General features: G+C 50.8%; 52 protein-coding genes and 1 pseudogene (1 of these 53 running past the window's edge). 43 read left to right on the top strand and 10 right to left on the bottom strand.

Annotated elements, in window-relative coordinates; translation table 11 throughout:
• The first annotated feature begins 661 nt into the window (after positions 1 to 661).
• Complete coding sequence (locus ACI48K_RS20655) at positions 662 to 823, top strand: hypothetical protein (protein ID WP_475029527.1); 162 nt, start codon at positions 662 to 664, stop codon at positions 821 to 823.
• A 52-nt stretch (positions 824 to 875) separates the two neighbouring features.
• Here ACI48K_RS20655 and lexA read toward each other — a convergent pair whose 3' ends face one another.
• Positions 876 to 1,502 carry a transcriptional repressor LexA gene (gene lexA, locus ACI48K_RS20660; RefSeq protein ID WP_475029528.1) on the bottom strand — a complete coding sequence of 209 codons (627 nt, stop codon included), beginning with the start codon at positions 1,500 to 1,502 and terminating at the stop codon, positions 876 to 878.
• A gap of 193 nt (positions 1,503 to 1,695) precedes the next feature.
• Between lexA and ACI48K_RS20665 the strand changes: the two genes are divergently transcribed.
• From ACI48K_RS20665 to ACI48K_RS20770, 22 genes are all read left to right on the top strand, one after another.
• Positions 1,696 to 2,058, top strand: a complete 363-nt coding sequence (locus ACI48K_RS20665) for a LysM peptidoglycan-binding domain-containing protein (protein WP_475029529.1) — start codon at positions 1,696 to 1,698, stop codon at positions 2,056 to 2,058.
• A 229-nt stretch (positions 2,059 to 2,287) separates the two neighbouring features.
• Complete coding sequence (locus ACI48K_RS20670; protein ID WP_475029530.1) at positions 2,288 to 2,461, top strand: DUF896 domain-containing protein; 174 nt, start codon at positions 2,288 to 2,290, stop codon at positions 2,459 to 2,461.
• 13 nt (positions 2,462 to 2,474) lie between these two features.
• Positions 2,475 to 3,011, top strand: a complete 537-nt coding sequence (locus ACI48K_RS20675; RefSeq protein WP_475029531.1) for a hypothetical protein — start codon at positions 2,475 to 2,477, stop codon at positions 3,009 to 3,011.
• 49 nt (positions 3,012 to 3,060) lie between these two features.
• Positions 3,061 to 3,855: an HAD family hydrolase gene (locus ACI48K_RS20680; RefSeq protein WP_475029532.1), complete on the top strand. Its 795-nt coding sequence runs from the start codon at positions 3,061 to 3,063 to the stop codon at positions 3,853 to 3,855.
• 92 nt (positions 3,856 to 3,947) lie between these two features.
• A complete protein-coding gene (locus ACI48K_RS20685) occupies positions 3,948 to 4,358 on the top strand; it encodes a FixH family protein (RefSeq protein WP_475029533.1) in 411 nt (136 codons plus the stop codon).
• A gap of 262 nt (positions 4,359 to 4,620) precedes the next feature.
• Complete coding sequence (metH, locus tag ACI48K_RS20690) at positions 4,621 to 8,058, top strand: methionine synthase (RefSeq protein WP_475029534.1); 3,438 nt, start codon at positions 4,621 to 4,623, stop codon at positions 8,056 to 8,058.
• A gap of 117 nt (positions 8,059 to 8,175) precedes the next feature.
• Positions 8,176 to 9,111: a ribonuclease Z gene (gene rnz / locus ACI48K_RS20695; RefSeq protein WP_475029535.1), complete on the top strand. Its 936-nt coding sequence runs from the start codon at positions 8,176 to 8,178 to the stop codon at positions 9,109 to 9,111.
• A 215-nt stretch (positions 9,112 to 9,326) separates the two neighbouring features.
• Positions 9,327 to 10,118 (top strand): TIGR01457 family HAD-type hydrolase, encoded by a 792-nt coding sequence (locus ACI48K_RS20700; protein ID WP_475029536.1) that lies wholly within the window; start codon positions 9,327 to 9,329, stop codon positions 10,116 to 10,118.
• A gap of 53 nt (positions 10,119 to 10,171) precedes the next feature.
• Positions 10,172 to 10,990 carry an Fpg/Nei family DNA glycosylase gene (locus tag ACI48K_RS20705; RefSeq protein ID WP_475029537.1) on the top strand — a complete coding sequence of 273 codons (819 nt, stop codon included), beginning with the start codon at positions 10,172 to 10,174 and terminating at the stop codon, positions 10,988 to 10,990.
• The gene (locus ACI48K_RS20710; protein ID WP_475029538.1) at positions 10,980 to 11,828 is read left to right on the top strand and encodes a deoxyribonuclease IV; all 849 of its coding nucleotides are present in this window, start codon (positions 10,980 to 10,982) and stop codon (positions 11,826 to 11,828) included. The genes ACI48K_RS20705 and ACI48K_RS20710 overlap by 11 nt, the downstream gene beginning before the upstream one ends.
• Before the next feature lie 41 nt (positions 11,829 to 11,869).
• Entirely contained in the window at positions 11,870 to 12,211 is a 342-nt protein-coding gene (locus tag ACI48K_RS20715) for a cyclic-phosphate processing receiver domain-containing protein (RefSeq protein ID WP_475029599.1), read from the top strand.
• A gap of 2 nt (positions 12,212 to 12,213) precedes the next feature.
• Complete coding sequence (locus tag ACI48K_RS20720) at positions 12,214 to 13,287, top strand: SAM-dependent methyltransferase (RefSeq protein WP_475029539.1); 1,074 nt, start codon at positions 12,214 to 12,216, stop codon at positions 13,285 to 13,287.
• 189 nt (positions 13,288 to 13,476) lie between these two features.
• A complete protein-coding gene (locus ACI48K_RS20725; protein ID WP_475029540.1) occupies positions 13,477 to 15,009 on the top strand; it encodes a protein kinase domain-containing protein in 1,533 nt (510 codons plus the stop codon).
• Positions 15,010 to 15,915, top strand: a complete 906-nt coding sequence (locus tag ACI48K_RS20730) for an SAF domain-containing protein (RefSeq protein ID WP_475029541.1) — start codon at positions 15,010 to 15,012, stop codon at positions 15,913 to 15,915.
• 14 nt (positions 15,916 to 15,929) lie between these two features.
• Positions 15,930 to 16,649 (top strand): hypothetical protein, encoded by a 720-nt coding sequence (locus ACI48K_RS20735; protein ID WP_475029542.1) that lies wholly within the window; start codon positions 15,930 to 15,932, stop codon positions 16,647 to 16,649.
• Complete coding sequence (locus tag ACI48K_RS20740; protein ID WP_475029543.1) at positions 16,646 to 17,479, top strand: hypothetical protein; 834 nt, start codon at positions 16,646 to 16,648, stop codon at positions 17,477 to 17,479. The genes ACI48K_RS20735 and ACI48K_RS20740 overlap by 4 nt, the downstream gene beginning before the upstream one ends.
• Before the next feature lie 4 nt (positions 17,480 to 17,483).
• Positions 17,484 to 19,352, top strand: a complete 1,869-nt coding sequence (locus tag ACI48K_RS20745; protein WP_475029544.1) for a pilus assembly protein CpaF — start codon at positions 17,484 to 17,486, stop codon at positions 19,350 to 19,352.
• Positions 19,342 to 21,453: a hypothetical protein gene (locus ACI48K_RS20750; protein ID WP_475029545.1), complete on the top strand. Its 2,112-nt coding sequence runs from the start codon at positions 19,342 to 19,344 to the stop codon at positions 21,451 to 21,453. The genes ACI48K_RS20745 and ACI48K_RS20750 overlap by 11 nt, the downstream gene beginning before the upstream one ends.
• 23 nt (positions 21,454 to 21,476) lie before the next feature.
• Complete coding sequence (locus ACI48K_RS20755; protein ID WP_475029546.1) at positions 21,477 to 21,968, top strand: ABC transporter permease; 492 nt, start codon at positions 21,477 to 21,479, stop codon at positions 21,966 to 21,968.
• A gap of 34 nt (positions 21,969 to 22,002) precedes the next feature.
• On the top strand, positions 22,003 to 22,242 hold the full coding sequence (locus ACI48K_RS20760; RefSeq protein WP_475029547.1) for a hypothetical protein: 240 nt from the start codon (positions 22,003 to 22,005) through the stop codon (positions 22,240 to 22,242).
• A 15-nt stretch (positions 22,243 to 22,257) separates the two neighbouring features.
• Positions 22,258 to 22,806, top strand: a complete 549-nt coding sequence (locus ACI48K_RS20765; RefSeq protein WP_475029548.1) for a hypothetical protein — start codon at positions 22,258 to 22,260, stop codon at positions 22,804 to 22,806.
• Complete coding sequence (locus ACI48K_RS20770) at positions 22,793 to 23,782, top strand: hypothetical protein (RefSeq protein WP_475029549.1); 990 nt, start codon at positions 22,793 to 22,795, stop codon at positions 23,780 to 23,782. The genes ACI48K_RS20765 and ACI48K_RS20770 overlap by 14 nt, the downstream gene beginning before the upstream one ends.
• Before the next feature lie 264 nt (positions 23,783 to 24,046).
• Here ACI48K_RS20770 and ACI48K_RS20775 read toward each other — a convergent pair whose 3' ends face one another.
• A complete protein-coding gene (locus ACI48K_RS20775; protein ID WP_475029550.1) occupies positions 24,047 to 24,796 on the bottom strand; it encodes an SDR family NAD(P)-dependent oxidoreductase in 750 nt (249 codons plus the stop codon).
• 172 nt (positions 24,797 to 24,968) lie between these two features.
• On the opposite strand from ACI48K_RS20775, the gene ACI48K_RS20780 reads away from it, so the two are divergent.
• The 3 genes from ACI48K_RS20780 to ACI48K_RS20790 all read left to right on the top strand — a co-directional run bounded on the left by ACI48K_RS20780 (position 24,969) and on the right by ACI48K_RS20790 (position 27,757).
• Positions 24,969 to 25,859: a LysR family transcriptional regulator gene (locus tag ACI48K_RS20780; RefSeq protein WP_475029551.1), complete on the top strand. Its 891-nt coding sequence runs from the start codon at positions 24,969 to 24,971 to the stop codon at positions 25,857 to 25,859.
• Positions 25,860 to 25,881: 22 nt separating this feature from the next.
• Positions 25,882 to 26,982 (top strand): MoeB/ThiF family adenylyltransferase, encoded by a 1,101-nt coding sequence (locus ACI48K_RS20785; RefSeq protein ID WP_475029552.1) that lies wholly within the window; start codon positions 25,882 to 25,884, stop codon positions 26,980 to 26,982.
• Between the two features lie 91 nt (positions 26,983 to 27,073).
• On the top strand, positions 27,074 to 27,757 hold the full coding sequence (locus ACI48K_RS20790; protein ID WP_475029553.1) for a winged helix-turn-helix domain-containing protein: 684 nt from the start codon (positions 27,074 to 27,076) through the stop codon (positions 27,755 to 27,757).
• 48 nt (positions 27,758 to 27,805) lie between these two features.
• Here ACI48K_RS20790 and ACI48K_RS20795 read toward each other — a convergent pair whose 3' ends face one another.
• Both ACI48K_RS20795 and ACI48K_RS20800 read right to left on the bottom strand, forming a co-directional pair.
• Positions 27,806 to 28,315: a C40 family peptidase gene (locus tag ACI48K_RS20795; RefSeq protein ID WP_475029554.1), complete on the bottom strand. Its 510-nt coding sequence runs from the start codon at positions 28,313 to 28,315 to the stop codon at positions 27,806 to 27,808.
• A gap of 273 nt (positions 28,316 to 28,588) precedes the next feature.
• Positions 28,589 to 29,230, bottom strand: coding sequence for a thiamine diphosphokinase (locus ACI48K_RS20800; RefSeq protein ID WP_475029555.1), 642 nt, complete (start codon positions 29,228 to 29,230; stop codon positions 28,589 to 28,591).
• 139 nt (positions 29,231 to 29,369) lie between these two features.
• Between ACI48K_RS20800 and ACI48K_RS20805 the strand changes: the two genes are divergently transcribed.
• A complete protein-coding gene (locus tag ACI48K_RS20805; RefSeq protein WP_475029556.1) occupies positions 29,370 to 29,993 on the top strand; it encodes a trimeric intracellular cation channel family protein in 624 nt (207 codons plus the stop codon).
• A gap of 62 nt (positions 29,994 to 30,055) precedes the next feature.
• Here ACI48K_RS20805 and ACI48K_RS20810 read toward each other — a convergent pair whose 3' ends face one another.
• A complete protein-coding gene (locus ACI48K_RS20810; protein ID WP_475029557.1) occupies positions 30,056 to 30,784 on the bottom strand; it encodes an alpha/beta hydrolase in 729 nt (242 codons plus the stop codon).
• Between the two features lie 251 nt (positions 30,785 to 31,035).
• On the opposite strand from ACI48K_RS20810, the gene pdhA reads away from it, so the two are divergent.
• From pdhA to lpdA, 4 genes are read left to right on the top strand one after another with little or no spacing between them, the layout of a single operon-like run.
• Positions 31,036 to 32,103, top strand: a complete 1,068-nt coding sequence (gene pdhA / locus ACI48K_RS20815) for a pyruvate dehydrogenase (acetyl-transferring) E1 component subunit alpha (RefSeq protein ID WP_475029558.1) — start codon at positions 31,036 to 31,038, stop codon at positions 32,101 to 32,103.
• Between the two features lie 36 nt (positions 32,104 to 32,139).
• The gene (locus ACI48K_RS20820) at positions 32,140 to 33,120 is read left to right on the top strand and encodes an alpha-ketoacid dehydrogenase subunit beta (RefSeq protein ID WP_475029559.1); all 981 of its coding nucleotides are present in this window, start codon (positions 32,140 to 32,142) and stop codon (positions 33,118 to 33,120) included.
• A 25-nt stretch (positions 33,121 to 33,145) separates the two neighbouring features.
• Complete coding sequence (locus ACI48K_RS20825) at positions 33,146 to 34,465, top strand: dihydrolipoamide acetyltransferase family protein (RefSeq protein ID WP_475029560.1); 1,320 nt, start codon at positions 33,146 to 33,148, stop codon at positions 34,463 to 34,465.
• A 3-nt stretch (positions 34,466 to 34,468) separates the two neighbouring features.
• The gene (gene lpdA / locus ACI48K_RS20830; protein WP_475029561.1) at positions 34,469 to 35,884 is read left to right on the top strand and encodes a dihydrolipoyl dehydrogenase; all 1,416 of its coding nucleotides are present in this window, start codon (positions 34,469 to 34,471) and stop codon (positions 35,882 to 35,884) included.
• Positions 35,885 to 35,995: 111 nt separating this feature from the next.
• Here lpdA and ACI48K_RS20835 read toward each other — a convergent pair whose 3' ends face one another.
• The 5 genes and pseudogenes from ACI48K_RS20835 to ACI48K_RS20855 all read right to left on the bottom strand — a co-directional run.
• Positions 35,996 to 36,814 (bottom strand): class I SAM-dependent methyltransferase, encoded by an 819-nt coding sequence (locus ACI48K_RS20835; RefSeq protein WP_475029562.1) that lies wholly within the window; start codon positions 36,812 to 36,814, stop codon positions 35,996 to 35,998.
• A 322-nt stretch (positions 36,815 to 37,136) separates the two neighbouring features.
• A complete protein-coding gene (locus tag ACI48K_RS20840) occupies positions 37,137 to 39,602 on the bottom strand; it encodes a DsrE/DsrF/DrsH-like family protein (protein WP_475029563.1) in 2,466 nt (821 codons plus the stop codon).
• Entirely contained in the window at positions 39,595 to 39,891 is a 297-nt protein-coding gene (locus ACI48K_RS20845; RefSeq protein WP_475029564.1) for an ArsR/SmtB family transcription factor, read from the bottom strand. The genes ACI48K_RS20840 and ACI48K_RS20845 overlap by 8 nt, the downstream gene beginning before the upstream one ends.
• Positions 39,892 to 40,075: 184 nt before the next feature.
• Entirely contained in the window at positions 40,076 to 40,894 is an 819-nt protein-coding gene (locus ACI48K_RS20850) for a hypothetical protein (protein WP_475029565.1), read from the bottom strand.
• Positions 40,895 to 41,085: 191 nt separating this feature from the next.
• Positions 41,086 to 41,394, bottom strand: a pseudogene (locus ACI48K_RS20855) (NUDIX domain-containing protein); the annotation flags it as partial.
• Between the two features lie 629 nt (positions 41,395 to 42,023).
• On the opposite strand from ACI48K_RS20855, the gene ACI48K_RS20860 reads away from it, so the two are divergent.
• The 12 genes from ACI48K_RS20860 to ACI48K_RS20915 all read left to right on the top strand — a co-directional run.
• Positions 42,024 to 42,218: a hypothetical protein gene (locus ACI48K_RS20860; protein WP_475029600.1), complete on the top strand. Its 195-nt coding sequence runs from the start codon at positions 42,024 to 42,026 to the stop codon at positions 42,216 to 42,218.
• A gap of 163 nt (positions 42,219 to 42,381) precedes the next feature.
• Positions 42,382 to 43,989 carry an alkaline phosphatase family protein gene (locus ACI48K_RS20865; RefSeq protein ID WP_475029566.1) on the top strand — a complete coding sequence of 536 codons (1,608 nt, stop codon included), beginning with the start codon at positions 42,382 to 42,384 and terminating at the stop codon, positions 43,987 to 43,989.
• 107 nt (positions 43,990 to 44,096) lie between these two features.
• Entirely contained in the window at positions 44,097 to 44,891 is a 795-nt protein-coding gene (gene thyA, locus ACI48K_RS20870) for a thymidylate synthase (RefSeq protein WP_475029567.1), read from the top strand.
• Positions 44,892 to 44,908: 17 nt separating this feature from the next.
• Positions 44,909 to 45,406, top strand: coding sequence for a dihydrofolate reductase (locus tag ACI48K_RS20875; RefSeq protein ID WP_475029568.1), 498 nt, complete (start codon positions 44,909 to 44,911; stop codon positions 45,404 to 45,406).
• Positions 45,407 to 45,536: 130 nt separating this feature from the next.
• Complete coding sequence (locus tag ACI48K_RS20880; RefSeq protein ID WP_475029569.1) at positions 45,537 to 47,024, top strand: glutamate synthase subunit beta; 1,488 nt, start codon at positions 45,537 to 45,539, stop codon at positions 47,022 to 47,024.
• A gap of 325 nt (positions 47,025 to 47,349) precedes the next feature.
• The gene (locus ACI48K_RS20885) at positions 47,350 to 49,638 is read left to right on the top strand and encodes a type IA DNA topoisomerase (protein WP_475029570.1); all 2,289 of its coding nucleotides are present in this window, start codon (positions 47,350 to 47,352) and stop codon (positions 49,636 to 49,638) included.
• Between the two features lie 807 nt (positions 49,639 to 50,445).
• Positions 50,446 to 50,964 (top strand): GrpB family protein, encoded by a 519-nt coding sequence (locus tag ACI48K_RS20890; protein ID WP_475029571.1) that lies wholly within the window; start codon positions 50,446 to 50,448, stop codon positions 50,962 to 50,964.
• Positions 50,965 to 51,517: 553 nt separating this feature from the next.
• On the top strand, positions 51,518 to 53,152 hold the full coding sequence (locus ACI48K_RS20895) for a response regulator (protein ID WP_475029572.1): 1,635 nt from the start codon (positions 51,518 to 51,520) through the stop codon (positions 53,150 to 53,152).
• A complete protein-coding gene (locus ACI48K_RS20900) occupies positions 53,145 to 54,947 on the top strand; it encodes a sensor histidine kinase (protein ID WP_475029573.1) in 1,803 nt (600 codons plus the stop codon). The genes ACI48K_RS20895 and ACI48K_RS20900 overlap by 8 nt, the downstream gene beginning before the upstream one ends.
• A gap of 122 nt (positions 54,948 to 55,069) precedes the next feature.
• The gene (locus tag ACI48K_RS20905) at positions 55,070 to 56,047 is read left to right on the top strand and encodes an ABC transporter permease (protein WP_475029574.1); all 978 of its coding nucleotides are present in this window, start codon (positions 55,070 to 55,072) and stop codon (positions 56,045 to 56,047) included.
• 26 nt (positions 56,048 to 56,073) lie between these two features.
• Positions 56,074 to 56,958, top strand: a complete 885-nt coding sequence (locus tag ACI48K_RS20910; protein WP_475029575.1) for a carbohydrate ABC transporter permease — start codon at positions 56,074 to 56,076, stop codon at positions 56,956 to 56,958.
• Positions 56,959 to 57,019: 61 nt separating this feature from the next.
• A protein-coding gene (locus ACI48K_RS20915) for an extracellular solute-binding protein (protein WP_475029576.1) crosses the window boundary here: on the top strand, positions 57,020 to 57,671 show its 5' end (the start). 911 nt of this gene lie beyond the right edge of the window; 652 of the gene's 1,563 nt are visible here — the first part of the coding sequence; the start codon lies at positions 57,020 to 57,022; the stop codon falls past the right edge of the window.

Consider the following 57,671-nt stretch of genomic DNA (forward strand, 5'->3'; position numbering starts at 1 on the left):
CGGAAGTATCTGAAACTGGTCCGACGAGGAAAACACCGGAATGTCGCGATGGCAGCGGTCGGACGCGAGCTTGTCGGGTTCATCTGGTCCATTGCCGTAGATGAATCGTAAATAAGTTGACTTCGAGCTCCAGACGGGAGTTCTCCGGTTCATCGAGCGCCAATAAAGTTGAGTTCGACCAGGGATATTCCCCCCTCCGTCACTAATGGCATGGTAGCTTGAACGAGGCAAAAGCTGGCGCCTATAGACGCCAGCCGGCAGTATAGTCATATAGCTTAGCGCAAACCGCCCGTTTGATGGCGGGGGTTATGATTTTCATTTATTTGCCTTAAGCAAATGAATCGGCATCCTTTAGAGGTGAAAGTCCAAATAGACGAGTCGAACTCTCATAACCAACCTGCGCCGCCGTTGTCAGGGGCGGTCGTAACGGCTTTAAAATTGTGATGCAAATTGAGACAAGGGAGGGACTGACACCAAACCCCGGCGTTTGCGGAGATTTGCTCCGAACACCGGTTTTTTTCATGTTAAATGGAATCGAGAATGGGGTAAGCATATATTGGAAGTAAGAACATATGCAATTTTTCGCGGAATTGGTTATGCTAGGATTAGGTACAACGAGCGATGCCGATAAACGGGTTGATTTCAAGGGAGGCTCAAAAGGATGATTCGTCAATTGAAAAGGTATCAGCGTCGGCAGAACCGACTCAAGCGCTGGTGGCTTACGGAACGTCCGGGCTTGGGGTTGGGCACGCCGGAAGAGGATAAAAAAATCAAGGCGGGTTACGGTACGGCAAAACCAAGCCTTGATATAGAGCGGGAATAACATGAAAAAGGCATCCCATATGGGATGCCTTTATTACATCGAACGCATCGAATTAGTGCAAATCGCGGAACAGGCCGATCACTTTGCCGAGAATGCTGACATGTTTGAGCCGCAGCGGCTCCATGGTTGGATTTTCCGGTTGGAGACGGATGTGATCCTTTTCCTTATAAAATGTCTTGACGGTTGCTTCGTCATCTTCGGTCATCGCTACAACGATATCCCCGTTGTTGGCGGTTTGCTGTTGTCTGACGATGACATAATCACCGCTATGTATACCGGCTTCGATCATACTGTCCCCAATGACCGACAACATGAAAATCTCGCCGTCCCCGGCATAATGCTGCGGAAGTGGAAAATAGTCTTCGATATTCTCGGTCGCCGTAATCGGGACGCCGGCGGTTACCTTGCCAACGACCGGCACGCGGGCGACGCTATGCGCGAATAGGCTGAAATTCTCGGATTCTTCCTGGCCGAGAAGCTCGATGGCACGCGGCTTGGTCGGGTCGCGGCGAATCAGGCCTTTCTTCTCCAAGCGGTCCAGATGACCGTGAACCGTAGAGCTGGAAGCAAGTCCGACGGCTTCTCCGATCTCCCGGACGGAAGGGGGATATCCTTTCATGCGGACTTCGTTGCGTATAAATTCTAGAATGGCTTGCTGCCGACTGGATACTTTTGACATAACGGATCAACCCCATTTAGTAACGTTTGGAAAAATTATAACACAGAACTGCCGTTCGTACAAACATTAGTTCTAATTATATGAGAAACAGCAAAAAAAGAGGAACAATTGTTCGAAAAAACTATTGAATCAAACAAACGTTCGTGTTATATTGAATTCATCAATAAGAACATTTGTTTGGAGTGATGTTATAATGTTAAAATACAGTTCATATCAAAGCATTTATAACCAACCTTCTTTTCGGCGTTCCAACGAGAGAAGTCTACATATGTTCGGGTTTGCCAAGAGAAAGTATGGAGTTGTTGTTTTGCTTATGATTTTGGTTATTACTTTTTCTGGGATTGTTACGGCTTTCGCTTCTTCTTCCGAGAATGGCAGCACTTCCGAATTGCCCCGTGTTGTTGTTATGCCTGGAGATACACTATGGGGGATCGCTTCCGAGCACAAGTCTTCCGGCGAAGATATTCGTGGATATATTAAGGAAATAAAACGGCTTAACGAGTTGGCGTCCAGCTCAATTCGAGCCGGAGAGGTGTTATTGCTCCCTGATAAATAAATAGGGCAATTTAGATCAGTTGCGCTTATAACTAAGAATATTTCACACGGCTGTCGTTATACGTATTCAATCTTTGGTTCAATTTACATAATAAAACGGGCTTGTTTTGGAAGCCACATTCCGCGTTGATTCATTGGGATTTGTAACGGGATGCTGGTCGCCTTGACAAGCTCTTTTTCTCATGTCAAAGTAGAAATTAATGCGATTACGAAGGGATCAGGAGGAATTTATGGACATCGATGCATTGGTTCAAAGAATTAATGAATTAGCCCGCAAACAAAAAGCGGAAGGACTCACGCAGGATGAGATGCTGGAGAGAGCGCAGCTTCGCGAAACCTACCTGCAAAATGTGAGAAGAAATTTTCGTCAGCAGCTCGAGTCAATCGAGATTGTAGATAAATAGGGGAGGAACATTCATGGCTTCGTTTGACAGAAAGGTGGAGCGCCAGCAGCTCAGAATGAACAAGAAAGGGAAAGGTCCCGCGGCTGGACGGGGGCGAGGGAACCGAAACCCTAAAACTTCTCTGGGTGCCAATGGAGACGGAGACGTATTTAAGGGGCGCAATATCATTCTGCCGGCTGCTCTTTTTGTTCTGGCTCTACTTTACGCGGTGGTTGGCATGATCGGCAGCGCCGCTGAATTGAACGGTGCGATTTATTGGCTGACGATCGTGCTTTATCTTATTTTGGGGGCGGCCATCTTTATCCGGAGACCTTATCTCCGCGTGAATAAGAACTGGCTGTATACGACGAAATTCAATCGCGACAAGCTGCTGGAGGCCGGCAACATCGGTAAAATCAAAATCTCCCGCAGCAAAATCGTGATTACGCCAAAAGGCAAAGATACGAACTGGGTGTTCTACCGTACGCGAAACCGGTTTGATACGGAAGCCATGACTACACGGCTTGAACTGTTTGCCAAAACTCATCATGTAACGATCGAAAAAGAATAGCACCTAAAAAATAAACAACCCAAGGTTATGGAGAGAGGGCTGTGAACGAATGACGATTAAAGCGGTTTGTTTTGATCTCGACGATACACTGTTATGGGATGACCGAAGTGTTAGGGAGGCCTTTGAAGCCACTTGTTTGAAAGCGCAGGAAGCAGGGGGAATCGATCCGCTCCGCTTGGAAGAGGCGGTTCGACGGGAAGCGAGAGGACTGTACGAATCCTATGAAACGTATCCGTTTACGACCATGATCGGCATTAACCCATTTGAGGGGCTATGGGCAAATTTCTCGGCCGGAGAACAGCCGGAATTTCGTCAACTCGAGCAGTTGGCTCCCGTGTACCGCAAAGAGTCCTGGCGCCGCGGGCTTCACGCTGTAGGCATAGAAGACGAGGAACTGGCTTTTGAACTGGCGGAATTGTTCGCCAAAGAGCGCCGTCTTCGTCCCCATGTATATGAAGAAACGTTTCGGGTGTTGAACGAGCTTAAAGGCAGCGTTAAGCTGTTGCTGCTGACGAACGGCTGTCCGGCGCTGCAGCAGGAGAAGATCGATGGCGTTCCCGAGCTTGCATCCTATTTCGATGAAATCGTCATTTCCGGTACCTTTGGCAAAGGCAAACCCGACCCGTCCATTTTCCGTTATGCTTTGGAACGCCTGGAGATTCAGCCGGAGGAAGGACTGATGGTCGGAGACAAGCTGACCACCGACATCATCGGGGCGCTGGGGGTTGGGATGAATTCGGTCTGGATCAACCGCACCGGGAGAATAAGAAACGGCGACATCGTCCCGGATTACGAGATCAAACACTTGTCCGAGCTTCACGGCATTATCGCGGATTTGGCGTAGGCAAGAGAGTGAGATGTTCTGGAAGAATCGGCAGTTGTCGCCATTGTAAGCGGTTTTCTACTACATTCGAATAAGAGAGGAGCAGCATGACGATGACGATGAGAAAAATCGGGCGGATCGCCGTTTTTTTGCTGCTGCTCGGGGTGCTTGGAAGCTGCGGTCCAAATCGTTCGGCCGTCCAAAGCACGGATGCGGCACTTGAGCCGATTGAGGTTCGGCTTCAGGTTACGCCTGTGGAGATTCAAACCGGCCAAAAGGTGAAGTTTGAGGCTATCGTAACGTACCAGGGCAAAGCCGTTGATGATGCGAAAGAGGTCACCTTCGAATTTTGGAACACGGCCGATTCGGAAGCCAAGCACAGCCAGACCACCGTGAAAGGCGCAGGTGAAGGCGCCTATGTGCTTGAGCACGCGTTTCAGGAGCCGGGAAGCTATCAGGTCATTTCTCACGTAACCGCCCGGGATCAGCATTCCATGCCGTCCGCTGAATTCACGGTCAAATAACACATGGGTCGACATTAAAAAGCTGCTTTGCACTTCCGATCAGGGAGCAAAGCGGCTTTTTGCATAAACATCAAATGATTAAACTGAATTTGCCGATTGCCGAACTATTCTTAGCAATCCAAACATGAATGTCCGGATTTGTTTTTCTTATTTAGCTAATGGGTTTACCTGGTTTTAATCCTATGAGATTTTTTACATCCTCTTTTCTAATACGGTCCATTCTGATAAACTAAAACATAACGTTTCGCGGGAGGGATAGATCATGAGTAAACCAAGCTTGGACTCTAGAATGAAAGAACGAATATTGATCCTTGATGGAGCGATGGGAACCATGATCCAGCAGGAGGACCTGACTCCGGCAGATTTTGGCGGTGAAGAACTGGACGGCTGCAATGAAATGCTCGTGCTTACCCGTCCTGATGTCATCCAAGGGATTCATGAAAAATATTTGGAGGCGGGAGCCGACCTGATCGAAACCAACACGTTCGGAGCCACTTCGGTCGTCCTGGCCGAATACGATATACAAGACAAGGCGCGGGAAATCAATCTGGCTGCGGCACGCCTTGCCATCGCCGCAGCGGACAAATTCAGCACCCCGGAAAAACCAAGGTATGTGATCGGAGCCATCGGGCCGACGACCAAAACATTGTCCGTCACGGGCGGCGTGACCTTTGACGAGTTGACGGGCAGCTATGAAGAGCAGGCCGCGGCGCTGATTGAAGCGGGAGTGGACGCGCTGCTTTTGGAAACCTCGCAGGATACGCTGAATGTGAAGGCGGGCAGCATCGGGATTACCCGCGCTTTTGAGAAGCTCGGGGCTACGCTTCCGCTGATGATCTCCGGGACGATTGAGCCGATGGGCACCACGCTTGCCGGCCAGAATATCGAAGCTTTTTACATCTCGCTGGAGCATTTGAAGCCGATTTCGGTCGGACTTAACTGTGCTACCGGGCCGGAGTTCATGCGCGATCATATCCGGACATTGTCCGATATCGCGAGGGCGGGCGTTAGTTGCTACCCGAATGCGGGATTGCCGGACGAAAACGGCAAATATCATGAATCGCCAGAGTCGCTGGCCCAGAAAATGTCGGGCTTCGCAGAGCAGGGCTGGCTGAATATCGCCGGCGGCTGCTGCGGAACGACACCGGCGCATATCGCGGCGCTGGCCGAGAAATTAAACGCTTATTCCCCGCGCAAGCTGGGGGGAGAGCACCCTCCCGCATTGTCCGGGATCGAGCCGGTGTATATCGAATCGGCGAATCGGCCTTATATGATTGGGGAGAGAACAAATGTTCTGGGTTCGAGGAAATTCAAACGCCTGATCGTCGAAGGCAAATACGAAGAGGCTTCGGAAATCGCACGCGCTCAAGTGAAGAGCGGCGCTCAGGTGATCGATGTCTGCGTTCAGGATCCGGATCGCGACGAGACGCTGGACATGGAACAGTTCCTTGGGCTGGTGGTCAAGAAAGTCAAGGTTCCGCTGATGATCGACACAACCGATTCGAAGGTGCTCGATCTGGCCTTGAAGTTTTGCCAAGGGAAATCGATCATTAACTCCATTAACCTTGAAGACGGAGAAGAGAAGTTCGAAAACGTTACTCCGATTATCCATAAATATGGAGCCGCAGTTGTTGTGGGAACAATCGACGAGCGCGGGCAGGCCATTACGCGTGAAGACAAGCTTGAAGTCGCCAAGCGTTCGCATGACTTGCTGGTAAACAAATACGGACTGAGCGCGGAGGACCTGATTTTCGATCCGCTTGTTTTCCCCGTCGGGACGGGGGACGAACAGTACATCGGTTCGGCGAAGGAAACGATCGAAGGCATCCGGCTGATCAAGGAAGCATTGCCGGCCTGCCATACGGTGCTGGGAATCAGCAACGTTTCGTTTGGCCTTCCGGAAGCGGGCCGCGAGGTGCTGAATTCGGTCTTTTTATATGAGTGCACCAAGGCCGGATTGGATTACGCCATCGTCAACACGGAAAAAGTGGAACGGTACGCATCGATTCCGGAGGAGGAACGGAGGCTGGCCGAGCAGCTTATTTATCATACGAACGACGAGACGCTCGCCGCTTTTGTCGCTGCCTTCCGCAATAAGAAGGTAGAGAAGCAGGCTAAAGTCGTTCATCTTACGCTTGAAGAGCGATTGGCTTCCTATGTCGTTGAAGGATCGAAGGAGGGTTTATATCCCGATTTGGATGAGGCGCTCGGGCGCTACAGTGCGTTGGAGATTATCAATGGCCCGCTGATGAAAGGCATGGAGGAAGTCGGCAGGCTGTTCAACAACAACGAGCTGATCGTTGCCGAAGTGCTGCAAAGCGCCGAAGTCATGAAAGCCTCGGTGGCCTATCTGGAGCCGTTTATGGAGAAAAACGAATCGTCGGTCAAAGGGAAAATTCTGCTCGCCACCGTAAAGGGCGATGTGCACGATATCGGCAAAAACCTGGTGGAGATCATTCTGTCCAACAACGGTTACCAGATCGTGAATTTGGGCATAAAAGTACCACCGGAGCGCATTATTGAGGCTTACCGCGAAGAAAAGGCCGATGCGATCGGCCTCTCAGGACTGCTGGTTAAATCGGCGCAGCAGATGGTGACAACCGCGCAGGATTTGCGCAACGCCGGCATCGAGGTGCCGATTATGGTCGGCGGCGCCGCACTGACGCGCAAATTTACGAAAACGCGGATCCGGCCGGAGTACAACGGAATGGTCGTTTACGCCAAGGATGCGATGGACGGCCTTGATTTGGCCAACAAGCTGATGAACCCGGAAAGCCGCGAGAAAATGCGGCTGGAGATGGAAGCGGAGCAGGAAGCCGATGCTAAAATTGCGGTAGCCGAACCTTTGCCGGAATTGACCCGGGCGGTTCGCTCGAAGATTTCCGCGGACGCTCCCGTATATATTCCGCCGGATTTGGAACGGCATGTGCTCCGCGATTATCCGGTTGGACATATCACGCCGTACATCAATATGCAGATGCTGCTTGGCCATCATCTGGGGCTCCGCGGCTCGGTGGAGCATTTGATCGCGGACGGGGATACCAAAGCGGTTCAATTGAAAGAAACGGTGGATCAGATCTTACTGGAAACGATCACGGACGGAATCGTCCGGCCGCAGGCGATGTATCGGTTTTTCCCGGCCCAATCGTCGGGCAACGACATTCTGATCTATGATCCGGAAGATCATTCGAAAGTGCTTAAAACGTTCAGCTTCCCGAGACAGAAAGTCGAGCCTTATTTATGCCTGGCGGACTTCCTTAAGCCGGTGGAGAGCGGAATTATGGATTACGTCGGATTCCTGGTAGTTACAGCGGGACATGGCGTCAGCGAGCTTTCCGAGACGTGGAAGAAGAAGGGCGATTACCTGCGCTCTCACGCACTGCAGTCGGTAGCGCTGGAACTGGCCGAAGCGCTGGCCGAGCGGGTGCATCATATGATGCGGGATACCTGGGGGTTCCCCGACCCGCAGGATATGACGATGAAGCAACGCCACGGCGCCCGGTACCAGGGAATCCGGGTATCGTTCGGTTATCCGGCCTGCCCGAATCTGGAGGACCAGGAGCCGCTGTTCGAGCTGATGAAACCGGAGGACATTGGCATCGCGCTGACGGAAGGCTTCATGATGGAGCCGGAAGCTTCCGTATCGGCGATGGTGTTCGCTCATCCGCAAGCGCAATATTTTAACGTAGACAAAGCTTGATTCATACAAGATCGATGTGTCATGGAAAGCCCTCCGAAATTCGGAGGGTTTTGGTACGATAGATACGGAAATTACGAAATTACGAGGGTTTATCGTAGAAAGGCGATGAGGAGTAGTTTGGAACTTTATTTTTTGGGAACCAACGCCGGGGTACCGTCGCTGGAAAGAAACGTCACTTCCATTGCGCTGCGGCTGCTGGATGAACGGCGCACCATGTGGCTGTTCGACTGCGGCGAGGGAACCCAGCATCAAATCCTGCGTTCCCCGTTAAAGCTGAGCAAGCTGGAGTATATATTCATTACGCATTTGCATGGAGACCATCTTTTTGGTCTGCCCGGCCTTCTTTCCAGCCGCGCTTACCAAGGCGGCGACACGCCGCTGACGGTATTCGGCCCTCCGGGATTGAAGAAGTTCATTACGACAACGCTGGATTTAAGCGAATCGCGGATCAATTACAAGCTGGATGTAGTTGAGCACAGCGGAGGCCTGTTGTGGGAGGACGATACCTTCCGCGTTGAGGCGGCGCTGCTTGAGCATCGCATTTCGAGTTATGGCTACCGAATTACGGAGAAGGATCTGCCGGGTAAACTGGATCCTGACGTGCTCAAACGATACGGAATTACGCCGGGGCCGGTGTACGGCAAATTAAAGCGGGGCGAAAGCGTGCAGACGCCAAGCGGGGAAACGCTCCATGCATCCGAGGTGCTCGGCAAACCGAAGCCGGGACGGATCGTTACGATTCTCGGGGATACGCGTCCTTGCGAAGCGGTTGTTCCGCTTGCCGAAGGAGCCGACGTGCTTGTGCACGAGTCCACGTTTTTGCACGAGCTGGCGGACACGGCGCACGCTTATCATCACAGCACGGCCCGTCAAGCTGCGGAAGCCGCGAAAGCGGCCGGCGCCAAACAATTATACTTGACGCATTTCAGCTCCCGTTACAAAACCGAAGATGAGCTTGAGCGTCTGGAGCGGGAAGCACGGGCCATTTTCCCGAACGCGTTGCTTGCCCGAGAGCATGTGCTGTTCCCCGTAAATCGAAGCGGAAATGAATAATTATTTTCCGGGAAAGCGCAGGAATTGACAGGTCGATTCAAAGTTTGCCATGGGGATACAGCCTAAATCATCCATGCTTCGAGATCTTTCGACGGGATTACTGCGCTTTGACCGTGAGTTTGACGGATCATGCCCATGACTGGGGCGGGAAATTTGCCGGCTCCTTCTTTTTCTATGTACAATAAGAACGGCCTTATAAGAAAGGGATGAATCGGATGAAAACGGCTTGGAAAGCCTTTTTAATAGACCTGGACGGAACTTTATATCATGGAACCCGTATTATACCTGGAGCGACCAAGCTGATTGCCGGGCTTCAGGCCAAATCGATACCGTATCTGTTCGTCACGAACAACGCTTCGCGTACGCCGGAGGAAGTGGCGGCCCATCTAAGGGCTATGGATATTCCGGCCTCGGAAACGGATGTCTGCACATCGGCGGAAGCCGCCGCCGAATATATCGCGGAGCAAAATCCGGGTTGCAAGGTTGCGGCGATCGGAGAACGCGGGTTGCTTGAAGCGGTAAGGAACGCCGGACTGACGCTCACGGAGGAGCGGCCGGACGTGGTGGTACAAGGCATCGACCGTTCTTTTACATATGAGACCTTAAAGCGGGCAACTCACTGGATTCGAGGCGGCGCCGAGTACGTGCTGACGAATCCCGATTTGCTGCTCCCGACGCAGGAGGGACTGGTGCCGGGAGCGGGGACGATTTCCGCAAGCATTCAGGCGGCTTCCGGCGTGAAGCCCGTTGTGGTGGGCAAACCGGGCGGTATTTTGATGAAATACGCCATCGATCGCTTGAAGCTGCAAAATGAAGAGGTTGCCATGATTGGGGATAACCTGTTCACGGATATCGCGGCGGGAGCTAATGCCGGCTGCGGGACAATTCTTGCTTTGACGGGGGTGACCACCGCAGACAATTTGCCGGACAATTTGGTTTCGGCCGGGGTGAAGCCCGATGTCGTCTGCCGTGATCTGGAGGAGGTCCGGATGCTGATTTGCGGTTAATTTGTTACCATATTGGTTTTTAAAACGTACTTATTTAGAAGGGAAGATGAATCATGCCGGAATTGCCTGAAATGGAAAACTACCGGATCCAGCTATCCAAGCAAATTTTGGACATCCCTATGACCCATATCGAAGTGAATCGGGAAAAATCGGTCAACATGTCCTCCGAGGCCTTTACCGAAGCGTTGCAAGGCAGACAAGTCATTTTCATCGAGCGGAGAGGAAAGCATCTCTTGTTTCATCTCGATAACGGGAAAAGACTGCTGCTGCACCTGATGCTGGGCGGCTTGCTTTATCTTGGCTCCGCGAATGACCGTCCCGACCGCACGACGCAAATCGAAATCACGTTCGGCGGCGATAAGATTTTATTTTTCATGGGGCTTCGTCTGGGTTACCTGCATTTGCACACCGCCAAAGAAACGGAAGAGCTGCTGGCTCATCTTGGACCTGAGCTGCTTGACCGCAGAATGTCGGAGGAACGGTTTGTCGGTCTATTCCGCAAGCGGCGCGGCAATTTGAAGACGGCGCTGCTCAATCAGGAGATCGTCGCGGGGATCGGCAACTGCTACGCGGATGAAATTGCTTTTGCGGCGGAGCTTCTGCCCTCGGCCAAGCTTCAGAATATGAGCAACGAGGATTTGTCGCGTTTGTACCATGCGGCCCGTGGGGTTCTGACGGAAGCACGCGAGGCGGGCGGGTACATGGAGATGCCGCTGACGCAAGACGACACCTTAACCGGAGGCGCAAACGACTGGTGCCGGGTTTATGATCGGGGAGGAGAGACATGCCCGCGCTGCGGCGACACGATCGTCAAAGCGGAGCTGGGCGGGCGCAAAGTGTTCTACAGCCCTGGATGTCAGCATGACCGCTGAGCTCAAAATCGGAGGCCATCTAAGCATCCGCAAGGGCTATTACGAAACGGCTAAGACCGCGCTGCAGCTTGGCGCAGGGGCTTATCAATATTTTCCGAAAAATCCCCGCAGCCTGGCCGTGAAATCGTTTGATCCGAGGGACGCAGAGCTGTGCCGGAGTTTTTGCTCGCAGCATGGGCTTGTTTCGGTCGCCCACTCGCCGTATCCCAGCAACCTGGCGGTCGACCGGAATTCGGAGGCGGTGCAATATGCTCGAACCGTAGCTTCCTTAAGGAATGATCTGGAAATCGCCGAAGCTTGCGGTTCGCTGGGTATTGTTGTTCATTTTGGCACATTTAAGGCAGGAAACCCCTTACAAGGATATCAAAATATAATACAATGTATAAATAACGTGCTATCCGGATGGAATGGAGCGGCCAAGCTGCTGATCGAAAACCAAGCCGGAGATCACGGTGATATGGGAATGACCCTGGAGGAATTGGTGCAAATCCGCAAGCTTTGTTCATCGCCGGAGCAGGTCGGGTTCTGCCTTGACACATGTCACGCTTTTGCGGCGGGGATGTGGCTTGGGGAGCGGGATGCGGAGTTTGCGGCCAAGGCGCAGGAGCTGGGATACTGGCAGGCGCTTGCCGCGATCCATCTGAACGATTCGAAATACCCGGTCCGTTCGCGCAAGGATCGCCATGCCCGTGTCGGACAGGGGCATATCGGGGAACCCGGTTTTCGCCGTCTGCTTAATCTGGAGCAAGTCGCGAGGACGCCGCTTATTTTTGAAAGCGAACCCGGTGAAGACGGAACCTATAGAGAGGATATGGAGCGAGTGAGGCGGTGGGTGTAAGCCATGTGCTGAAATACCGCGGGAAAGGAAGAACGACATTGATTCATGTATATATGGACGATTTTCGCAGGTGTCCGCTAGGTTTTGCACTGGCGCGAACCGTTGACGAATGTTTGGAGATGCTCCGCTTGGCGGAGGTCGATATATTATCGCTTGATTACGATATGGGCCCTGGGGAAAAGACCGGCACCGACATGGTTCTGGCCATGGTGCAGGAGGGACTGTACGCGCGGGAAATTTATCTGCATACATCAAGCATGTACGGCAAAAAAAGCATGTACGAAATTTTACATCAAAGCAAACCTGAGCATGTGCAGCTGCATAATGGGCCGATTCCGTTCGATCGTCTGGATGATATCGCCCGCGAGTCTGGGGGTAAATGAAGTTGAGCAAGGAATGGGATCAGGAAGAGACGCAGGTTGTCTCTTCAAAATTTATATCTACGGCAAACCATGGCTTTTTGCCTTATGCCCAGGAGGAACTGCGAAGGCTGTTCGGTTCGGTAAAAAGCACGGTGCTGATGCCCGGGGAGGTTTTTGCTGTGACGCTGCAGGCTTCGGTTGACGAAGTTACGGAGCGGATTGCCGGGGCGCAGCCGATGTTTTTGCGGCACATGTTTCCCGTGAATTGGGAAATGACCCTTGCCGATGAATCAGCCCAGGGTTCGGAGACATGGACGGAAGCGCTTACGTCAACTCTGTTGGCAGATTTGCGTTTAAAGGGGTCCAAGATCGTAATCCAAACGCGCAAAACGGAATCCGCGCTGTGGGAAGGCACGGCAGCCGAATTGAAAGATTTGCTGCAAAGCGGAATGGCGGATGGCTTAAGCGCCGATTTTGTTGTCAAGGACGCGGAATGGTGCGTTTCCGTGTTTGTCGCCAAAGATGCGATTTATGCCGGCGTTTCCCGGCCGCAGGATAATATTTCCGATTGGAACGGCGGAGCGATCCGTTTTCAAAAAGAAGAGGGCCAGATTTCGCGGGCCAAATTCAAGCTGTTGGAAGCGGAAGCGACGTTTGGGATCGATTTTGCCTCCTTCCGCGAAGCGCTCGATATCGGTGCGGCTCCGGGGGGCTGGACTTCATTTTTGCTGGAAAGAGGGCTCCGCGTCACGGCGGTCGATCCTGCAAAGATGCATCCATCGGTATTGGCGTCGCCTCGTCTTACGCATCTGAAACGAAACGCGGACAGTGTCAAATTCAAGGATAATCAGTTCGATTTGTTGGTTTGCGACATGAGCTGGAGCCCGAAACTGACGGCGAAACTCGTCACGGATCTGTTATATGCACTGGTTCCTGGAGGAACCGCCGTCGTTACGGTGAAGCTGCTGAACAAGAAACCGATGGCGTTGATTTCGGAGGTCGTCGAGATGTTCCAGGCTTCAAGAATGCAGGTACAGCGGGCGAAGCAGTTGTTTCATAACCGTGATGAAATCACATTGTATATGATTAAATATTAATGTCATTAAATTATATTTTTGAAAATAAGGCTTTACTTTTGAAGTAAAGTTGTTCTATACTGATTCCAAAATTATACAAATGACTGCTAAGGGAAAGTATCCCATATCGTTGTCTTTGGCCGAAGGCTGAAGCGTGATGTGAGAGACTTTCCCTTTTTTGCGTCTGTAAATGGAAAGGAGGATCATGGCTTGCCGTATGTTCCAAGACTGTCTCCCGGAGAGGTGCTGGTGAAGCGGTACCGCATCGAGCGGGAAATCGGGGAAGGCGGAATGAGCCGCGTGTATCTGGCTTCGGATCTGAAGCTTCCGGGCAAAATCTGGGCGGTCAAGGAAAGCGAAAGCTCGCCCGGAAGCTCCCGGATTGAAAGGGAGGCTGAACTGCTGATTTCGCTGAATCACCATCGACTGCCGCGAATCATCGATTTTATTCGGGCGGATGAGGAAGGGTACTCCTATATCGTCATGGATTACATCGAAGGAATTCATTTGGACCGGTATGTCCTGAACTTCGGCAGGAGGCTCCCTGCGGAAACATTGGCCCGGTTCGGCATGCAAATCTGCGAGGGGCTTCATTATCTTCATGAGTTTGTTCCGCCCATCGTGCATCGGGATTTAAAGCCCTCCAATCTGCTGGTCGACGGCAGAGGAGAGATTCGTTTTATCGATTTTGGAATTGCCAGAAGTTTTAAAGCGGATCAGGCGGAGGATACGGTGAAGCTCGGTACGATCGGCTTTGCCTCGCCTGAGCAGTATGGGGGCAGACAAAGCGACGGACGTTCCGATTTGTATTCGCTTGGGGCCGTGCTGCTGTATCTCGGAACCGGATGCGGACACACCGTCTGGACAGGCGATGCGGAAGAGATGTTCCGCAGGAACGGTTACTCCGAGCTTGCGCCGGTCATCAGCCGGCTGCTGCAATTTTCTCCCGAGGACAGATATGCGACAGCCAAAGAGACGGGAGGGGCTTTGCGAAGCGTCATCGGCAGATTATCCGTAGCATCCGGACCAAATTTGCATGAGCGTATGGGCGGGCGTTTCGCCCCTGAAAGCCGAAGAAACCGTGCCGCCGTCGTCGCCTTGACGGGCGTTGCTTCCGGAGTTGGAACAACGCACACCGCCATTGCCTTAGCGAACGTGTTATCACACAGCTTCGGGAAAGTTGCCGTCGTTGAGATGGACTTAAAATCCAAGGCGTTTGGCCGTTTGGGACGAGTCGCCCAGGCCAAGCAGGAAACCGCGGAAGCTGCAGCCGTCTCGCGGTTCCGGCTTGACGGAATTGACTATATCAGGGCTTTATCGAGGTCGGATTTGATCGAACTTATACATGACCGTTTCGATGTCGTGGTTTGCGATCTCGGTTCTTCGCTCCGGCCGGAGCTGATGGAGGAATTTCAAAGAGCCGACTTGTCCCTTGTAATCGGGTCCGGCGCCGAATGGCGAAGCGAAGAACTAGTGCTTTTTGCGGACGGAATCGGTCGCGGTGGCGCGAAGCGCGGCTGGATTTACTGCCTTCCGTTGGCTTCAAGCGGCTCGCTCCGCAGGCTGCGCAAAATGCTGCGTTCCCCCAACGTTTTTGCGCTTCCGCCCGAACCGGATCCTTTTACGCCCGGGGAGGAGATAAGCGCGGCGCTGCAGACCGTCTGCAGCGAGCTTTTGCCGCAGCCGGCCCGTTCGGGCCGAAGTTCCATGTTTACCAGAAACCGATGGAAAGGAAATGATTAAATGTTAAAAATCAGGCAGCGGACAAAGCAATTAATACTCAGCGGGTTAGCGGGAGCCGGTGCGGTAGGAGTTGTTTTTGCCGGCTATGCCGTGGTGCATCAACAGCAAATTCACGATGTATCGCGTTCGCTTGAACAGCGGTATAGGGGAGAAATTGACCAGCTGAAGGCCGAAAACCAGAAGAAAACCTTACAGGGCTGGGCGCCCTCCCGGGAAATTCCGGCGGGACAGCGCATCGGAACCAAGGACATGAAGGCGATATTGCTGCCGTCCGAGAGCGTCCCTTCCGATTATTTGAAAGCGCAAGAACAGATCGCCGGTAAAATCGCGAAGATCACGCTTAAACCTTCGACCTTGATCACGGAGAACCTTCTCTACGAAGCCGAGCCGGCTTCGGACGATTTGCGCTGGCGCGAAATGGGCTTTGTTGCTTTGCCCGGCGGGCTTAAAAAGGAAGAGGTGATCGATATTCGCATTCAATTCCCAACCGGTCAGGATTTTATTTTGCTGTCAAAAAAGAAAGTGGAGAAGCTCGATCCCGGTACGATCACGGTCACTCTGAACGAAGGGGAGATTTTATCGCTCTCCAGCGCCATCGTGGACGCCTATCTTCATAAAGCTTCCATCTATGCACTGGCTTATGTGGAACCAGCGCTGCAAAGCAAAGCAATTCCTACCTACCCGGCGAACGAAGCGGTTTTGGAGTTAATCAAGAAAGATCCGAATATCGTACAGCAAGCCGAGCATGCCCTAGGCGCTTCCGCGCGCAAGGTACTGGAGAGCAATTTGCTAACCTTATCGCCTCAACAAACGGCGGAATTTACCGAAACGCAGGTTGAAGCTCAGACTCAAGGGGGGGCCGCTCCATCTGAAAAAGACAGTTTTGTGTTGGACACCCCTGAATGAAAGGAGACGAAGAAATGAAAACTTGGTTGTTTGTCGGAAAAAGCGATAAGCGCGATCTGCTGCTCTATCTGTGCAGCATCCTGGCAGCCACGGGGCAGCGCGTACTGCTGGTGGATGCGACTGAAGATGGAAAGTACCGCTATTCCATCGGAGGGATGGTTTCGCAACTGCAGGTTGCCGAGTTTAACGGCTTTGATGTGGTCGCCACTTGCGGGACGCTGCAGCCGGCGCTTTCACAAGCGGTTGCGGCTATCGATGCCGATTTGGAAGCCTATGATTTCGTGTTATATGATTTGGAATCGCCGGAATTTTTTGCGGCGGCGGAGCAGTTTTCGTCGGCGGACAAAATCGCATGGGTTACGTCGTTTGACCGTTTTGAAGTCGAGTTCAGCTCCGAGTGGTTTCGCCGTTTGTTCCTCAAGTGGCCAGGTCTCAAAGGCTTAAAAGTTCTTCCGGTATATGTCCGGACCGTAGAAAGTTATCTGAATGAAGACTTTATCCAAGGGTATTTGGAAGGTCTGCCGATCCAGTGGAACTCTTCGGCGGTAAAAATTCCATGGAGTGAAGCCAATTTTACCGTGCAGTTGGAAAACGAGCACTCAGAGCGCATAAGAATCAAGCGAATTTCCCGTTCTTACAAAAATGCGCTGCTCTCATTGCTTGGCGAACTGGCCGGCTGGGAATGGAAAACCGCCAGAAGAGCGTTCCGAGAGGCTGAAAGGAGACATGCATGAGCAGAATCCTGTTTTGGGATGCCGGTCAAGGCGGTTCGGCGATGGCCGCGGCCGCATGCGCACTGACGATCGGCCTGCATTTTTCTTACCGCGTACTGCTGCTCAATCCGGGCCGCGTCGGCACCGGCGCGGAAGAAGGGTTGCGGTCTGTCAACCGCATTGGGAGTGAAGAGACGGGGCTGGTAGCCGAGCAAGGTATAAACGCTTTGGCACGGATGTCATCCAGCCGGCGGCTGGCGAAAAGCAATTTTTCCGACTTTACGGTTCCCTTGCTGCGCGGACGGTTGGACTTGGCGGCAGGAAGTCAAGGGGAAAACGATCGGTTTGACCTTGCCGGTTTGCAGACATTGAGCGATATATTGTGCGTTGCAGATGACGCTTATGACTTGACAATGATGCAGTGTCAAGGACCGGAAGCGTTAGAAGAGTATTCGCCCGTTTTGGAGGCGGATGCGATTGTAGCCGTGTTCGGCCAGCAGCGTGCGCAGTTGGAGAGCTTTTTCGGAGAAACGGCAACTCGGCCGGTATGGCGGCGGACCCCCTTTTATATAGTGATATCTCCTTTTGATGCCGCCTCCAAGTGGAACCTGGCTAATTTAAAACGCAGGTATCGCTGCGAGGCTCCACTGTTCGGCATACCTTACGATACCGAATTTGCCGACGCTTGGAACGAAAGGGAAACGATGCGTTTTTTCCAGCGTTATCGGCCGCTTCAAAGATCGGGGAATAAACGGGATGCGCTGCTAAAGGGTTATCTTGATCTATCCGGCCGCCTCCTTCAAGATTCGGGGAAGTCCGCGCTCCTGAGCGGCAACGGGAAGGGGGCCTAAAAAAGTGGGAGACTTTCAAAACGTACTCGGAATCCTGTTGATCGTATCGCTATGCGTGGTTTTTTTGTGGGTAAAATCACGGAATCTCGGCAATAGAAATGCGGATTTGAAGACGGATGAAGAACGCTATTCGCTGCCCTCGCTGCTGGATTACGTAAAGCATAGCCTGCATGAATTGACACGGACCCACAGAAACGATTGGGGCATGAGCGAAGAGGCCCGGATACGCAAGCTTAACTCCCGGATGGAGCTTCGGCAAGCGCTAAAAGGCTGTTCTTCCGGTGATTCTAACGATAAACAATATGTGAAATCGTTCATTCGGGATTTGCTCCTTGGCGGCTATGGCATCGATGAGAGGAATATCGACCGGGTAATGCCTTTTAATGACAGAGACAAGTTTACTGCGCAGGAACGATTCGATATCGTTTTGTACTTATACCGTCTTCGTTACGGCGAGGAAGCTTTAACTGAACTGATCGAGGAATATCGACTGGATGAGCCCAAACCGCCGCTGACGACGGAGGATTCATATACCTATGACATTACCGCCGAGGATGTGGACCGCTGCTTTTTTCTGGAGTATCGTCCGCTGACTTTTCAGGAGAAGGTTGAGCTTGTTGTCCAGCGTGTATACCAGGCATACAAAGGGTTCTCCGTCATTGATGAAATTCGTGAACAGCGGATCGACGGGGTAAGCGGAGGTGTGAGCGGTTCTTTGGACGCGGCAGGTGCAGGCAACCCGGCGCTCAGCCCCTGGCGGAGGTTCCCCTTTATGGATGCGGCGTTGGATGAGGACGGGCAGCCATTCTCCCGAGCTTGGGAAAGCGTTTGGATTTTCTATAAAGGGAAAAGCATTCGCCTTTCCTTTCTTTCCTTCGGGAGCGCTGCCGAACTGAAGCGCGTCTGCCAAAACATCTATAAATATAATTTGCCCGGCCAACTGTCCGAGGCGAACGGCTATAAAGTGAACGAGATGAAGGATGGCTCGCGGGTAGTGGTCGTGCGTCCGCCGTTTGCGGAAACCTGGGCGTTTTTCGTAAGAAAGTTCGACGTAAGAAATGCGGGGCTGGAACAGCTGATTGTGGGGCAAAATTCCGAACTGCCGATTGGTCTGCTGAAATACATGATGAAAGGGAGCCGAATTACCGCGATCACCGGTTCGCAAGGTTCGGGCAAAACAACGCTCCTTATGGCGATGGTGAAGTATATTTATGCTTCCTATACGCTGCGGGTTCAGGAGATGTCTTTCGAGCTGAACTTGCGAAAAATGTACAGTTCGCGCAATATTTTGAGTTTTCGGGAGACGGAGTATGTCAGCGGCCAAGCTGGTCTTGATCTGCAAAAGAAAACGGACGGAACGGTAAACATCCTTGGAGAAGTCGCCACCGATGAAGTGGCCGCGTGGATGATCCAAATGGCGCAAGTGGCAAGCTTGTTCACTCTTTTTACACACCATGCCAAAACCTTTCGCGATTTGATGGAATCGCTGCGGAATTCATTGCTTAAATCCGGGATGTTCCGCGATGAGCGCGTGGCTGAACTGCAGGTGGCCTCGGCGGTCGATTTTGACATCCATTTACGGCGGGATATTACGGGGAAAAGATACATCGAACGCATTACGGAATGCTGCCGTCTGGACGATCATTCCAATCAAAACTTAAGTGATCATACGGAAGAGCCGCAGCTCGCCGATGCCGTGAGACGCGGATATCATGAGCGGGTCATCGTTGAATACCGGGACGGAGCTTATTTGCCGGTCAATCCCATATCGCCGCGCTGCAGGGAGGAGATGTCGCGGGAGATGGTTTCGGAAGATGCGGTGCGTTTTAAGCAATTCGTGGACGTTTATTGGGGGGAGTACATTGGAGCTTAAATCAATCCTTTCAATTATTTTGGGCGTTTGCGTTTTGGGATTTGCCGTCTTCTATGGGCTTGGCCGAACGATCGGGAAGCGCGAGCAAGAAATGGCAGGCGCAGAGACGCCGGCAAATACCGGGAGCCGCAATTTGCGAGGTGTTCGTGACAAATCTCAAACGGTTGTATCGCTTCGCCGCTTCATGTCCGGCTTTCTGATTAAATCTTATTTTCTAGGGATGAAGATCCCGCCGCTGAGATATTACCTTTTGAAAGTAAGAAACCGCCTTGTCTTAATTTATCCGTTCGATGAATTTGAGCTAAGGCGCAAGACGATGAAGTTTGCCTATTGGACCGTTGTAAGCTTTTTTATAGCTATATCCGTGTTCGTATCCTTGAATCCCGACTGGATCTTTTTTCTGTCGCTGCTGATCGCCGGCGCCGTAATCCAAAACCTCTTTCTTGACGGGTATGTCAATAGGATGGATATTAGGCTGCTTGAGCAAATGCTGGTTTTGTTCGCCGGCGTAAGGCACGTCTATCACCGGCACGGCATGGTGGCCGACGCGATTGAAGAGGCGGGTGAAACGGTTGATGAGGAAATGGGAACGCAGGCGCATTTGATATTCGAGGCTTTGACGGATGCAGAGCCGGATGAAGCGCTTGAGAAATATCATGAGACGGCGCCGAGCCGGTTTTTAAAAGCCTTTGCCGGCATTTCGCGGCTGGTCATGGAATATGGCGACCGTATGCGTTTGCAGGGCTCGCTGTACTTGCACGGCATCGCTTGCTTGACGGGGGAAATCCAGTTGGAGCTTATTCGAAGAAACAAACTTGATTATCTGTTAAAAGGTTTGCATGTGATCGCGCTTGTACCGGTTTTTTTCACGAAACCGATCGAGTTATGGGCGCGGCATAACTTTCCGTTGATGGATCATTTTTATCTGAGCAAAACCGGTATGGTAATTAAAATCGGCATTTTTTTAGTGATCCTCATTTCCTTTTTGCTGCTGCAAAAACTGAAAAGCGAAGATGAGACCGCCTATCGGGCCGGAGAACGAGATATCCCCTGGGAAGCAAAGGTATACGGGCACGGAGGAATTTCCAAAGTGCTGAGTCGGCTTATCCCCGAGCCCTCTTCCGACATGCGACACCGAATTGTCCAATTGCTGAAGGATACGAATCATCATCTTCGTGTCGAATGGTTTCAGGTTCGCCGGTTAACGATGTTTCTGGTTTGCTTCGCCGTTACATTGGCGACCGTGATGACCCTTCACTTTCTTTCCCAGCGGCAGATTTTGCGCGAAGAGCCGGCTGGCCTGGCCTTTTTCGGCTCGCTTTCGGAGGAAGACGCTAAGGCTGGCCAGGAAGCGGCAGAGCGGGACGCCGCCGTAATGAAAAAGCTTGGCATGGCAAGGTCATCTTTTGATGATGTGGCCGATGCGGCGGCGGAGATTCTGAGAACCGGTGATCATTCCGCCTCGGGCGAGGAAATATCGGCTGCAGCCGGGCGGATTACGGACAAGCTGGAGCGCTGGAACAATGAATATATCAAATGGTGGGAAATGCTGCTTGCCTTGTTTGCGGGTTACATAGGTTATTGCATGCCTTTGTGGATATTGATGTTCAAACGGAAAACAAGATGGATGGATATGAGGCACGAAGTCTACCAATTTCAGACGATGATTACGATTTTGCGTGAAATGGATCGGATTTCCGTGGAAGAAGTGCTGGAGTGGCTGCATTCCTATGCCGTTATCTTTAAAGCGCCATTGCAAAGATGCCTGCTCGATTACAGCCAGGATGCGGAAGCCGCTTTGAAATTATTGAAGGAGGATGTGCAACTGGAGGAATTCGGACGGCTTGCGGACAAGCTGCTGCTGGCATCGGAGAAAATACCTTTGGCCAAAGCTTTTGACGATCTGGAGAGCGAAATGTCCTACCATTTCGAACGGCGCCGGCTGGATTATGAAAAGTCACTTGATTTAAAGGCCGGTTTGGGCCGTATAATCGGGTTTACTCCGATGTACTCGCTCATTTTCGCTTATTTGGTCATACCGCTGATTTGGATGAGCTTTGAGCAAATGGGTCTATATTTTGATCAAATTCAAAAATTGTAGATAAAACGGGAGGTATTGTTTTTATGAATAACGCTTCATCCGCATTAAAGGTGGCAGCCGGCATTTTTTTGACGATTGCCTTGATTACGATTGTTGTCATTTTGTTCGTTTCCGCTCAGGAGGCGACCAAAACGGCGCAAAACAATTTTTCGGACATTCAGACCGAGCTTTCCCAGGCTTCCTTTACGGTTTATGACGAAACCACGATTAGCGGTTCCCAGGTAACCAATGCATTGCGGAAATTCATAGATCGGGATCAATTCGGCATTTTGATCAAGACGGGCAAGAACGGCGATGGCGAGTGGTACGGCGATATTTTGAGCATCAGCGGGCAGGTCACTTCTGAGAAATACGGTTCTGTAGTGGGCCACAGTGAGGCGGACATCAGTGATTCATGGAATGAAGTATTGAATGAATACGTGAATCCGAGCGGAAAGTTTAGAGCCCGAGTCGTTAAGGACCGTTCGAATGTGGTACGCGGGCTCTTATTCACCCAAACCACCGTCGGTCCGTGACTGTCGCCTAAAATGCCATTTAGGAGGAGAGCTTATGATTGATTACGTCAAAAGTATGCTGTGGCTGCTCTGTTCGGTTGCGCTGTGCCTCAGCGCCGTCCTATTTACAATGAACGGCTTAAAGGAGCGGGATGCGGCGATGGAAAGTTTTGCCGAGCACATACAGGGTCAAAAGCGTTCCATATCGGCCAGCGCCGTAGGACTTGGTATAGCCCAGGATGGTCCGAAATCGTTAGCCTTAATATCCGTTCGACACACTGTCTCCGGAAAATAGGAGGATAAGCGGGAAATGAGCAATCCATTATCCAAGATCATTGCGGCACTGCTCGCCGTTGTGCTGTTGTATTTGTTTCCGGCTTCTCAGGCAGCCGAGCGGCAGGAGGATATTCGAGTACTGTCCGCGTATAATACGATCGTCCAGTTTACGGATGCCGTGCGCAACAAAGGATATCTTTCGCCGGAGATGTACAACGATTTCGTCCGCGATCTGGATGCGGGAGACGTCTATGATATTGAACTTGAGCATCGGCATAAAAAATACCATCCTGAGTATACGGACCCGGCGAATGCAACAACCTTTCAAAACGCGTTTAGCGTAGTGTACGACGCCTATTATACTTCCGATATTTTAAAGGCTTTGTTTCCCGAGAATCCGGCTGCAGGTCAGGACGAGCGAAAATACACCTTTGAGACGGGGGATTTCTTCACGGTATCCGCGGTGAATCGTTCAAGAACAACTTACCGTGTACTCTCGGAATTTTTGTATCGCCTGGGATCGGACCAAGGGAATACGGAAGCTTTGACATACGGAGGTATGGTGCTTAATGAAGATTACTGATTGGGCGGTCATTTTCGTATTAATCGCGGGGCCGCTGCTGTGGATCGGCAGCCTGCATGCCGGAGATCTGAGAGAAGTGAATCGTTTGGAAATCCGTTATACCGCGGCGCTCAGGACAGCAGCGCAGGATGCGGGCAGCGTATTGAACAGAAATGAACTTCAGCAATACGAGAGCGGGTACGGCTCTCAAAAATACATGCGCGCCGATAAAGAGGAGGCGCTAACCGCCTTGCTGCATACATTGTCGCTGAACTTCGGAACCGCAGACGACCCGGTGGGGCTTGACGTACTGTTAACGTATATTCCGGCCATAGTCGTCATCGATTATGACGGATATTACCTGTATTCCGTACAGGATTCGATTGAGTCGGACGGGAGTGTGGTAGCGAGGCACGAATGGAGTTCAAAAAGGCCGTATGAGTATGCCGACACAAGCGGCAATCGTCTTGATTTTACTTTGGACCGGTATGTTCGCGCCTATGATGCCGGAAAGGGCGAGTGGGAGAGCGGTTTCCAAAATGAGCTGAAATCCGAGGTTCCCATTCCGCTTCTGGAAAACGACCGGACGTTTGACGAGGTCAGGCGTTCCGTCATCGTTCGCAATATTGAGGACGAGTTATCCGAGATCATTAACCGGCATAACGATTATGCGGCGAAGCTTGGTGTGCATTATACGTTTACGCTGCCGCTCATTCCGCAGGAGGAGTGGAACAATACGCTGGACGATATCGGAGTGCTGATTTTTTTGCAAGGCATCCCGGTCGGCGACCGTTACTATAATAATTACGCGCTTGGCGGCGGCCGCTTGGTCAAGGGACATCCGATTTATGGCGGAACCGACACGGCAACGGGAGTCCGGTATTATTACCGCGGCGCCTGCAGCCCGCTTTATCGGACCGAAGAGGTGCATACGAGTAAGAAGGACGCCGCGGCAAGCGGGTATCATGTAGCACCGTGCGAGCGCCCAAGCCCATAAGTTATGAAAGTTGAACCAAATGAAAAGTGGTAGGGCAAGAGTGAGAAATGTTTCGGAAGAAACGGCAGTGGTCGCCTTTGTGACCGAATTTCTACAACATCTGAATTTATATAATCAAAGAAATCCGGGAACAACAGCGATCGAAGGAATATTTCACACGGCTGCCTCTATACGTTCAACCATACTCATTTAAAACAGCGGCCGCTCTCCCGTAAGGGGGAACGGCCGCTGTTTTGCCGAAATGTCTTACACGTGATAAACTTTTTATTTGAAGGAAGCGTATCCTTCATCCGCCATGACGACGCTGCCGTTAATCGCGCTGGCTTCGTCCAAAGTCAGCAAATACACCGTATCCGCCACTTGTGACGGTAAAGTCAATTTATTGCCCATAACTTTGGCTTTTATCTCGTCAACCATGCCTTGATCCTTATACCCTTGAATAATCGGAGTATCCACGGCGCCAGGCGCTACCGCGACAACACGGATGCCGTATCCGGCAAGCTCAAGCGCTGCCGATTTGGTCATCATAATCACGGCGCCTTTCGTGGCATGATAGGCAAATGTCCCTGGCGAAGCCAAAAAGCCGAACACGGACGCCGTATTAATAATGACTCCTTTGATTCCCAACTCTCTCATTTTTCTGCCGGCCGCAATGATCCCGTAAGCAACGCCATGCTGATTCACGTTAATGATGCTGTGATAGACGGCGAGGTCCTGATCCAAAACCGGCGTGGGTTTGCCGATTCCGGCATTGTTGAACATGATGTCGATCCTTCCGTAAGCTTCCACGGCGGTGTCCACCAAAGCGGCGACATCTTCAAATTTGGATACATCCGTTTTAACGAATATGGCTTCCCCGCCATCCGATTTGATTTTTTCTGCAACTTCTTTCCCGGCTTGCTCATTGAAATCGGCGATAACGACCCGATCGCCTTTCGAAGCAAACTTGAAAGCGGTTTCCTTTCCGATTCCACTGGCTCCTCCGGTAATGACGGCTACTCTATTTTGCAGCATTTGAAAATCCCTGCCTCCCTATGAAAAGTTATTAATTTATACTATGATTGTAACAAATGTCATTGTTAAATAAAATTTATATATAATTATTATCAAATTAGAATTACTTAATATAAGTGCATGGCCTCAATTTTATTAAGGGTATATCAAAATTCTAAAGGGAGGGGCAACCATGAATCTTGAGCAGTTGGAGTATATTGTGGATGTCGCACGGACGCATTCGCTCACGAAAACATCGCAAAATGCTCATGTAACTCTGTCCGCGGTAAGCCAATCGATCTCGCAATTGGAGTCGGAGCTTGGCGTCCTTCTTTTCTCGCGGTCCAGGGGTGTAGGCGCCGTCCCAACGGCGGAGGGCCAAGTTATTATCAATAGAGCAACGGAAATTTTGAATAAAATGTGCGAGCTGAGAAGGGAAGCCAAAGCTTACAGCGATACGTTAAGCGGAGAATTGTTTATCGCTACGATTCCAGGTCCAATGCATTTATTGATGGATGTAATCGCCGGTTTCAAAAAGGATTATCCCGAAGTGAAAATCCAAATTTTCGAGCATGGACCCAAAGAAATTTTGGACGAGCTTCATAACAGCGCTATCGACATCGGGTTTCTAGCTTTATCGGGCAAGCTGATGGAACAAAACAAAGGTTTGCATTTCGAAAAGCTGTTTACCGGAAAAATGGTCGTAGGAGTACATAAAAGCTCCGTGCTCGCACTTGAAAAAACGATTAAACCGGAGCAACTCGTCGGCCGCACGCTTGTGCTGTACGATGACGAGCATATCCGAATGTATTTATCGAGTTTTATGAATCGTTATGGGGAGCCCGATATTCTGTTTAATTCCAATAATGTGCAAGCGATTCAAATCGCAGTGAAAGCAGGCATGGCGGTGACGGTTGGATTGGATTATACCTTTATGCACAACGACCCGGATATCGTACCGATCGAACTGGAGCATCCCGAGCTTGGGCCGGTTTATTACGGGTGGGTAACTCCTAAAGGGAAGCACGCTACGAACGTAACCAAACGATTTATCAATCGTTTACAGTTTAACCCTAAAAACTAGGCGGATAAGAAGGGGAATGGGCATGATTTCATCAGATGATCAATTCGGCTCCAATGGAAGTAAGTCAATTTCAAATTATGACAAAGTTTCCGCTTCGGCCCGGGACAGCCGTTATTCCCGGCAGGAGTTGTTCGCTCCGATCGGAACTGCGGGACAAGCCAAGCTGAGAAAATCGTCCGTGCTTATTATCGGAGCGGGAGCGCTGGGCACCGGTATTGCCGAGACGTTGGCCAGAGCGGGAGTGGGCAGACTGGTTATCGCCGACCGTGATTACGTCGAGTGGAGCAATTTGCAGCGGCAGCAGTTATTCTCGGAGGATGACGCGGCGGCGCGTATGCCCAAGGCAATCGCAGCGCGGGAACGGCTGCATGCCATCAACAGCGGAATTCAAGTGGAAGCGTATGTTATGGACGTTAATTTGGAGGAAATCAAGGCGCTTGTTCCGGGCATTCATTTAATCATGGATGCAACGGACAATTTTGATACCCGGCTGTTGATTAACGACGTCTCGCAAAAATACGGAATTCCGTGGATTTACGGCGGCTGCGTTGGCAGCTATGGGATTACGTATACCATTTTGCCGGGCAAAACGCCCTGCTTGAATTGCCTGCTGGGCACGGTCCCGCTTGGCGGGGACACCTGCGATACAGTTGGCGTCATTCCGCCGGCCGTGCAAGTGGTGGTAGCCCATCAGGCGACGGAGGCCTTGAAGCTGCTTACAGACCAGCAGGAAGCACTGCGCGGAACGCTGCTCACGTTTGATCTTTGGCGAAATGAACAGGTTTCGATCAAAGTTTCGTCGGCGAGACGCGAAGATTGCTACTCCTGCGGCAGTCATCCGACTTATCCTTATTTGTCGGCAGCCCATACGCGTAAAACGGAAGTGTTGTGCGGGAGGGATACGGTACAAATTCGTCCGGCTTCGAAGCGGAGGATTGACCTGCGGGAAACTGCGGAGAGATTGGGCCGCATCCCGGAAGGAAAGGTCGAGAACAATGGGTTTCTGCTCTCTTTTGCTATTGGGCCTCATCGCATGGTCGTGTTCGAGGACGGAAGGGCGCTGATTCACGGGACCAAAGACACGTCGGAAGCCAAAACACTGTATGATCGTTATTTAGGCTGACCTGATTCGAACCCTCAAATGGAATGGTTTGCCTGCTTCTTGAACATCTTATTGGATATAAGGCGATTGCAGGTAAGGTGGTCGATGGAAGATGAAGGAACGTGTATGGCTGGCTTTGGGAGACTCGCAGCTTGGCGCGAAATGGCAAAGTGAACTGCAGCATGTCGGATATATGGCGGATACGATAGGGACAGGGGAGAAGCTGCGCCAAGAAATTGCCGAAGCAGCGTCCGGATTGGCTGCGATTCTTTTGGGGGATGATTTGCCGGACGAGCCTATGACGGATTTGTTGAAATGGTTTGGCCTAAATTCGATTTATCCTATAATCGTCGTACTCCATGACCGCGATACAGCCCAAATTGTCTCCGCATTTGCGTACGGGGCCAATGATGTCGTTGACGTCTCAATTCCGGTGGAGGAGCTTAAGGCGAGACTAAGCGGTTTGTTGAGGTTGTTCCGGCGTATGGGGGAAGCGGCGGCGGAAGACCTCCATTTCGAAGACATGCGAATCGAATTGAAAAGCCGAAAGGTGTATCGGGGCGACGAATTGATAAGGCTTACTCCGAAAGAGTTTGATCTTCTGCTCTATTTAATGAAAAAAGCCGGAAGCGTATGCGAAAGGGAGAAGATCCTGCAGGAGGTTTGGGGATTTGATTTTGCCACCGGTACAAATGTGGTGGATGTGTATATCCGCCATTTGCGGAAAAAGGTCGACCGGGGTAAAACAAGAAAGCTGATCCATACGGTACGGGGAAAAGGATATATTTTACAATAAAAAAACAACCCGACAGTTCATGGCTGTTCGGGTTGTTTTTAAATGCGCCTACAATACGCGGCGGGCTTTCAGGTACGTTCTTTTCCAGTTTCCGGAGTTAAGATCCGAGATGGTTACGCCCGGTTTGCCATAGGTGTGCAAAATTTTGCCTCCGCCCATATATACAGCTACGTGGGTAACGTTCCGGCCATTCGCGCGGCTGCCGCTGGAGAAAAAGACGAGGTCGCCGGCTTTCAGATTCGACTTGGAAACGGCATAACCCGCTTTGGATTGTTCAGTGGAAGTCCGCGGCAAAGTTACTCCATACTTCTTAAAAATATATTTCGTAAAAGAAGAGCAGTCAAATACTTTGGTTGTTGATGTCGAAGCGCCGAATTTGTATGGGGTACCCATAAATTGTTTACCGTAGTTTACGATTTGCGTACCTTTCGAAACCGCAACGCTCGTTGCCGACTGAGCTTGTACTGTCTCAGCCCCGCTGGCAAGCAGAGTGCTGAAACCGATGGCGGATACGATCCCGACCGTCAATACTTTTTGGATAATGCTGCGCATTTTCATGATGTATACCTCCAAGAGTTATTGTTTTGTTAACCGGTTCGATATGAAGTATAACAGGTTTGTCATTACCTAATAGTTGGTAAGGGCCGCTTAAAGCCTTGTCCCCCAAAGGTTTGAAAGCGTTTATTAAAATACCATTAAAGTTTACAAAAAATTAAGAAAATGAAAATGTCTGTAAGCCGAGAAATGAAAAAAACCCTTGAATTTTCAAGGGTTTTTTCGTGTAAAAGAAAAGACATTCAGTTTATATAAAGGTTACGAAAATGTAATCAATTAGTCCTTGCTCTGGATAATCAGCAGCAATCCGCTATCGATATGGACGGAGCCTTGGTTCTCAAGAAGCCGGTTGCTCACCGCAAGCGATTGTCCCATTTTCAGCGTGGCATTATCAAGCGGATACATGAATCCGCTGAGAGTTATCCCCGTAACCTCGGGGGTAAGCGGAAGCAAAGAAACATAAGTGAAGCCGCGATTCTCAACGTGGCAGGTGGAGCCGGTTAAAGTTATGTAGTTGTTGCGGTCCCAAATGGAACTCAGGATTTGGTGCTGCATGCCCCTGAGCATCATCTGGATATTGGCCAGCGTATGGTCCATTCGGCTGCCGATCACGCCGATCATCACAATTTCGGAGGGGTGTCTGTCAATCGCCAGGTCAAAGGCCAGCTCCGCGTCCGTCAGATCTTTGTTCACGGCATCGCAAGCGATGATTTCCCGGCTGCAGCGCTTGATTCGCTCGAATTGCCCGGCATCGACCGAATCGAAATCTCCGACGGCCAGATCCGGCGTAAGCCCGTTTTCGACCAGAAACAGGGCTCCCCGATCCGCTCCGATGATGAAGTCATCCTGACGAATTTCGCTTAAAAATCCGGCATCGATTTCGCCGCCCGCAAAAATAAGTACTCTATTAGGTGCCATCTCATTTTCTTCCTTTCCATATCGGCTCCTTGCCCATGTTCAGTATAATTCAGAATTCAGGCTTGCACAATTTCCGCTCCGGGGCCTACAATGGGTATTAGCTAACACGAAAGGGAAGAGAGGGAAGACAAAATCAGGCATGCATATATTCGATATTTTTAGCATCATCGGCACAGTCGCCTTTGCCATGTCCGGAGCCTTTGTGGCAATGGAAGAAGAGTACGATATCTTGGGCGTGCTGGTCCTGGGACTGGTCACCGCCTTCGGCGGCGGAATTATCCGCAATGTGCTGATCGGCGTTCCCGTCACGACTCTCTGGGCCCAAGGTGATTTAATCATGCTTGCGGTTTTGTCCGTTCTCGTCGCTTTCATTCTGCCAATGCCCTGGATTCGGCATTGGAAAAAGACCGAAGCTTTGTTCGACGCGATCGGTTTGTCCGCTTTTTCAATTCAAGGCGCGTTATACGCGACGGACATGAAGCATCCGATGAGCGCGGTTATGGTCGCCGCGGTCCTGACGGGAATCGGCGGCGGGATCGTCCGCGATTTGTTGGCCGGACGCAAGCCGCTGGTGCTCCGGGACGAAATCTACGCGGTATGGTCGCTCGCCGCGGGACTTGCGGTTGGCCTCGGGTTCACGAAATCTACCCTGGAGCTGATCCTGCTCTTTGCCGCCGTCGTATTTTTCCGTATGTTATCGGTTCTTTACAGATGGAGGCTGCCGCGCCGGTCGCTGAAATCGGGGAACATCGGAACGATGTAAAAGAAGAGGCTATCCTAATCGAATTAGGCTAGCCTCTTTAACACACTTCATTTATGAAAACGCTATTTTAAGAAATAAGCCAGCGCGTTAGGGAGCTCGTTCTGCCAGAATCCCCACAAATGCTTGCCGTCTTTTTCGAAATACATAACGCGGGCGCCGCGTTCTTCAAGCAATGTTTTGGCTTTGCGGTTCAGTTCGACAAAATTGTAGGTGCCGGTATCGGTCGTGTAATGATCCTCTTGCAGCCCGACGATCATATATATAGAGAGAGAGGACAGATCCGTCTCTTTGGCAATGAGCTGCAAGGATGGTTCGTAATACGCGCCGGACAAGCTGATCATTTTGGAAAACAGTTCGGGTTTTTTCATAGCAAGGTGAAGCGACACGGTTCCACCCAGCGAATCGCCGGCCAATACCCGTTCGCTTGGTTCTCGTCTCACAGGATATTTTCGTTCTATGTAGGGAATAATTTCTTCAGTAAAACAGGCGGTATAGGCCTCGAAGCGGTTGCCGAAGGGCGCGTATTCCTCGGTACGGACGCGGGTATCCACCTCAACTCCCACAATAATGAAAGGATCGATGCCTTCATCCAAAATCAGCTGGTTTGCCTGAGTCGCGATGCGGCCGAAATTGAAAAATTCCTCTCCGTCCTGACAATATACGACAGGATAACTTAGGATTTCGTTGTAGCCGGGAGGCAGGTAGATGCGGAGGTAGCGTTTTTCTCCCAGGTAGCGGCTATCGATTTCTTCTTTAATAATCGTTCTTTTTAAGTAACGGGAATCCGTCATGTTTAACACGCTCCTTGTCCGTTTAAATAGTTAATGCTGAAGTAAAGTTAACATAACCCCGAAGTTTGTGGTTACATTCACTTTCATTTCCCGGGTTCCTGTTATACAAATTATTGTTAACTGTTACATAAAACAAAGTAAAATAATGATACGATTTCCCTTATTTCCTTTGACTTTTCGAATGAAACAGTTGTATAATAATCGTATAACAGATGCACATGATAATCAAATATTTAGTCGAGGTGAACAAAATGAGCAAGATCCCTTATGAAGTGTACACGGAGGATGTTGAAGCTTTGACCGTGTTATCGCAGGATGGTGAAATCGTTAATAAAGATAAAGACCCGAACCTTAGCGACGATCAATTAAAAGAGCTGATATACCGTATGGTATTTACCCGCACCTGGGATGAACGCGCAATCAATCTGGGCCGTCAAGGACGCCTCGGATTTTACGCTCCGGTTTCCGGACAAGAAGCCACGATGGTTGGCAGCGAGTTCGCTCTTGACAAGAACGACTTCGTTTTGCCGGGCTATCGCGATATGCCGCAGCTCGTATGGCATGGCCTTCCTTTGTACCAAGCCTTCCTGTATTCCCGCGGCCATCAGCATGGCGGAGAAATTCCGGAAGGCGTCAATGTACTTATGCCACAAATTATTATCGGCGCACAAGTTTTGCATGCGATGGGGATAGCGATGGGCTATAAACTCAAGAAGCAGCAGCAAGTCGCTATTGCTTATACAGGGGACGGCGGCTCGTCCGAGGGCGACTTCTACGAAGCGCTGAACTATGCGGGCGCATTCAAGCTTCCGGTCATTTTCTTCGTACAAAATAACGGCTATGCGATTACGACACCGTTCGCTAAACAAACCGCAGCCAAATCAATCGCGCATAAAGCGGTTGCCGCCGGAATTCGGGGCGTCAAGGTTGACGGCATGGACGTGTTCGCCGTAATCAGCGCCGTGAAGGAAGCCGCGGAACGCGCGCGGAACGGGGAAGGGGCGACTTTGATCGAAGCCGTTACTTACCGTTTCCGTCCGCACTCTCTTTCTGATGATACTTCAAAATACCGCACAAAAGAAGAAGAAGGGCAGTGGAACGAAAAAGATCCGATTGCCCGTCTTGTGAAATATTTGGAGAAAAAAGGCCTTTGGTCCGATGAAGACACCGCTCGGGTGAAAGAAGAAGCCAAGGCCACGGTAAACGAACAAATCAAAAAAGCGGAACAAACCGAAAAAATGACGGTTCCAGGCTTGATCGACAGCATGTTCGAACATACGCCGAAGCATTTGGAAGAGCAAAAAGCCGATTTTCAATAATAGTCTGATTGTTTTTATAGAGGAGGAAACGAAGCTATGGCACAAATGAATATGAAAGAAGCAATTCGCGACGCCATGCGTGTTGAGCTGGAGCGCGATCCGAATGTCATTATTTTCGGCGAAGACGTAGGGCATGTCGGCGGCGTATTCCGGGTAACGGAAGGTTTGCAAAAAGATTTCGGGGAAGAACGCGTGCTGGATACGCCGCTGGCGGAATCGGCTATCGGCGGCATGGCCGTCGGCCTCGGAATTCAAGGCTTCCGTCCGATCGCGGAAATTCAGTTTGTAGGTTTTATTTTCGAAGCGCTCGATCAAATCCTGGTTCAATCCGCACGGATGCGTTACCGCTCCGGCGGCCGTTATAACGCGCCGATTGTTTTCCGCACTCCGTTTGGCGGCGGCGTTAAAGCGGCCGAACTGCATACCGACTCCCTGGAAGGTCTTATCGCGCAGACTCCGGGCATCAAACTGGTCATCCCGTCGAATCCGTACGATGCCAAAGGCTTGCTGATTTCGGCTATCCGCGATAACGATCCTGTATTTTTCATGGAGCATTTGAACTTGTATCACGCGTTCCGCGCCGAAGTTCCGGAAGGAGACTACACGGTTGAGCTGGGCAAAGCCAATATCGTTCGCGAAGGTTCGGACGTTACGATCCTTGCCTACGGGTTGATGGTTCACACCGCGGTGAAAGCGGCGGAAGAACTGGAAAAAACAAAAGGCATTAAAGCCGAAGTGATCGACCTGCGCACGCTGGTGCCGCTGGATATCGATACAATCGTGACCTCAATCAAGAAAACGAACCGCGCCATCGTGGTTCAAGAAGCGCAAAAATCCGCAGGCATCGCGGCGGAAATCATCGCGCAAATCAATGAGAAAGCGCTCCTGCACCTGGAAGCGCCAGTGCTTCGCATAGCGCCTCCGGATACGGTTTATCCGTTCGCGCAAATCGAAGATCAATGGCTTCCGTCTCCAGCCAAAGTTATTGCAGGTGTAAATAAAGTTCTAGAATTCTAATCTTCGAAACAGGAGGTCTTTTACGGTGGCTAAATTTGAATATCGTTTTCCAGAGCTTGGGGAAGGTTTGCATGAAGGCGAAATTATCAAAATGCATATTAAACCCGGCGATAAAGTAACGGACGAAGATATTATCATGGAAGTGCAAAACGACAAGGCGGTTGTCGAAGTCCCTTGTCCGGTGAACGGTACGGTACAGGAAGTGTTCGGTACGGACGGCGCGGTTTTCCGTGTGGGCCAAGTCGTCGCCGTCATTGATGCGGAAGGCGACATTCCCGAGCAAGAGGGCGCTCCGGCACATGATGAGCCGGAAGCAAGCGCTCCGCAGCCTGCTGCGGCTGAAGCGCCAAGCGCGCCTGTAGCAGTCCCTGCGGCAGCAGCGGCGGTTCCGGCAGCTCCGGTTGCTCCAAACCGCGAAGTACTGGCAACGCCTAGCGTTCGCAAGTTTGCCCGCGAGCAAGGTATCGACATCTCGCTGGTGCCCGGCACAGGCAACGCCGGCAAAATCACTCGCGAAGACGTGGAAGCCTTCAAAAACGGCGGCGGCGTAGCGGCAGCTCCAGCGGCTGTTGCTGACACGGCGGCCCCTGCAGCGGCACAAGCCGCTCCGGCAGTTTCGGCTCCTACGGCCATTCCGGTCGGCGCCGACGAAGAGCGCGTTCCGTTCAAAGGCATCCGCAAAGCGATTGCCAATGCGATGGTTAAATCCGCGTATACCGCGCCTCACGTAACGATTATGGACGAAGTCGACGTTACCGAGCTGGTTGCTTTCCGTACCCGCATGAAACCGGTAGCCGAGAAGAAAGGCATCAAGGTTACTTACCTGCCGTTCATCGTCAAAGCGCTGGTGGCTGCTTCCCGGAAATTCCCGGCATTGAACGCATCCATCGACGAAGCAAACAACGAAATCGTCTACAAGAAACATTACGACATCGGGATTGCCACCGACACGGATAACGGCTTGATCGTACCGGTCATCAAGGATGCCGACCGGAAGAGCATCTGGATGATCGCCGAAGCGATCTCCGATTTGGCGGCGCGCGGACGCGAAGGCAAACTGACCGCGGCCGAAATGAAAGGCAGCACGATTTCGATTTCGAACATCGGTTCTGCCGGCGGCATGTTCTTTACGCCAATTATCAACTATCCTGAAGTGGCGATCTTGGGAACAGGCCGGATCAGCGAAAAACCCGCAGTACGCAATGGCGAAATTGTCGTGGCACCGGTTATGGCTCTGTCGCTCAGCTTCGACCACCGTCTGATCGACGGCGCAACCGCACAAAATTTCATGAACTATATCAAACAGCTGCTTGCTAGCCCAGAGCTGCTGGTTATGGAGGTGTAATCAATGGTAGTAGGAGATGCTTCTCTGGATATTGATACATTAGTAGTCGGTGCCGGTCCCGGCGGATATGTGGCGGCCATTCGTGCCGCCCAACTGGGGCAAAAGGTCATCATTGTCGATAAATCCGAGCTTGGCGGCGTATGTTTGAACCGCGGCTGCATTCCATCCAAGGCGTTGATCTCGGCGGCTCATCAGTATGAGTCCGCAAAACATGGGGATGCCTTCGGAATTTCGGCAGAAAATGTGAAGGTTGACTTCACGAAAACCCAAGAATTCAAAAGCGGCGTAGTCAAAAAGATGACTCAAGGCGTAGCGGGTCTGCTCAAAGGCAACAAAGTGGAAGTGTTCAACGGGGAAGTGATGTTTATCAACGAAAATGAAGCGCGTGCGTTTAACGAACACGAGTCGCCTCGTTACCGCTTCAAACATTGCATTCTCGCAACGGGCTCCCGTCCGATTGAACTGAAGCCATTCCCGTTCGGAGGCCGTATCCTGTCCTCGACGGAAGCGCTGGACCTGCAAGAAATTCCAAGCAGCCTGGTCGTTATCGGCGGAGGGTACATCGGCGCTGAGCTTGGCCAAATGTTCTCCAAATTCGGCACAAAAGTAACCATTATCGAAGGATTGGATACGGTACTCCCTGGTTTTGATAAAGACATGACTCGTTTGGTTGCCAAAAACATGGCGAAAACCGGCATCGAAATCGTGACCAACGCCAAAGCCGAAAGTGCAGAGCAAACCGACAAAAACGTCACCGTGAAATATTCCGTAAACGGCGAAAGCAAAGAAGTGACCGCCGATTACCTGCTGGTAACCGTAGGCCGCCGTCCTAATACCGACGGCGATCTTGGCCTCGACCTGGCCGGCGTTAAGCTGACTGATCGCGGTTTGGTCGAAGTCGATCATCAAGGACGCACCAGCAACCCGAACATCTTTGCCATCGGCGATATCGTAGCCGGTCTTGCGCTTGCGCATAAAGCTTCTTATGAGGGTAAAGTCGCTGCAGAAGCAATCTCCGGACTTCCGTCCGTCGTGGATTACAAAGCGATGCCGGCTGTTGTGTTTACCGATCCGGAATGCTCCAGCGTAGGTTTAACGGAAACAGAAGCCAAGGAAAAGGGCTTTAAAGTGAAAGCCGGCAAATTCCCGTTCGCAGGCAATGGCCGCGCCACATCTTTGAACCAACCGGACGGCTTCATCAAGCTGGTTGCCAATGAAGAAAACAATGTGGTTCTCGGCGCGCAAATCGTCGGAATCGAAGCTTCGAACCTGATCGCAGAGCTTGGCCTCGCCATTGAAATGGGCGCAACGCTCGAAGATATTTCTTTGACGATTCATGCTCACCCGACGCTGGGCGAAATCGTGATGGAAACCGCCGAGCTGGTGGAAGGGCATCCGATTCACGTATTGTCCCGCTAATCGTTTCATCCGAATCTTTCGTTACTTCAAAAGGGCGAAATTCTCCTAAGCATATAAATCATTCAGGCAAGGCCGAATAACGGGCCTTGCCTCTTTTTTATTGAAAGCTTCTTATTTGACACCCAACCGCATCCGGTAGCCGAACAAAATCTCACGGGTTTCTCCTTGGAAGTCCGCTTCTACTTGCTTGCGAAATTCCACGAGAGCTTCCTCCACATCATCCGCGCCTAATTTGACGGCCATTTGCAGCCCGCTTTGACTGCAGGCCAGGTTTATGAAACGTTCGGCGTCGCAGAGTTCGAGGTTATGAAATACGATTTCCCGCGAATACCGGAACAAACCGGATTTACGAATATGCTTTAAATGATCGTTTTTGTTCCAGCGTTCCGCTTTTGTTTCTTCCGGAGCCAGTTCCAGCGCCCTTGTGTCGGCGAGGGTATTGAGTTTGAGGTAGCTTTGTTCCAATTCCCAATTCAGCGCCGGCGGCCAATCGTAATCGTACGCCGCAAATACGCCGCCCGGCTTCAAAATGCGGGCAAATTCCTTCAACGTTGATTCCGGCTCCATCCAATGAAAAGACTGAGAGCAGGTGATGATATCCGTTGATCTGGATTCCAGCGGCAGCTCGTGAGAGAGGGCTTTGACGAATTGCAGGGAAGAGGGGGAAGATTCCGCCTCAAAGCGTGCGACGGCAACCTTGCGCATATCGTCATTAGGCTCAGCGCCGATAACGGCTTCCGAGGCGCCTAACCACAGAAAGGTGGATAAACCCGTTCCGCAGCCTACATCAACTACTTGCTGAGGTTTTCTCCCCAGATATTGAATTAAAATTTTGACGACCTCTTCAGGGGCTTTCGGGCGGTTTTGATCATATAACGCCCCAAATCCGGTAAAACGTTCCGCATTCGCATTATAATTATTTTCTGTCATGGCTTCCTCTCCTTTAATCCAGAAATGGCGGAATTACTTGCAAGCGGATATTTCCATTATACAAAATATCGGCCCAATAAGCCCCCCTGCGAAATGCAGAGGGGCTTATTCCTACTATAAGTTGAACTGATGATTGAACGTATCAAGGCAGCCGTGTGAAATATTCCTTCGATCGCTGTTGTTCCCGGATTTCTTGAATTTTATAAATTCAGATGGGGTTGAAATCCGGTCACAAAGGCGAACGCTTCGCTTCTGCCAGAACATTTCACACTCTTGCCCTGCTACTTTTCTTTTTATTCAACTTATATATAGATATATGAGTTTAGATAAACAAATTAATGCCGGATTGATCCGCTTTACCGAGATAGTACCCAACGCCGCCGATCCGTACGCCGTCCACCAATTCTTCTTTGACAATTCCCATCACGTCCATGGACATTTGGCAGGCAACGATTTCGACGCCTTGTCGGATGGCCGACTCCATGAGCTCTTCCAAAGAAGAGACGTTGCTGTTCTTCATCACGCTGCGAATCATTTTGGCGCCCATGCCCATCATGTTCATCTTGGAAAGGGATAATCGGCGGCTGCCGCGGGGCATCATGGCGCCAAACATGCGTCCCGTAAACGATTTATTCACCGCGACTTTATTATGCTTACGGATGATGTTAAGGCCCCAGAAGGTGAAAAACAGGGTTACTTTCTTGCCGCTTGCGGCAGCTCCGTTGGCGATAATAAATGAAGCGATGGCTTTATCCAAATCGCCGCTGAAAACGACCATCGTTGTGCCTTCCTGGGTCGTAGGGACAGGATTCACCGATGAGGTCTGGTTTGCCGCTTCGCCGTTTTTCATGACGTACGCTTCGATAAGTCCGTTCCCGGATTTATCGACTCGAATCATTCGATGCTTTGACATCGCGGCCCAGGCCTGCACATCTTCGTAAAAACCCGGATCTGAAGCCGTAACGTGCAAAATCTGCCCATCTTTGAGCCGATCCATCGATTGCTTGACTTGAATAAGCGGCCCTGGACAACAAAGACCGCAGGCATCGAGCTCCGCGTCGGCTGGGATCATTTGCTCGGCGGTGACGGCAATTTCCGGCTCACTTTCCGTCTGGGAGGCTGGGGAAGCAATGGATTGGTTTGGCCGGTATTGTGACATCTGATAGGTTTTATATCCGCCGGTCAGATTGCGTACTTGAAAGCCTTTTTGCTTGAGAATTCTCGAAGCGGTGTATCCCCGCAGCCCGACCTGACAATACACCCAAATTTCCTTCGACGGATCCAACTCGTGAAGACGGCCGCGAAGCTCGTCGACCGGCATTGAGAGGGAGTTGGGAATATGACCGTTCGCATGCTCCATTTTGGAACGGACGTCCACCAGCAGCGTTTTTTCCGGATCTCGTTCCGCCAGATCCTTAGGAGCGAATACATCGGTGAGGCCGGAAAGCACGTTCTCGGCAGTATAACCGGCCATATTTACCGGATCTTTTGCCGATGAAAAAGGTGGGGCATAGGCCAGCTCAAGCTCCGTCAAATCCATAACCGAACCGCCGAGCCGAATTACCGTCGCAATGTCGTCGATTCGCTTGTCGACGCCGTCAAAGCCAACAGCCTGAGCGCCGAGAATCGTTCCGTCGCCCTGAAACAGCAGTTTGATTGACAAAGGCGTAGCCCCGGGATAATAGGATGCATGAGAATTCGGATGAACATAAACCTCATGATATGGCTTACCCAGCCGCATAAGCGTTTTCTCGTTATTTCCGGTGGCCGCGCCGGTCAATCCAAACACTTTGATAATCGAAGTGCCCTGTGAACCTTTATAAGTCGTGCCGAGCCCGCAAACATTATCGGCTGCGATTCGTCCTTGTTTATTCGCCGGTCCGGCCAGCGGTATAGCCGCTTTGCCGCCGTTTACGAAATCGGTGACCTCAATCGCATCACCCACGGCATAAACATTATCCAAGCTGGTTTCCAGTTTCTCGTTAACGATAATGTGACCTCGAGGCCCTAGTCCGATTCCGCTGTCTTTCAGGAACCCCGTGTCCGGCATCACGCCGATGGCCAGGATTACCATATCGCTTAACAGTTTATGTCCGCCTGCCGTGCCGACTTCGATTTGTTCGCCAATTTCCCGAAACGATTGCACGCTTTGGGACAGCAGCAATTTTACCCCGTGATCTTCAAGTTCTTTGGCAAGGGCATTAGACATTTCCGCGTCAAAAGGGGCCAGAATTTGCGGGCCGCCTTCGATAAGGGTAACGTTAACGCCGATTTCTCGCAGGTTCTCGGTCATTTCCACGCCGATAAAACCTCCGCCGATCACAACCGCGGAACGGATTTTTTCCTTGACGACCCGCTCCTTGATCCGATCCGTATCCGGAATATTACGAAGGGTATGAATTTTGGAGCTTTCGATACCCGGTAGGTTAGGACGAATCGGTTTGGCTCCCGGAGACAGAATAACGTCATCGTAGCTTTCGGTGTACTCCCCGCGTTCTTTACTGCGAACATGAACCGTTCGGTTAACCGGATCGAGACGGATGACTTCGCTTTCGGTTCGCACATCGATATTAAACCGCTGCTGCATCGCTTCCGGGGTCTGCACCAGCAGTTTTGAACGGTCTCTGATCGAGTCGCCGATGTAATAGGGAAGGCCGCAATTCGCGAATGAGATATAGGGGTCCCGTTCAAACATAATAATATGCGCCTCTTCGTCAAGCCGCCGCAGTCTTGCGGCCGCCGAAGCGCCTCCGGCAACCCCGCCGACGATAATTACTTTTTTATTCACGAACTTTTTCCTCCTCAAATAACATTTGTACCAGTCTGACGACTCGTTCGTCAGTAATTTTATACATGACCTCAAGGCCCTTGCGTTCCGCTTCAACGATCCCCAAACTGCGCAGTTTTTGCAAATGCTGCGAAACGGTCGATTGCGGAAGATCCAGACATTCCTGCATATAGCTGACATTGCATTGTTTTTTCTCGAGTAATCCTTTTACGATACACAGTCTTACGGGATGCGCCAATGCCTTCAGCATTTCGGCAGCTTCATGATACGCTTTGAAATTATTGTCCAATCAACTCACCTCTTCATGTCCGATTCAATATAAATCATTATATCCTAATATTACGATATAGCAATATAGAATTCGAATTTGATGCGCAACCATTAACCGGATAAACAGAATATTCAGGGAATGAAAATCGGGAGTCTGCTATGTCGATGCGATATGGACCCCCGATTTATGGCATGTTTTCCGGTTACTTCGGCAGTTTTCCGGAAGCGGTTTGAATCGTCTGCGAAATTCGTTTTTCCAAGTCAAAAACCTTTTGCTGAGAGGAATGTACCTGGTTCGAATAATCATAAACGCGCTTAAGCTCGACTAAAGCCGAAACGGCGTCACCCAGTTTTACGCTGACGCGGTAGCGTTTATCGGCGGCGGTGATATTTTTGCGAATGGCGGCAATCGTCTTGTTTTCGGCGGTAATTTGTTTCTTATAAGCTTGTACCGGGGCAATAGCATCCTGGACGACTTTCTTCTTGGCTGCGGCTTGTTTTTTGGCTGAAGCTAGCGCCGATTTTTTTGCGGTAATTTCAGTTTTCGCGGCAGTGGTCTGGGCTTTGATTTGATTTCGCTTCAGATCGTACAGATCCGCGGCTTTCTTATCCTTGCGCTTGCGCGCCTCGGCTGCTTGCTTGCCTAAAACCGTATATTTATCGAGCAGGGGAGCATGCTTCTGTTCGAGTGACTTGGCTTCGGCGCTTAGGCGGGTTACCGCAGCTTGATCGATTGTTTTGACTTTGTCATTGACCGTTTTGAGAGCGGCGTTATTGCGCTTGCGCAGCTCCGAGATCGCGGCGCTTTCTTGATTGAGCGCTGTCTTCAGCAAGTCTAGCTCATCATGCAGCACATCAATGCCCTCCAGGGCGGCATCCCATGGTGAAGAAGCTGCGGCTGCGGCATTAATTCCGGTGAACGGGAGGGAGAGAAACGAAAAGCATACGGCAAAAACTAAACTTAAGGCGGCTGCTTTAAAGCTAAATTTACGGACATCCATCATTCTAATTTTCAATTTCATTCAGCTCCAATCTCATCATTAACGGCAACGCAAAAAGCACCCCCAAGAAAGGCTTCATAAAGCCGTTTCTTGCGAGGTGCTTCTCTCGCGTCCGCATATTCATTTGAGGTAATGATAACCCATAAAATGGAAATCGTCAACACCAAAAAGAACGTTTGTTCGTGATTTGAATTGCGATTTTTGTTATTATTTTACCAGCCATAACTCGAAAACCAGATTCCTTGAAGGTATCTTTCCCACGCCTGCTTGACGAAAGGAATGAAGTCAGCTGGAAGATGATCGATAGGAAACCAAGCCAACTCGGAACATTTCTCCAGTTCATTATTACGAATTTTACCCGCCCAATGATGGCATACAAAGAAAAAATCGATCCGCTCGCCGTCCTCGGTCTTGATATGCATGACCCCAATCATTTCAAGGTCCTTCGGCTCAATCTCCGCATTGCATTCTTCCTTGGCTTCGCGAATTGCTGCCGCTTTAATTTCCTCTCCGCCTTCAAGCTTTCCCGACGGAACGCCGTAAAGTCCATCCTCAAGGCCTGTATTTGCGCGCTTAACAAGAGACGGTTGTCCTGAACGAGGAACACATGGACGACGCTAAGCAGCCGGAAATGATCCATCGAAAATCGACCTCCGAACATTTGTTTGTAATCGATTGTAGCACGATATTACGCATTGGACGAGAACGAATGTTTGGATATTTCAATAAATCTAGGCCTATTGATTAACCCAAAAAGGTGGAAAAATGAAAGCCGATTCAAACTGGCAAACGGATACAAGCCAAACTGCAGAGTACGAGTCCAATTCCTGCAAAAATACAGGTTTTTTTAATGAAATATGCCGATTTGATAGAAAAGCCTGCAAAAGTGCAGGAATTTAGCGGGGATAAGTGCCTATGCAAACGATTCAGTCATGAAAAGATGCACTTTTGCAGGAATTGCAGTCCTATAGGCGTTGAGAGAAGAAAAAGATGTATTTTTGCAGTTTTTTAGTAACTTCCAGCTTCCCCTGTTTTTCAAGTCTTCTAGCGACTACGCGATCGAGGCACGGTGAAAGAGTCCAACGCCTGGAGATGATTTACAAGACCCCGATGGCAAATTGAAGTTCTTTATCACTGGATCAAACAACATCTGAATGTCACTAAACTGCTTGGAACAACACCTAATGCGGTGTACGGCCAGTTGTATACGGCGTTGCTTGTCTATGTGTTGCTAAAAGTTTGGCTTGAACAGAGAAACTCATGGGTCCACGTTTCCGCTCGTTGTCGTTTGCCCAATTCGACCGTTTATTTAAGGTGCAGGAATTACCTGTTAGGGGGGAATTAGATTTGATGAACTCAATTTTATTCCCTAATATTGGTTAATCAACAGTCTGCAAAAAAATAACGCACATCTGATATCATTCGGTTTTTATCTGGAAGTAACAGGCATACTAAGCTCCGTGAATATGGAAAAGGCGATAAAACTATTTATAAAGTTGGTGATTCCATTGCGTCGGCACATTGTAAAAAAGCTGTTGTTTATTCTCTGCTTTGCCATGGTGGCTGTGAGCTGCCAAAACCAGAAGCCTGCGGCCAAGGAGCATGATTTGCTGCGTATCCGTTCCACCGAAAGCAGCCCTGCGCACAAAAGGGTGATTTTATTGGTGGTTGATTCGCTGATGTCCCAAGCCATTGACCGGGGCATTCGGCAAAATCAACTTCCCGCCTTTCAATACTTGATCGAACACGGACAATATTACAAAAAAATGGTCAGCTCGTTTCCCAGCATGTCGGTCACGATCGACAGTTCTCTAGTCACCGGGGCTTATCCCGACAAGCATCGGGTTCCCGGGTTAACTTGGTACTCCGTCCAAGAGAAAAAAGTGGTCAGCTATGGGACAGGGCCTCTCGACGTGCTCCAGCGGGGCGTCAATCCGGTGTTTGTTCACGCCTTGATGGACATGAACGGAAAACATCTGAACCGCGAGCTGCCTACGATTTACGAGGATTTGGATAAACGGGGGTTAACATCAGGTTCGGTCAACGGGATGATTTACCGGGGAGCCAAGGACCATCGCTTAACGATTCCCGCCATGCTCAAGGGATTGACTACTTTGCCTAAAGAAATCCAAGTGAAGGGACCGGATTTCTTGACGCTGGGCGCTTTGTCCAACCCGCTGCAAGGGGTTAAGGATTTACCGGTAGGTTTTATGAAAGAAATGGGCATGAACAACGCATTCGCGGTGGAAACCGTTAAATATTTAATCCAGCAAAAGAAATTGCCGGATTTTCTGTACGTGTATTTGCCCGAGCTTGACGGAAAGCTTTATAAAAACGGGCCTTCGGAGATGAAAGGGGTCATTGAAACCGACAAGCAGCTGAAGTCCATTCTGGATGCGTTTGGTTCCCCCGAGCAGGCGTTAAAAGAAAATATCATCGTGACGATCGGGGACAGCGGTATGAACCAGGTGCTGCCGGCAGGACGTTTTGCCATCATCCATTTGCCTATGCTTTTGGAGCCCTATCAAGTGCTGGACCCGGGCCAAAGCGTTTCCGAAAACACGGATATTGTTCTGGGAATCAACGATACGATGGCCTATGTATATAATTTAAAAAAGGAGAACCCGCTCAGAACCATCGCCGACAAGCTGCGGGCCGACCCGCGCATCGACACGGTTTCCTGGGAAGAAAACGGTTGGATATACAATCTTCAAGGCGGCACTTCCAAAGAGCTCAAATTCAGACCAGGCGGACCTTCAATGGATGACTACCATCAAAAATGGACGGTTGAGGGAGACCCGGCCGTGCTTGACCTGAAGCTGAACCGGGCCCAAAAGACGGTGGCTTACGGCAATTACCCGGATGCTTTGCGGAGAATGTACGGCGCTTTGCATTCTCAGCCTGGCGAATTTCTGGTCGTAACGTGCAAGACCGGATATGAAATCGCGGAAAGAAACACCCCGACCCATCTGGCCGGAGGCTCTCACGGCGACCTTGGCCCGTTTGCTTCCTATGTTCCCTTAATTATCGCAGGAACGGAACAAAAGCCGAATAATTTGCGGATGATCGGTTTAAAGCCCTATCTGCTGCAGCTGCTGGCAAAGCCGGGAAGATAAGGACTTTTGTCAAATAAAGCAACAATCCGTCGTTCAAACCCCGGGCACTTCTGATATAATAAATTAGAATTAAGCGAAAATGATAAATGTTACGGGGTGTTGGATAGATGAGAAATTATTTGGATCTGCTGCAGGACGTGCTTGAGAACGGAACCCCCAAGGAAGACCGGACCGGAACCGGGACGATTTCCGTTTTTGGCAGACAGCTGCGCTTTGATCTCAGCAAAGGTTTTCCGCTGGTGACGACCAAGCGAATCCATCTTAAATCGGTGGTGCATGAGCTGTTATGGTTCCTAAAAGGAGAAACGAACATAGCCTACTTGAAAGAGAACGGGGTAAGAATCTGGGACGAATGGGCGGATGAGAACGGGGATCTCGGGCCGGTATACGGCTCGCAGTGGCGCGCCTGGGAAGCGGCCGACGGGCGAAAGATCGACCAAATCGCCGCCGTTGTCGAAGCGATCAAGAAAAATCCCGACTCGCGCCGGCATCTTGTCAGCGCCTGGAACGTTGCGGTGGTTGATCAAATGAAGCTGCCGCCGTGCCATTTCGTTTTTCAATTTTACGTTGCGGGCGGCAAATTATCCTGCATGATGACCATGCGCTCCGTCGATACGTTCCTCGGCTTGCCGTTCAACATCGCCAGCTACTCGCTACTGACGCACATGATCGCCCAGCAATGCGGTCTTGAGGTCGGCGAATTTATTTGGTCCGGCGGGGACGTGCATATTTACAACAATCATATCGAGCAGGTAAAAACCCAGCTTGCACGCGAACCGTTTGCGCTTCCGCAGTTGGTCATCAAACGCAAGCCAGATTCGATTTTCGACTACGTATACGAGGATTTCGAGTTTGTGAATTATGAATATCATCCTGCCATTAAAGCAACGGTGGCGGTATAAAAGGAGAGGATGCTCTAGTGGGAGTCACTTTGATCTGGGCCATGTCGCGAAACGGGGCAATCGGCCGCGACAATCAGCTACCCTGGAGGCTGCCGGCGGACTTGAAATTTTTCAAGGCGCAAACCACCGGCAAAACAATCCTCATGGGCCGGAAAACGTGGGAATCGATGGGCAGCAAGCCGCTGCCGAATCGGCTTAACGTTGTTCTTACCGGGGACGACTCATATAAGGCGGAAGGCACCGACATCGTGCATACCGTGGAGGAAGCTTTGCAGTACGAAGGCGGCGGGGAACTGATGGTCATCGGCGGGGCTGGGCTGTTCGGATATTTTCTTCCTTTTGCCGACCGTTTGCTGGTTACCCGAATCGACGAGGATATTGAAGGCGATGTCTTTTTCCCTTATTTCGATTGGAGCGAATTTGAATTGGTTCATGAGGAACAGGGAATTCGTGATGAGAAAAATCCTTATGACTATCGATTTTTGACGTATGAACGCCGTAAAAAAGATGAATAAAAGTGCAAATTATCATATCATTAATCCATTAATAACGTTTTTCACCGGTGCTAACATCTATATAAACTGACATACGGTAGTAGTTTGAGGTTATATTTTAGCGACACCATAACGGATGGGGGAACGATAAATGTCTACACCAACAGGTTTTATGGAGTTCCGGCGCGAACTTCCCGGAGACCGCAGCCCGTCCGAACGGGTAAGAGATTGGGAAGAATTCCATAAGCATATGTCGGATGAAGAACTGCGCACGCAAGGGGCCCGCTGTATGGACTGCGGAACGCCCTATTGCCATACGGGAATCGATATGACGGGAGGCACCTCGGGTTGTCCGGTGCATAACCTGATTCCGGAATGGAACAACTTGGTCTATCGGAATCTGTGGAAGGACGCGCTCGACCGGCTGCATAAAACGAACAATTTTCCGGAATTTACGGGGCGGGTTTGTCCGGCTCCGTGCGAAGGCTCCTGCACCGTCGGCCTGATCGGACAGCCTGTGACGATCAAAACGATCGAACAGGCTATCATCGACAAAGGTTTTGAGGAAGGCTGGGTCGTTCCCGAGCCTCCGGAGAAACGCACCGGTTACAAGGTGGCCGTCGTGGGCTCCGGTCCTGCGGGACTGGCCTGCGCCGCTCAGCTCAACAAAGCCGGGCATGAGGTTACCGTATATGAGCGGGCGGACCGGATCGGCGGCCTTCTGATGTACGGCATTCCGACGATGAAGCTGGATAAAGCCGTTGTACAGCGCCGTGTGGACTTGCTGGCCGCAGAAGGCGTGAAGTTCGTAACGAATACGGAAATCGGCAAAGACATCAAAGCTCAGCAATTGGTCGACGATTTCGATGCCGTCGTATTGTGCGGCGGAGCGACTAAACCTCGCGAATTCAGCATTGAGGGCAGCGATTTGAATGGTGTGCATTACGGCATGCCGTTCTTGAACGGAACGATCAAGAGTTATCTGGATTCGGGTCTTGAGGACGGACAATTTTTGTCGGCCAAAGATAAGGATGTCATCGTCATCGGCGGCGGCGATACGGGTTCCGACTGCGTGGCGACCGCGTTGCGTCATGGCTGCCGCAGCATCACTCAATTCGGCACGCACACGAAAGCGCCGCTTGAACGCGATCCGCTGACGAATCCGTGGCCGCAATTCCCGAACGTCTACACGCTGGACTATGCCCAACAGGAAGCTAAAGCGCTGTTTGGCGACGATCCGCGGGAATTTTCCATCATGACGACGAAGTTTGTCGGAGACGAAAACGGGAATCTGAAAGAGCTTCATACCATTCAAATTCAGCGTATCGTCGATGAGACCGGCCGGAAAATCTATCAGCCGATCCCCGGCACGGAACGCGTTTTTCCTGCCCAAATGGCGCTGATCGCCATCGGCTTCGACGGCCCCGAATCCACTCTGCCGGTCGAGCTTGGACTTGAAACGGACCGCCGGACGAACGTTAAGGCCCGTTACGGCCAGTACAAGACGAGCGTGGACAAAGTCTTCGCCGCAGGAGACATGCGCCGCGGCCAGAGCCTGGTTGTCTGGGCGATCCACGAAGGCCGGGAAGCCGCGCGGGAAGTGGATAAATACCTGATGGGAGCAACGGTTTTGGTATGATCAAAGCGGCGTTTCCAATGAAATGCTTTATGCGATGAATGAATCAAGTTATGCCGAATCTGGCAAAGATATGATATAATAGAGTTTAGCTACAGAGCTGCGCGGTGCGCGGCTCTTTTTTTGAGAAATGAAGCTTCGCGGGGTTGGCCATAGAGGAAATTCGAAACTGGAGAAGATGAAACGTTAGTCGTTGGTGTTTGAACGTTTTCTTTTAAAAATAATTAGAAGAACATTTCACGCGTTTGCCTCAATACGTTCAATCACAAATTCAACTTGTTCAGTATGAGATTTTCCTTTGATTCACAGAAAAAGGGGCGCTAGAGAGATGAAAACGCTCGTCATTGCGGAAAAACCGGATATGGGACGGACGATTGCCGCCGTCATTGAACCGAGAGCCAAAAACAACCGTTCGTACATTGAAGGCGAGCACTATATCATTACTTGGGCGATTGGCCATTTGCTCGGGCTTGCCGAGCCGGACGCTTACGATGACCGCTATAAACGCTGGAATTTCGGGGATTTGCCGATTATGCCGGACCATTTCAGAATCGTGCCGAATCCGAAAACCAAGGATCAGCTCAAAATGATCGGGGAGCTCGCGAAACGCTGTAACGCCATCGTAAATGCATGCGACGCCGCGCGGGAAGGGCAGTATATTTTCGCCTTGATTCAGCAGCAGCTTAAATTAACGCAGCCGGTCAAGCGGCTGTGGATCTCCGACCTGACGAACGAGAGTATCGCGAAAGGATTCGAAGCTCTTCACGATGCGTCGGATTTCGAAAATTTAACGCTGGCCGCCAGAGCCCGGAGCGAAGCGGATTGGCTGATCGGTATGAACGCCACGCGCGCGTTTACGACGAAGCACCGGACACTCTTGTCCGTGGGCCGAGTGCAAACGCCGGTGCTCGCCTTGATTTATGACCGCCAGCGGGAAATCGAGAGTTTCGATTCGTTGACTTACTACGAAATCAAAGCGGATTTCGAGCAGGAAGGCCGGACCTATTCGGGTTCGTGGCAGGGAGAACGCTTGACCGACGGGGAGAAAGCGGCTTCCATCGCGGAAAAGGTGCGGGGGCATGAGGGCCGGATCACGGAATACGACGTGAAAGACACCAAAGAGTACCCCTACAAGCTTTATGACCTGACGCTGCTGCAGCGGGAAGCCAACGCCAAATACGGATATTCCGCCAAGAAGACGCTTGATTTGGCCCAGGCGCTGTATGAACGTCACAAGGTCATCTCTTACCCGCGGACAAGCTCCAACTACGTGACCGAGCAAAATATCGAAGGCATGCACAAAGCGCTGCATATGCTGAAAGCTACGGCTTATAAGGAGCTCGCGGAAGGCGGAAACTCCGCGTTGGTGCATGTCAACAATAAATCGGTATGCAATCCTTCCCGCGTGGAAGATCACCATGCTATTTTGCCGACCTTGAGACGCGCGGGAACCCTCAGCAAAGAGGAGCAAAACGTCTATGATTTGGTGATCCGCCGGTTTTTGTCGCATTTTTACCCTCCGGCGGAGTACAAACAGCATACGGTTCTAACCGAAACCGAGGGCGAGACCTTCAAGACAAACGTCAAGGAATTGCTGTCTTTGGGATGGAAAGTGTGTCAGCCGGGCGACGATCAGAGCAAGGTGAAAAGCCGCGGAAAAGGGAAGGACGATGAAGAGGAAGCGGAAGAGCTCGTGAGCGAGCCTTTTCGGATTAACCGGGAGAAGCCGGTTCAATGCGTAGATGCCCAGGCCAAAGAGAAAGCGACCCAGCCGCCGAAGTCGTATACCGAAGGCACGCTTCTGAAAGCGATGGAAAGTGCCGGCAAACAGCTGGAGAACGAAGAGCTTCGCGAGGTAATGAAGGATGCCGGGCTTGGCACGCCGGCGACGCGCGCAGCCACGATCGAACGGTTGAAAAATGTCGGTTACATCACCATGCAGGGGAAAAAAATCACCGTTACCCCAAAAGGCCGGACGGCGGTGGAGTTGATTCGACATGCGGGCGTTGAACTGCTCACCTCACCGGAAATGACCGGGCAATGGGAGCGCCGTTTATACCAAATTTCCAAAGGCGAAGCCGCCCGCGAGAAATTTATGGAGAATGTCCGGAAGTTTACGATATCTATTATCGAAAAAGTTCGTACGCAAAAGCAAGCGGACGCCTCGCTATTCGGTTCGGAGGAAGCGGGGAGCGCCAAAGGAAAACGCGGCGCAAAAGCGGGCGGGCGCGGCGGCCAGGGCGACAGCCGGTCCGCCTCGGCCGGCTCGGCGGCAGAGTCCGCCAAATCCGCCGGAGCGCAGCCAGCCGCTTCCGGCGGCCTGCAGGCGCTTGCCCCATGCCCGCGCGAAGGCTGCGGCGGTCAGATCATCGAAGGCCGCAAAGGCTACGGCTGCACGCATTATAAGCAGGGCTGCGGCTTTGTCATCTGGAAGGAATTCGCCGGCAAGAAAATTTCTCCGGCCATGCTGAACGCACTCCTGTCCAAAGGGCAAACTCAGCTTCTTTCCTTTAAGCAGCCGAACGGAGAGATTAAAGCACGGATCGCGCTCCAAGACCGGTTGACAGGGAAGCTGGAGCTGATCCCGGTGGAAGCGTCGCCGGCGACCAACCGGTAAATCGTATGACGCATATTTGCGAATGGACGATGACGATTGAGGAACATATCTCCAACGGAAATCGAGCAGCCCGGGTGTCCCAAAAGAAAATTGGCTAATTTGACGAACCGTTCAGTTAACTGAAAAGGTCAGTCTTTCCGGATGCGGGCCATGCCCGCTTTGCTGTCGCTGCGCGGAGGATGCGGCGCTGAACGGAGCTGATCAGGCCTGATCCTAGAGCAACCCTAAACGGCAAACGGCGATTTCTTTCTTAAATAGCGGGATGGAATAACGGTACAAAATGGCCTTATTCCATTCGGAAATCGTATTTTCCTTGACAATAGCGGTGCAAAATGATCCTATTTTCGGCAAAATGTTCAAAACCAAAGGGAAAAGGGCCGTTTCCGGAAAAATAGAACCATAAAACGGCGCTATTTCTTCAGAATGAGACATCCCCGTAGAAATAAGGCTATAAATGACCGCTATTTTAAGTGTCGGAGGGAAGCGGTGTTTTAGGGGGGCTGCTGGCCGGAGCAGTTGACCGGAGTTGTGTTCGGAACTGTTGACCAGAGCAGCCCCTTCGTTCTGACTTGTGTTAACGCAAATCCTTGAAGTTAATCCGCTGCCGGATCGTAACGGCGATCTGACAGGAACAATCGCCGTTGTAATCCGGCAGGGTTTCTCCGCTCTGTTGTCATGATAAGTTTTAGAGATTGTCATAAAAGTCAGCGATGGCGGCTTTTGGGACAATCTCTTCGTTTTGCTTTTTTACAGTTTTTTTATATACTGGGTACAGATTATTTATACTGTTTATAGGCGATGAAATACATGAAAACAAAATTAGTTACGGTAGTTCCATACGATAGTACATGGCTTTGTGCATTTGAAGAAATCAAGCAAGAATTGTTACCCGTTATTGGTGAGCATATCATTGCAATTGAGCATGTTGGAAGCACATCAGTTAAAGGACTATCTGCCAAACCAATCATTGATATTGATATTGTCATTTCAAACTATGATTGCTTTGAAAGGATTGTTGAAGAATTATCGAAAATAGGCTATCAGCATGAGGGTAATTTGGGAATTAAAGACCGTGAAGCTTTCAAATATACTGATAAGCAGTATTTGATGAAGCATCATCTGTATGTCTGTCCCAAAGATTCAGAAGAATTAAAACGCCATCTTGTGTTCCGTGATTATCTTCGCTCGCACCCGCAGGATGTTGCAGAATACAGCAAAATCAAGCAACAGGCTGCTGCCCTCTATCCTACGGATATAGATGCGTATATTGCATACAAAAACCCGTGTATAGAAAAAATATATAAAAAGTGTGGCCTATTAAAATAAAGAAAAGAAAATAGTGGCATTCGTTTTTAGCGGATAAGGGGTGGATATTTCGAACTTTGAAATGGCATTAACACTGACTTTTCAGTTTCAGCGGGCAAAATGGGCAAATATTAGTTGCTGACGATCTTGGTTACACCTACAACTGGCAAGACGGCGAGAATATGGCAACGTATTTGAAGCGTGTCAGAAACAATGATTACAAGTAAAATAACTTATGTTGCCCTCATCTTGCTGGGCGCAAGAATGAAGAACAAGCGGTACAATGGCCAGCAAACATAGTAACCGAAATTTCCAAGTTGTCTTCTAACTATAACGTCAAACCATAGGGAGTTAAGCTGGTTCAAACGGCTTAGCTCCTTTTTCATGCAAAAACGCTCTTTAACGGAATTCGGAAACGGCAGGTTACCGGAAAAGGAGACATCTGTAAACTTTACCGGGAATTCTTGGCTATTCCATTTATCCTGCTTGTTCATAGGGTTTGGAAGATACTAGAATTAAGTGGAAACAGCATCTGGCATATATCAATCTGCATAAAAAAGGGATGGTGGAGCGAGTGTTGGCACTGATTGTCGATGATGAGCTGGAAATCCGCGAAGGATTGCGTACGGGCATACCTTGGTCTGCCTATGGAATTGAAAGCGTTTTAATTGCCGATGACGGAGACAGCGCCTTGGAACTGGCGCGCCGCGAGCATCCGGACATTATCGTGGCGGATATTCGCATGAAAAGGATGTCGGGACTGAAACTGATCGAAGCCCTCGGACAAGAACGGCCGGTTGGGTGGAAGGCCGTTATGGTAAGCGGATATGACGATTTCGACATGGTGCGGCAAGCGATGAAACTGGGAGCCATGGATTACATCCTCAAGCCTATCAATACGGACGAATTGGGGGAAATCCTGCGCCGGGCGGTCGGGCAGCTTGAGCAGGAACGAAGGGATGAGTATAACCGTCTGCTGTTAAACGACGAGATCCGGAGCGCCATGACGAAAATCCGGGAGGAGCTGCTGAAGGAAGTATTGGAGCAGGATTACGATCCTTACAAGGAAACCCGCATTATGCACCGCTTGCGAACGCTCGAAATGGAGTGGCTTCTAAGCGGACCTTCGGCGGTCATGCTGATCGAAGCGGACGATCTGAAATCGGTTGAACGCCAAAAAGGGCTGCGCCGCGAGAAAGAGCTGATTTTATTCGGCATCGGCAATGTCGTTAAGCAAACGCTGGAAGAAGAGTATAAAGGGAAGTTTGCGCTCTATGAAGACTCCAAGCAGCGCTGGGCCGTCATTTTTCAGCTTCCCCGCGGGGAAGATCCGGATAGTCTCGAAGAGCTGGGAGGATTGTTCATCGAGCGGTTCCATGATTTCGTCCGCGCCAAAGCCAGCGTGGCGCTCTGCAATAACCCGGCTGCGTTTGCCGAGCTGCACGCCCGGTATGTTGAAGCGGAGGAGATTTTGGAACAAAAGGCCGTGTATGGAGGAGACCGGCTGCTCACGAGCAGCGGCTGGGAGAACGGGGCGGAGAAAGATCATATACCGATTACGAATCCCGACGAAGTCGTTGACCTGATCCGTTACGGATCGGAGGACGATATCCGGCAGGCGATGCGGCATTTTTGCGACTTGGTGCAAGGTTGGTCCGTCGTGCAGATCAAAGATATTCAACAGCGTGTTTTTGAATGGCTGCTTGGCATTTTTCAAAAAGCTTCCCGGCTGGGCTGGACGGAGCAGCGCTGGCAGCACAACCCCATGACGCTGTGGGAACGACTTGAGCGTTATGACACGCTGGAGTCTTTGCGAGAGCAGGCGGAGCAGTGCCTGATCGATATGTCGCGGGATTTTGCCAAACTCTCCGAAACGCCGGGACAAATCATTCAGGAGGCGGAAAAGTATATCCGGCAGCATTACGCGGATAATTTAACGCTGCATACCGTGGCGTCCGAGGTTCATGTGACCCCGGTTTGGCTCAGCAAGTTGTTCAAAAAAGAAAAGCGCAGGACCTTTCTCGAATTTCTGACCGAGGTGCGACTGGAGAATGCCAAGGGAATGCTGGGAGACGTGAAGTTTAAAATATATCAGATTTCCTCCATGGTCGGCTACAAGGATCCCGTGCATTTTACGAAGCTGTTCAAAAAACAAATGGGCTGTACGCCCAAAGAATACCGAAGACTGCAGGGAATTGCCGATGAGTAGATTAAAGCTGCAGCCCGGCTCGCTTCGCGACCGGGTTATTTTAATATTTTTTGCCATGCTGGTCGTTCCCTTCTTACTGTTTGCTTACTATTCGCACGTAAAGGCGATCGAAGGCATTTCCAACGCCAATAATATTACGTCTTTCAGCTATTTGATGCAGGCGCGCAAAAATTTCGAGACTTACTTGAACCGCCTCAATGATCAGATCAACGACCTGATCGGCAATAACGAGCTTCAGAGCTTGCTCGAGAAGCTGCCTGAGGATCCGGCCGACGAGGGAAGGGTTACGGTAAGCGTGCTGTCGCTGATGAATCAGCAGGCGGCGACGATCGACGCGTTTCGGGTGCATCTTTATCCGGCTTATCCGGAGCGCTATCCGATTTATATGAATACGGTCGATGGCGGAGGGGCGAACATCACCGACCGGGACTGGTTCAAAAAAATCAGCGTCGCGAGTACCCCCACCTGGGAGCTGTCCATGCCGAAAAGCGGCCAGTACGCCAAACCGCTGCTGCTGTATGCGAAGCGGTTTACGGGATTATACGACAACATTCCGCGGGGGATTATGGTAGTTGATTTGTCGGAAGATCAGCTGGGCCTTTTTTTTAATCCGCCCAATTTCATTCAGGGACAAAAAATTTTGCTGCTCGACGAGAACAGAAGCGTGCTCTATGATTCGTCGGCCAATGAATGGACAGGCCGGCCGGAAATGGCCGGAGAGTTCCAGGGATTGATTGCGGGGAATACGGAGAAAGCCCAGACGATTGTCATCGGCGGTCAAAAATACCTGGCTTCCTGTCTGAAGCTGGACACCCGGCCCTGGTACATCGTGAACCTGTCACCGTTTAGCGAACTGACCGGATCGATTATGGAAATCAACCGGCTCATGCTGTTGTTTTTGATCGTATATCTGATCTGCTGCTTTGGCGTTGTCTTTTATCTCACGGCTCACTTTACCCAGCCCATCGTAAAGCTGGTGCAATTGATGCGCAAGGCGGGGCGTGGACAATGGAGCCGCAATACGGCCTGGATGAAGAGAAATGACGAGGTGGGTTGGCTGTATCAAGGCTTTGACAGTTTAACCTCCCAAATCGAACGGCTGGTCGATGAGGCGGCGCGTTCCGAACTGAAAAAGAAAGAACTGGAATTTCAGGTGCTAAGCCATCAAATCAATCCCCATTTTCTCTATAACACGCTGGAATCGATTCGTTGGAAGGCGGAAACGCACGGACGAAGCGATATCAGTGAAATGGTTGCCGCCCTGGGAAATTTGCTCCGGTTAAGCCTGAATCAGGGAAAAGAGGTTACGACGCTAAGGCGGGAAATCGAGCAGGTCAAAGCCTATGTCCAAATCGAACAAGCCCGCATGGGGGAAACGATCCGCATTGCGTTTGCGGCTGATCCGGAACTGCTGTCGCTGCCGTTTTTGCGCCTGCTGCTCCAGCCGCTTGTCGAAAATGCGATACAACACAGCATTCGGGATAACTTTGAGCACGGAAAAATCCTGATTTCGGCTCAGAGGGAGAAGAACAACATCGTCATCCAGATTATCGACAACGGAAAAGGCATATCGCCGGAAGTGCTGAACAAGCTCAATCAGGATATGGCCACGGAGGTTGCGCCGAAGCAGCAGTCCACGGGAATGAAAGGGGTGGGGCTGCGCAATGTAAACGAGCGTTTGCGCCTGTTTTTTGGCGATGCGTATCGTTTGCGGATCGAATCCGGTCCGGAAATCGGGACCCGAATTACGCTCCGGCATCCGGTAATGGAGGAAAAGGAGCAACCCGGGCAGTGACAAGTTCAAGCGTGCTTTTCGGTAAGGCCAATTCCATACCTGAAAAAACAAGATCGGCTCATGGTGGCCCAGAACCCGGCGGCTTATGATAAAAGCAACCTCAAACAGAAAGGTACATGCATATGAAAATGGCTACTTCTTCTTCCGAAGGACGGCTCGCCCACAGTCCGGTCCTCGGAAAATCAAAAGTGCTTAAAGAGCTTTACCGCAATCGAACATTGCTGCTAATGTTTGCGCCGGTTGCCGTACTGCTGCTGCTTTTTAATTATTTTCCGCTGGCGGGGCTTGTCATCGCCTTCAAAAACTTCAGTTTTGAAGACGGGATTTTCGGCAGCCCGTGGATGGACCCGCTGTTCAACAATTTCGATTATCTGATGTCTTCCGAAAGCGCTTTCCGTTCAATACGCAACACGATTTTGTTGAACGCTCTGTTTATTGCCGTGGGGCTGATTTTCGAGGTGGGACTCGCGCTGCTGCTCAATGAACTTCGCAGTAAATATTTCAAACGCGTCACGCAGTCCTTAACCTTTCTGCCGTTTTTTATCTCTTGGATCGTCGTTGGGGTATTTACCTACAACCTACTGAATTATGAAAGCGGTTCAATGAATCGCCTACTGGAATGGCTCGGCATGCAGCCGATCGACTTTTACAATACGGCCGGCCTTTGGCCGATGATTCTGACGATTGCCGTCCGCTGGAAATCCACCGGCTATGGAGCCATCATCTATTTGGCGGCGCTGACTTCGATCGACAACTCCTATTTTGAAGCGGCAGCGATCGACGGAGCCACGCGTTGGCAGCAAATCCGCCACATCAGCCTGCCGATGCTCCGGCCGACGATCATTATTTTGACTCTGCTCGCCGTCGGGCGCATCATGAACGCGGATTTCGGAATGTTCTACGCGATGGTCGGCGACGCTTCGCTGCTATATCCGACAACCGACGTCATCGATACGTTTGTCTATCGGAGCTTGCGCCAGACCGGAGATATCGGCATGGCTTCGGCGGCCGGTTTCCTGCAGTCGGTGGTCGCTTTTGTCCTGGTGCTTGGCAGCAATTACGCGGCCCGCAGGATTGACAAGGATTCCGCGATTTTCTGACGAGGGAATAAGAAGGGATGGTTGGTATGGCAAGAAAGAGATTTTCACCCGGGCAGCTGGTCATTGCTTTTTTTGCGGGATTATTCGCCTTGGCCTGTCTGTATCCGTTTATGATGGTTATATCGGGTTCGCTAAGCACGGAAAAAGATATCGTGGATTATGGATACGGCCTGATTCCCAAGCATGTGACGCTGGATTCATACAAAATTTTGTTTTACAGCTCGAACCGGATCGTTCAGGCATACGCCGTCAGCTCGTTCGTTACTGTCGCGGGTACGGCGTTGTCGCTGGTCGTGATCGGGATGGGCGCTTACGTGATGGCCAGGCGTTCTTTTAAATACCGGAATGTGTTATCGGTCTATGTGATCATTACCATGCTCTTTAATGGCGGTCTTGTTCCTTGGTACATCATCTGCGTGCGTTATCTTCATCTGAAGGATTCGATCTGGGCCTTGATCCTGCCTTCCCTGGCCGGAGCGTTTAACTTGTTCCTGGTGCGGAATTTCATGCTCTCCATTCCCGAAGAAATTCATGAATCCGCGAAAATAGACGGGGCCGGGGAATTCCGGATTTTCTGGCGCTTGATCGCACCGCTGTCGCTTCCCGTTCTCGCAACGGTCGGTTTGTTCATCTCGCTTGGATATTGGAACGACTGGTTCCTTGGCTTGATGTTCATTGACAAGCAGGAGCTGCAGCCGCTGCAGCTGATGCTGCGCACTTTGATCGCGAACGTAGACTTTCTTCGCAGCTCCGGGAACGGAGCGGCTATGCAGCGAATTTCCGCACAGATCCCGACCGAGTCAATGAAAATGGCCTTGACCGTAGTAACGATAGGGCCGATCGTATTTCTTTATCCGTTCGTGCAGCGATATTTCGTCAAAGGCCTGATGGTAGGGGCTGTTAAAGGCTAACTATTTCGGCGTTTGCCGTTATAGCATAAAAAACTATCTTTGAAACAGGGGAGAGGTTGGTATGAAGAAAAAGAAAACCGGGTTATCGGCGCTGATTGCCGTATTGCTGCTGAGTTTGGTTCTAACGGCCTGTGGAGGCGGAGGCGGAAATTCCGCGTCGTCCGCCGAAGAGCCCGAGGCAGGTGATAATGCTTCCAATTCCGCCGCAACGAACTCCGGCGGTGAAGAGGTTACCCTGAAGTTTTATTTTGGGGGCGACAAGAAGGCGGCAACGGATGAGGTTTGGGGTAAAATCAGCGATTACGTGAAAAGCAAAGGGCTTAACGTCAAATTTGACACCAATTTTATCTCCTTCGGCGATTTTCAGCAGAAGATGCTCGTGATGGCGGCTTCCGGCGACAGCTGGGACATGAACTTCGACGGCGATTGGCTGTCCTACAAACAGATGGCCGCAAAAGGCTCCTATATGGCGCTGAACGATTTGCTTCCCCAATATGCGCCAAACTTGTACAAGAAATATCAGGAGCAAGGAACGCTCAGCGCGGCTACAGTGAACGGTAAAATCGTCGGGCTTCCCTGGACGATGAAAATGAACGAGCGCAAATTCGTGGGTTGGCGTTCGGATTTGGCGGAAAAGGCCGGCTTTGATATTCCGGACGGTTCCGTCAAAACCATCGAAGACATGGAAAATTTGCTCACCAAGTTTAAAGAGG

It is taken from the genome of Paenibacillus terrisolis (genome assembly GCF_056171975.1).

Coding starts and splice junctions, on each gene's coding strand:
- ACI48K_RS20730 (WP_475029541.1), top strand. CDS start 15,010: ATGTTAAAAATCAGGCAGCGGACAAAGCAATTAATACTCAGCGGGTTA.
- ACI48K_RS20890 (WP_475029571.1), top strand. CDS start 50,446: ATGAAAACAAAATTAGTTACGGTAGTTCCATACGATAGTACATGGCTT.
- ACI48K_RS20885 (WP_475029570.1), top strand. CDS start 47,350: ATGAAAACGCTCGTCATTGCGGAAAAACCGGATATGGGACGGACGATT.
- ACI48K_RS20800 (WP_475029555.1), bottom strand. CDS start 29,230: ATGGCACCTAATAGAGTACTTATTTTTGCGGGCGGCGAAATCGATGCC.
- pdhA (WP_475029558.1), top strand. CDS start 31,036: ATGAGCAAGATCCCTTATGAAGTGTACACGGAGGATGTTGAAGCTTTG.
- lexA (WP_475029528.1), bottom strand. CDS start 1,502: ATGTCAAAAGTATCCAGTCGGCAGCAAGCCATTCTAGAATTTATACGC.
- ACI48K_RS20780 (WP_475029551.1), top strand. CDS start 24,969: ATGAATCTTGAGCAGTTGGAGTATATTGTGGATGTCGCACGGACGCAT.
- ACI48K_RS20740 (WP_475029543.1), top strand. CDS start 16,646: ATGAGCAGAATCCTGTTTTGGGATGCCGGTCAAGGCGGTTCGGCGATG.
- ACI48K_RS20805 (WP_475029556.1), top strand. CDS start 29,370: ATGCATATATTCGATATTTTTAGCATCATCGGCACAGTCGCCTTTGCC.
- ACI48K_RS20765 (WP_475029548.1), top strand. CDS start 22,258: ATGAGCAATCCATTATCCAAGATCATTGCGGCACTGCTCGCCGTTGTG.
- ACI48K_RS20760 (WP_475029547.1), top strand. CDS start 22,003: ATGATTGATTACGTCAAAAGTATGCTGTGGCTGCTCTGTTCGGTTGCG.
- metH (WP_475029534.1), top strand. CDS start 4,621: ATGAGTAAACCAAGCTTGGACTCTAGAATGAAAGAACGAATATTGATC.
- ACI48K_RS20670 (WP_475029530.1), top strand. CDS start 2,288: ATGGACATCGATGCATTGGTTCAAAGAATTAATGAATTAGCCCGCAAA.
- ACI48K_RS20785 (WP_475029552.1), top strand. CDS start 25,882: ATGATTTCATCAGATGATCAATTCGGCTCCAATGGAAGTAAGTCAATT.
- ACI48K_RS20700 (WP_475029536.1), top strand. CDS start 9,327: ATGAAAACGGCTTGGAAAGCCTTTTTAATAGACCTGGACGGAACTTTA.
- thyA (WP_475029567.1), top strand. CDS start 44,097: ATGAGAAATTATTTGGATCTGCTGCAGGACGTGCTTGAGAACGGAACC.
- ACI48K_RS20775 (WP_475029550.1), bottom strand. CDS start 24,796: ATGCTGCAAAATAGAGTAGCCGTCATTACCGGAGGAGCCAGTGGAATC.
- ACI48K_RS20880 (WP_475029569.1), top strand. CDS start 45,537: ATGTCTACACCAACAGGTTTTATGGAGTTCCGGCGCGAACTTCCCGGA.
- ACI48K_RS20655 (WP_475029527.1), top strand. CDS start 662: ATGATTCGTCAATTGAAAAGGTATCAGCGTCGGCAGAACCGACTCAAG.
- ACI48K_RS20685 (WP_475029533.1), top strand. CDS start 3,948: ATGACGATGAGAAAAATCGGGCGGATCGCCGTTTTTTTGCTGCTGCTC.
- ACI48K_RS20810 (WP_475029557.1), bottom strand. CDS start 30,784: ATGACGGATTCCCGTTACTTAAAAAGAACGATTATTAAAGAAGAAATC.
- ACI48K_RS20735 (WP_475029542.1), top strand. CDS start 15,930: ATGAAAACTTGGTTGTTTGTCGGAAAAAGCGATAAGCGCGATCTGCTG.
- ACI48K_RS20905 (WP_475029574.1), top strand. CDS start 55,070: ATGAAAATGGCTACTTCTTCTTCCGAAGGACGGCTCGCCCACAGTCCG.
- ACI48K_RS20770 (WP_475029549.1), top strand. CDS start 22,793: ATGAAGATTACTGATTGGGCGGTCATTTTCGTATTAATCGCGGGGCCG.
- ACI48K_RS20835 (WP_475029562.1), bottom strand. CDS start 36,814: ATGACAGAAAATAATTATAATGCGAATGCGGAACGTTTTACCGGATTT.
- ACI48K_RS20675 (WP_475029531.1), top strand. CDS start 2,475: ATGGCTTCGTTTGACAGAAAGGTGGAGCGCCAGCAGCTCAGAATGAAC.
- ACI48K_RS20710 (WP_475029538.1), top strand. CDS start 10,980: ATGACCGCTGAGCTCAAAATCGGAGGCCATCTAAGCATCCGCAAGGGC.
- ACI48K_RS20755 (WP_475029546.1), top strand. CDS start 21,477: ATGAATAACGCTTCATCCGCATTAAAGGTGGCAGCCGGCATTTTTTTG.
- ACI48K_RS20900 (WP_475029573.1), top strand. CDS start 53,145: ATGAGTAGATTAAAGCTGCAGCCCGGCTCGCTTCGCGACCGGGTTATT.
- ACI48K_RS20665 (WP_475029529.1), top strand. CDS start 1,696: ATGTTAAAATACAGTTCATATCAAAGCATTTATAACCAACCTTCTTTT.
- lpdA (WP_475029561.1), top strand. CDS start 34,469: ATGGTAGTAGGAGATGCTTCTCTGGATATTGATACATTAGTAGTCGGT.
- ACI48K_RS20790 (WP_475029553.1), top strand. CDS start 27,074: ATGAAGGAACGTGTATGGCTGGCTTTGGGAGACTCGCAGCTTGGCGCG.
- ACI48K_RS20680 (WP_475029532.1), top strand. CDS start 3,061: ATGACGATTAAAGCGGTTTGTTTTGATCTCGACGATACACTGTTATGG.
- ACI48K_RS20820 (WP_475029559.1), top strand. CDS start 32,140: ATGGCACAAATGAATATGAAAGAAGCAATTCGCGACGCCATGCGTGTT.
- ACI48K_RS20795 (WP_475029554.1), bottom strand. CDS start 28,315: ATGAAAATGCGCAGCATTATCCAAAAAGTATTGACGGTCGGGATCGTA.
- ACI48K_RS20850 (WP_475029565.1), bottom strand. CDS start 40,894: ATGAAATTGAAAATTAGAATGATGGATGTCCGTAAATTTAGCTTTAAA.
- ACI48K_RS20910 (WP_475029575.1), top strand. CDS start 56,074: ATGGCAAGAAAGAGATTTTCACCCGGGCAGCTGGTCATTGCTTTTTTT.
- ACI48K_RS20705 (WP_475029537.1), top strand. CDS start 10,172: ATGCCGGAATTGCCTGAAATGGAAAACTACCGGATCCAGCTATCCAAG.